Origin of the sequence: Micromonospora sp. CPCC 206061 (assembly GCF_036906915.1) — a bacterium.
Taxonomy (GTDB): domain Bacteria; phylum Actinomycetota; class Actinomycetes; order Mycobacteriales; family Micromonosporaceae; genus Phytohabitans.
Map to the genome: position 1 here is coordinate 56074 of NZ_JBAKHX010000011.1, position 56871 is coordinate 112944.

The following is a 56871-nucleotide window of genomic DNA, read 5'->3' on the forward strand; positions in this document are numbered from 1 at the left end:
GCTGACGGTGGGCATCGGCCTGGCGGTGCTGCTGGGCACGTTCGGGCTGTACTCGCAGGTGGAGCGGAACTTCCTGGACGACTCGGGCCAGGACACCTTCACGATCACGCAAGAGCTGCCTGCCGGCACCAGCCTCGCGGCCACCGACGCCGCGGCGCGCAAGGTCGAGGCGGTGCTCGCGGGTCGCGACGACATCGAGTCGTACCAGGTCACGGCCGGCGGCAGCGGGCTGCCCTGGCAGGGCGGCGGGGTGACCACCGCGAGCTTCTCGGTGACTGTGAAGGGAGACGCCGACGCCGCCGAGACCAAGGAGGCGCTGCGCTCCGATCTGGACGACATCAACGACGCCGGCGAGATCGCCGTCGGGTCGTCGGGCCAGAACACGGACCGCATCGAGGTCGCGGTCCGGGCCGCGGACGCGAGCACCCTCGCGACAGCGACCGAGATGGTACGCCAGGCGCTGACGCAGACCTCCGGTGTGGACCAGGTCAGCACGAACCTCGCCGACGACGTACCGCGCGTCGACGTGGTCGTCGACCGCACGGCGGCTGCCGAACGCGGGCTCACGGAGGCGGCGGTCGGCGCGCTGGTGTCGCAGGCGTTCCGGGGTGACCCGGTGGGCCGCGTGACGGTGGCCGGCGCACAGCAGGACGTGGTGGTGCGCTTCGGCGACGCCCCCGCCACCGTCGACGAGTTGCGGGCGATGCCGATCGCGGGCGCGAAGCTCGACGACATCGCCGACGTGACCGAGGTGTCGGGCCCGGTCGAGGTGACCCGGATCGACGGCGTGCGGGCGGCGACCGCGTACGGCACGGCAACCAGCACCGACCTGGCCGCGGTCACCGACGCCCTCGCCAAGCGGCTGGACGGGCTCAACCTGCCCACCGGCGCCAGCTACGAGATCGGCGGAGCGAGCGCAGACCAGGAGGAGGCCTTCGCCGACCTGGGGCTCGCCGTCCTGGCCGCGATCGCCATCGTCTTTGTGATCATGGTGGCGGCGTTCCGGAGTCTCGTGCAGCCGTTGATCCTGCTGGTGTCGGTGCCGTTCGCCGCGACCGGCGCGATCGGCCTGCTGATGCTGACCGGCACCCCGATGGGCGTGCCCGCCCTGATCGGCGTGCTGATGCTGGTCGGCATCGTGGTGACCAACGCGATTGTGCTGATGGATCTGATCAACCGGTACCGGGCGCAGGGCATGAGCGTGCGGGACTCGGTGGTCGAGGGTGCCCGGCGCCGGCTGCGGCCGATCCTGATGACCGCGATCGCGACGATCTTCGCGCTGCTGCCGATGGCGTTCGGGCTGACCGGCGAGGGCGGGTTCATCTCGCAACCGCTTGCCATCGTGGTGATCGGCGGCCTGATCACCTCGACGCTGTTGACGCTGGTGCTGGTGCCGACCCTCTACAGCCTGGTCGAGCAGGCCAAGGAACGGCTTCTCAACAAAGAGGCGACCCCGGTGCCGGCGCCGGCGCCGCGTACCCCCAACGGAAGCGGAGGCGGCTCGCTGGTGGCTCCTCCGCCGCCGGTGCCGTCGGCCGCGCTGATTGAGGGCACCGACCAGTTCGAGGTGCTCCGGCTGCCAAAGCCGAAGAAGCGTAACGTGTGAGTACGTGGCGTCTCCGCTTTCGGTCGTTACCACCAACCGCGACTTCCGCAACCTCTTCTTCGCCGAGCTGGTCGTTTTCGGCGCGGACTGGTTCGTCCTGGTGCCGCTGCTGGTGCTGCTGCCCGACCTGACCGGCAGCGGCATCTGGGGCGGGCTGGTGCTGGCCGTCGACACCGGCATCCTGGCGGTGCTGCTGCCGTTCACCGGTACGGTGGCCGATCGGGTCGACCGCAAGAAGATCATGGTTTTGGCCAACCTGTCCGCGCTGGTCGGCGTCCTGCTGTTGCTCGCGGTGCGGAGTTCGGGTACGGCCTGGCTGGCCATGCTCGCGGTCAGCGCGATGGCCGCCGCCAAGGCGTTCTACTCGCCGGCCGCGCTCGCCGCCCTGCCGAACGTGGTCGACGCAGACGAACTGGCCGCGGCCAACGCGGTCGCCGGATCGGCGTGGGGCACGATGGCGGTCGTCGGCGCGTCGCTCGGCGGGGTGCTGAGCGCGGTGTTCAGCCCGTACACGTGCTTTGTCATCGCCGCGGTGAGCCTCTTCCTGGCCGCGACCCTGGCATGGCGGATCCGCCGTCCGCTCCAGGCGCCGCGAAACGCCGCCGAGCCGCCGCCGCGCACCTGGGTCGCCGTCCGGGAGGCGCTGACGTACATCGGGCACCAGCCGCGGGTACTGGCACTGGTCACCGTGAAGTCGGCCGTCGGGCTCGGCAACGGCGTGCTGACCGCGTTCCCGCTGCTCGCCGGCCGGTTCGGTGTGGGCGCGATCGGGGCGGGGCTGCTCTTCGCGGTCCGCGGCCTGGGCGCGCTCATCGGGCCGTTCGCGATGCGGCGGGTGCTGAGCCACCGCTCGTGGCTGCTGCCCGGCCTGGCGCTGTCGATGTCGCTGTACGGGGTGGCCTACCTCGGTGTCGCGGTGGCCGCCTGGTTCCCGCTGGTGCTCGTGCTGGTGTTCGTGGCGCACTTCGCGGGCGGCACCAACTGGACGCTGTCCAACTTCGCACTTCAGTCGGAGGTGCCCGACGCGTTGCGGGGCCGGGTGTTCGCCGCCGACATGATGGTCGCGATGCTGGCCATCTCGGCCAGCCAGCTCGTGGCGGCGGCGCTGGTCGACCACATCGACGAGCGGTTCGTCATCGCCGGGTGCGCCCTGCTGACGCTGGCGTACGCGATTGGCTGGCGGGTGGCGACGCGCGGCCTGCACCTGGCCGAACGCGCCGCCACCCCCTCCGACCCGGCGTGATCAAGGCGTCGCGAGGGCTTCCGTGGGTGACAGGCGGCTGGCGCGGATCGCGGGGTAGAGGCCGGCGACCGCGCCGATCAACAGCGTCACACCGAGGCCACCGGCCATCGCGACGGGCGGCACCACCGTCGGCCACCCCTGCGAGTACGCGTACGCGCCGGTGACCGCGCTGCCCAGTACCGTGCCGCCGGCTCCGCCCAGCATGGACAGCAGCAGCGACTCGGCGAGGAACTGTCCCCGGATCTGCCGCCGGGTGGCGCCCAGCGACCGCCGCAGTCCGATCTCGCCCCGCCGCTCCAGCACCGAGATGACCATCGTGTTCGCGACCCCGACGCCGCCCACCACGAGGGCGACCGCCCCGAGGCCGAGCAGCAGTCCGTTCAGCGCGGCGTCGGTGGCCTGCTTCGCGGCGAGCGCGTCGGAGGGCCGGGAGACCCGCACCCCGCTGGGCTGGGCGGGGTTGGTGGTGCGAGGTAGCACGTCGCGGACGGCGGTGACCTGGCTCTCGGTCGCCCGTAGGTACACGGTCGTCGGGTGGCCGTCGAAGTCCAGATAGGACCGCGCGGACGCCCAGCCGACCAGCGCCGCCGAGTTCAGCTCCGGCGCGAGCGGCGCCGGGTTCAGCACGCCCACGACCGTGTACCACTGGCCGCCGAGCCACACCCGGACGCCGATGCCGGGCAGGTCGAGCCGGCGTGCCGCGGTGTCGCCGAGCACGACGCCCGGATACGTGGCCGTGACCGGGCTCAGCCATGATCCACTGTGGATTGTGGCGCCGACGGTCGAGGGCAGGTCGGTGTGGGCCGCCATCACCTCGACGCTGCTGGTCTGCCCGCGCGGGACGTGGTCGTTCCGGTACACGGACACCTCCAGGGTGGCGGTGGCGCTGACCGTCTCGACCGGTGCGATCCGCCCGATCATGGCGATCGACTCTTCGGGCAGGGCCGCGTCGTCGCCCGACAGCGTCTCGCCCGGCGCGACGGTCAGCAGGTTGGTGCCGAGCTGGGCGAGGGTTCGGTCCAACTCGGCGCGGCTCGACGTGGAGATGCCGACCACCGCGAGCATCGCTGCGATCCCGATGGCGATGCCGAGCGCGGAGAGAAAGACCCTCAGCGGGCGGGACCGCAGCCCCGCCGCCCCGAGCAGGACGATGTCGGTGGGCCCGAGCCGTGCCGGCCTCATGCCACCACCTGCCCGTCGCGCATCCGGATCTGCCGAGGCAGGGAGTCGGCGATCTGGCCGTCGTGGGTGATGATCACGATCGTGGTGCCGGCGGCGTGCAGCCCGCGCAGCAGCTCCAGCACAGCAGCGCCGGACGCCGAGTCCAGGTTTCCGGTGGGTTCGTCGGCGAGCAGTAGCGCCGGCTCGCCCACCACCGCCCGCGCGATCGCCACCCGCTGGCGCTCGCCACCGGAGAGCTCGTGCGGCCGGTGGCGCAGCCGGTGTCCGAGGCCCACGCGGTTCAGCGCGGCCTCCGCCCGCTGCCGCCGTTCCTTTCTGGGTACGCCCGCGTAGAGCAGTCCGTCGGCGACGTTGTCGAGCACGGGTACTCCGGAGGCGAGGTGGAACTGCTGGAAGACGAAGCCGATCCGGCGAGCGCGCAATGTGGACACCTGCCGGTCGGAGAGGGCCGACACGTCGTGCCCGTCGATCCGCACGGTGCCGGTCGACGGTTTGTCGAGGGTGCCGACGAGGTGCAGCATCGTCGACTTTCCCGAGCCGGACGGTCCGACGACGGCCACCAGTTCGCCGTACCCGATCCGCAGGTCGACCTCGCGCAGCGCGGTGACGCCGCCCGGGTACGCCTTACTGACCCGGGACAGCTCCACCACACACGGGCCGCCAGGTTCGCTCACTCAGGCACCCCCACCAGGGCGCCGCCGCCCAGGCCCTCGCCGGAGACCTCGACGCGGCCTTCCGCGAAGAGCCCGACCTCGACGGCGACGACGCGTGGGCCGGTGTCCGACACGACTTCGAGGCCGTATCCGCCCTCTGCCAACGCCAGCAGAGCGTTGACCGGGACGGTGAGCACGTCTTTGCGCTCCTTCGCCACGTACCGTACGGTCACGCCACCGCGCTCCAGCTTGCCGAGCGCCTTCTGGTCAGCAATGGCGATGGAAACCTCCACCGTGGAGCCCGCCGAGTCGCCACCCTCCGCGCCCTCCGCGCCTTGGGTCGCGTCGGCGACAGCGCTGACCGAGCCCGGCACCGCCTTGCCGTCGGGCAGTGTGACGGTCACCTTGGTGCCCTTGCGCGCCCAGCCCGCCTTCGAGGCGTCGGTCGACACCGTGACGCCACGGGTGCTGCCGGTGTACGAGACCACGTCGCCGGTGGCGCTGGCACCGACGCGGACCAGCCGCTCGGCGATGCGCACCGCGCCCGGCGCGAACACCACACGATCCTTCTCGACCATGCCGGTCTCCGGCAGCTCCAGCTCCTTCTGCCAGCGTTTCACGGCCGCCGTGGTGGCCTTCGAGAACTCTTCGTCCACAGTGAACCCGGTGTATCCGAGCGCCGACAGGTTCTTCTCCAGCTGCTCGACGTCGCCACCCTTGGCGTTCTCGGCGAGCGCCCGATACATCGGCAGCGCCCCGTACAGCAGCACGACCGGCGTCTCGTCGGCCCGCAGCAGCGCCTCGCCGCGGCGTACCGTCGCGCCCGGCTCGGGCAGCCAGGTCACCGTGCCTGTCGCGGTCGAGGCGAGCGGGGTGGCCGCGCCGTACCCGAGTTCCCCGGCCGCCGACACCGACTCGACGAGGGTCTGCCGGGTGACCGGGACCGTGGCGGCTGGGCCGGTGCGGCCGGGCTCCGCGGCGTCTCCGTCGCGGCCGCCCAGCCCGAGGGTGGCGACGCCGGCCACCGCGAGGGCAGCCAGCGCGGCACCGGAGACGACCGCGACGCGGACGCGGCTCATCCGCCCGCCGTCTGGTTGGGATCGGGCGATGCCGGCGGATCCCCTCGGTGGACCGGTTCGCAGATCTGCGCCGAGCGGTTGTCCGCGATCTGCTCCTGCGGGTTGAGTTCGCGGCCCCAGCCCTCGGGGAGGTAGCCGTCTGGCCCCGGGTCGGGAAAGTCGGGGGACCCGTTGGCGCGCCGGCACTCCGAGTACTTGCGCGCGTTGGCGATCTGCTCGGCGGTGAGCGGTTCGGCCTTGGGCTCCAGCTCCTCGGGTATCTCCGTCATGAATTCCTTGCACGCCTCCTGTGCGGCCAACCACTTCGGGTCGGCCTTCAGTTTGCGGTTCTCCTCGGCGGTCTCGGCGAACGTGATGCGCCCCTTGGCGTCCGGGTCCGGCACGTCGAAGCCCTGTTCGCGGATGCAGCGGGCCCACTGCCGCCTCGACTCGACGAATTTGGCGACCGCGTCGGTGGTGGCCGCTGCGCCTGGCGCGCCGGAGGCTCCGGCCGCCGAGGCGACCTCGGGCGACTTCTCCGACCCGCAGGCGGCGAGGGCGAGTGCGCATGCCAGGGCAGCCGCCCCGACGAGTACCTGTTTCATCCTCTTCCTACTCTTTGGTGAGGGTGGATGGGATGACCGACCAGTGCCGGCCATCGGCGGATCCGTACAGGGCGCGTTCCCGGCCGTAGCTATGCGTGAAGAACCAGCCGTCCGGTGTCCGCAGGATCGGGTAGACCGTCGCGGGGAGGCCCTCCATGGCCACCCGCTGGTACGGGGTGTCCGGCCCGCTGTTCGCCCAGAAGCTCCGGCCGTCGAGCACCCCGACCGGCACGCTGTCGTACAGGACGTGGGTGCCGTCGGCGGTCACGAACGAGCGCTCTCCACCGACCCCGCCTTTGTCGGCCGTTTTTTGCGTGCTCATCCTCGTCCAGCCGCCCGTTACCCCGCCGCGGTACACGATCCGGATGTACGGGGCGGTGACGACCGCGTACGCCGTATTGCCGTCGGCGGTCGTCGTCACCACTGCCGAGCACTCCTGGCGCGGGCACGCCAGGGTCCTGGTCGACCAGGTGCGGCCCGCGTCGGTGCTGACTGCGACCGCCGGCTGCCCATTCGTGTTGGTGCCCGCCGCCCAGAGCCGGTCACCGGCGCGTACCCATTGGGCCTGCTGCGCCAGTGCGGGAGGCTTCGTCAGCGCCGCGAACCATCCACCGGCGGGGTCGACTACGTACGGGCGGCACCAACTGCTGTCGGACTCGGTCCAGCAGAAGAGGGCGGCGCCAGGCGGGACGGCCGCGGCTGGGGAGCGCCGCTGCGCGAGCGTCCAGGTGTGGCCGCCGTTGGTGCTCACGCTCGGAGCGGCTTTCCCGGCGATGGTGGCGACCAGCGTCGAGGGGCCTACCACGGTGGCGTCGACGAGCATGATCGCATCGCCTCGCGGTGTCCAGCCTTGCCCGCCGTTGTCGGAGAAGTAGAGCTGCGTGAGCACCTTGCTGCACGACTGGTCCGGACATGCCTGAACCGCCGCGTACAGGTGCCGGGCGTCCGCGGCGCCGGTCCAGTTGATGTTTCCGGCGGGCAGCGGGTCACTGCCGCCGGCCGGTTCCGGCGGCGGCGACATCACGTTCACGACGCTCGCGGCGGCAGCGGCCACCGCGGTCACGGCCAGCGTCGTGACCGCTTTGATGATCCGCGTACGCCGCCTGCGGCGCTGCCGGCCCGCCGTGTACATCTCGTCGCCGGTGACCTGGCTAGGCGGCGGTGGTGACTCCGCCAGATCCTCGAACATCTCTCGCAACCCCGTCATATCGACCCCCCTTTCACGGAGACCAACTCGGCTGGCGGAACCACTGCGTCGCCCAGTGCCCGGCGCAGCGCTGCCAACCCGCGCGCCGTCTGGCTCTTGACCGTGCCCTCGGAGCAGCCCAGTGCCGCGGCCGTCTCCGTCACGTCCAGGCCCTGGTAGAAGCGGCAGATCAGGGTCACCCGCTGGCGTGGCGGCACCTCGGTCAGTGCGCGGGCGAAGAGCAGCCGGCGCGCCACGGCCTCCGCGTCGTCGTCACCCGCGACGTCGGGTGGCTCGGCGACCGAACGTTCCCGGCGTCGCCACACCCGGCGGGTCTCCGATAGGAACGCCCGGACCAGGCAGGTGCGCAGGTACGCGTCCACCGCCTGCGCGTCGCGGATCCGGTGCCAGCCGTCTGCCAGCCGGATGAACGCCGACTGGGTCAGGTCGTCGGCCCAGTGCCAGTCACCGCACATGAGGTACGCCGTCCGGCGTACCGCCTCTCGGCGGGCGCTGAAGTACTCCGTGAACCGCTGCCGTTCCACATCGTCGTCGCGCATCGAACTCCCTTCAGGGGGTAGGTGCGCACGACGGCCCGCATCGGTTGCACGGCTCTCGCCACTCTTTCATCCGTCAAACCGGACATTCAGGCACGACAATCGCAAGATCGCCTGGCGGTACGATGCCGGCGTGAACTTCGTCGAAGGACGCGTCCGCGTTCGGGTGCCCGCCACCAGCGCGAACCTGGGGCCTGGGTTCGACGCGCTCGGCCTGGCGCTCTCTGTCTATGACGAGGTTTCGGCGCGGGTCGGTTCGACCGGGTTCCGGGTCTCGGTCACCGGGGAAGGGGCCGGGGACCTGCCCGGCGACGAGACACACCTCGTCGTGCGGGCGATGCTGGCCGCGTTCGACGAGTTGGGGGAGCGGCCCGCCGGCGTCGACGTCGAATGCGTCAACCGGATCCCGCAGGCGCGCGGCCTCGGCTCGTCGTCGGCGGCGATCGTTGCCGGGTTGCAACTTGCCCGCGCGTTGACGGTCGACGGCCGCGCGCGGCTAGACGACGCCGCGGCGCTGCGACTGGCGGCGCGCCTCGAAGGCCACCCCGACAACGTGGCGCCCTGTCTGCTTGGCGGGTTCACGATCGCGTGGACGGAGGAGACCGGATCGATCGCCGTCACCCTGGCCCCGGCGGATGGCGTACAACCGACTGTTTTTGTGCCCGAGCAGCGCGGGCTGACCGCGGAGGCCCGGGCGGCGCTGCCCGAGACCGTGCCGCACGCGGACGCGGCGCTGACCGCGGGCCGTGCGGCGCTCCTGGTCCATGCCCTGACCAGCGATCCCGCGCTGCTGCTGCCCGCGACCGAGGACCGGCTCCACCAGGGCTACCGGGCGCCGGGCATGCCCGCGACCGCGGCCCTGGTCGACGCGCTGCGTGCGGCGGGCGTGGCGGCTGTGGTCAGTGGCGCGGGACCGACAGTGCTGGCGTTGACGCCTGTGCCGACCGGGTTCGATGCGGGAATAGGCTGGCGGATGCGCGAGTTGACGGTGGATGTCACCGGTGCCTCGGTCGAAGGGGTACACTGGGACACGCCGAGCGGGACACTGTTGCCGCAGGTCGGATGAGTTGATTACGCTCTAGGCCTAGCACAGCCGCGAAGCAAAGCGATTTCTGCGTGGCGGCGCACCCCGAAGCTTTCGGTGGTCAGCTCGTCTTACCCCTGCCTAGGCCCGCCGCTGCTGTGTTACAGACTCCCGCCATAGCTTCGCGAGGCGGGGGGCACCGAGGCCGCCCGGCCACCATGCTTCGCCATCCGGGCAGCCCCGGCCTATCGAGGGAAGGAATCCATTGAGCGACACCACCGACGTGACGTCGGATGTCTCCAACGTCGCTGAGCAGTCCACCACCGCCACGCGCCGTCGGCGCACCGGCACCGGGCTGTCCGCGATGCTGCTGCCGGAGCTCCAGAGCCTGGCCACGTCGCTCGGCATCTCCGGTACGGCCCGGATGCGCAAGGGCGAGCTGATCGCCGCTATCTCCGAGCGCCAGGGCGGCGGTTCCACCGCTACGGCGTCGACCAGCGGGGCCCCGCGCCAGCGGGCCGAGGTCGCGGCCGCGGCCGCGCCGGCCCGGGAAGAAGTACGCGCCGAGGTGCGCGACAGCGGCGACGGTGAGCGCCGAGGCGGCGACGCGCAGGAGTCCTCGCCCGACGGCGAGGTCCGCTCGTCCCGTCGCGCCAGCCGTGCGGCGGGTCCGCCGGAGTCCCGCGCGGCCCAGGCCGAGTCGCGCTCGTCCGGCCAGGCGGAGTCCCGCGCGGCCCAGGCCGAGCCGCGCTCGTCCGGCCAGCCGGAGTCCCGCCAGGAGACCACTGACAAGGCGCCCGCCGAGCGCGGTGAGCGCGCTGAGCGGGGGGAGCGCGAGCAGCGCAACGGTCGTGACCGTGGTGGTGACCGTCAGCGCGGCGATCGTCAGCGTGATGACCGCCCGCGTGATGACCGCCCGCGTGATGACCGTCAGCGTGACGACCGCCCGCGTGACGACCGCCAGCGTGACGCTGACGCCGAGGGCGACGACGACGGTGAGGGCGGTGGCCGCCGCAGCCGGCGCAGCCGCTTCCGTGACCGTCGGCGCGGCCGCAACGAGCGCGGTGAGGGCGGCGGCGGTGGCGGCAACGAGCCGCAGGTGAACGAGGACGACGTGCTCGTCCCGGTCGCCGGCATCGTCGACGTGCTCGACAACTACGCGTTCGTCCGCACGACCGGCTACCTGTCGGGCCCCAACGACGTCTATGTCTCGATGTCCCAGGTCAAGAAGTACGGCCTGCGTCGGGGCGACGCCGTCACGGGTGCGGTGCGCGCGAACCGCGAGGGCGAGCAGCGCCGCGACAAGTACAACCCGCTCGTCCGGCTCGACACCATCAACGGGATGGATCCCGACGAGGCGCGTCGGCGGCCCGAGTTCTACAAGCTCACCCCGCTGTACCCGCAGGAGCGGCTGCGTCTCGAGACCGAGCCGCACATCCTGACGACGCGGATCATCGATCTGATCATGCCGATCGGCAAGGGGCAGCGTGCGCTGATCGTCTCGCCGCCCAAGGCCGGTAAGACGATGGTGCTCCAGGCGCTGGCGAACGCGATCACGCGCAACAACCCCGAGTGCCACCTGATGGTCGTGCTGGTCGACGAGCGGCCCGAAGAGGTCACCGACATGCAGCGGTCGGTCAAGGGCGAGGTCGTTGCCGCGACCTTCGACCGCCCGCCGTCCGACCACACCACGGTCGCCGAGCTGGCCATCGAGCGGGCGAAGCGCCTGGTCGAGCTGGGCCACGACGTGGTCGTGCTGCTCGACTCGGTCACGCGGCTCGGCCGGTCGTACAACCTGGCGGCGCCGGCCAGTGGCCGGATCATGTCGGGTGGTATCGACTCGACCGCGCTGTACCCGCCGAAGCGGTTCCTCGGCGCGGCGCGCAACATCGAAAACGGTGGCTCGCTGACCATCCTCGCCACCGCGCTGGTGGAGACCGGATCCATGATGGACACGGTGATCTTCGAGGAGTTCAAGGGCACCGGCAACGCCGAGCTCAAGCTCGACCGGAAGATCGCCGACAAGCGGGTCTTCCCGGCCGTCGACCTCAACGCCTCCGGCACTCGTAAGGAAGAGATCCTGCTCGCGCCGGAAGAGCTCGCCATCTCGCACAAGCTGCGCAAGGTGCTGGGCTCGCTGGATTCGCAGGCCGCGCTCGACCTGCTGCTTGATCGGCTCAAGCAGAGCCGGACCAACATCGAGTTCCTGATGCAGATCGCGAAGTCGACGCCGGGCGAGTAAAAAGCACACTCAGCAGTAAAAGCACGCGGTCCGGTCACGGGCCGCGTGCTTTTCTGTCAGCGGGCCGGGCGGCAGGTGCCCGCCGACTTGACGTGGATCGTGCCGCCGATGTCGGGGGGCATCACGCCCGTGATTCCACCGGTACTACCACGAAGCGGACGAGCGCCCGAACTTCTACACTCTGTAATTTTCCTTCGCTTCGCCTGACGTCTCTTGAAAGTTATCGGCAACATCCGGTTTGATGGCGGACATGCGTGTCGCGCGTCTCGCTCTCGCGTCCCTGCTCGCCCTGGGTCTGGTCCCGGTCGCGGCGCCTGCTTCGGCTGCTTCGGCCGTCCCGGCCGCCGCGGTCGACGCCTTCGACGACATCGAGACCGACAAGCGGACCAGGCCGGTCGCGCCCGGGCTGACGCTGACCTCCTTCGACCGGTACCACGCGGCCGGCTGGCTGCGGGCCGACGCGCTCACCGCTGACCTGTCCGGCAAGCTCAAGGTCGACTACCTCAACTCCGGAGCGGTCGCGAAGACCGAGCCGCTGCGCGCCGCCGCCGACCGCACCCGCGCGGTGGCCGCAGTCAACGGCGACTTCTTCGACATCAACAACTCCGGCGCCGCCCAAGGCATCGGCATCCAGAGCGGACAGCTCATCCAGTCGCCGATCCAGGGGCGTAACAACGCAGTCGGCATCACCGCCGACGGCGTTGGCCGGGTCGTCGAGGTGCACTTCGACGGTACTGCCACGCTGCCGGACGGCACCCGGGTCGTGCTGACCCAGTTCAACAACATCGTGCAGCCGGGCGGCGCCGGCGCGTTCACGGCGCTGTGGGGCTCGTACGACCGCAAGCGCGCGGTCGAGAGCGCGTCCCGGGTCACCGAGGTCGTACTGAGCGGCGGCGTGGTCGCCGAGGTGCGCGATGCCGCCGGATCCGGCCCGATCCCCGCCGGCACCACGATCCTGCTGGGCCGGGACGCGGGCGCCGACGCGCTCGCGGGCGTGCGGGTCGGCGACCCGGTCGACGTGGCGTACGCCCCGAAGTCCTCCGACGGCTCCCGGTTGAACGCGGCGGTCGGCGGCCGGCAGGTACTGGTCAAGGACGGCGTGCCGCAGGACATCGGCGACGTCACGCCCGAGCCGCGTACCGCCGTCGGCTTCTCCGCGGACGGCCGGCGCATGTACCTGCTCACGGTCGACGGTCGGCAGGCCGACAGCCGCGGCGTGACGCTGACCGAGCTGGGCCGCCTCATGGCCGAACTGGGGGCGCACAACGCGCTCAACCTCGACGGCGGCGGATCGTCCACGATGCTGGCCCGCGAGCCCGGCGAGGCCGGCGTGCGGGTGGAGAACAGCCCATCCGACGGCTCGGAGCGTCCGGTGCCGAACGGGCTCGCCCTGTACGCGGCCGCCGGCTCGGGACGGCTCAAGGGGTACTGGGTCGAGTCCACGGCCGATGGTGTGTTTCCCGGCCTGACCCGGCGATTGACCGCGACCGGTTACGACGAGACGTACGGCCCGGCCAAGGGCGAGCCGAGATGGTGGGCGACGCGCGGGCACATCGAGCGCGATGGAGTATTCCGCGCCATGCTCCCCGGCACCGCCACCGTAACCGCCCACCGGGGTGGCGCCTCGGGGTCCGTCAAGCTCAACGTGCTGGGACCGCTCGACCGGATCGACACCACGGTGGACCGGATCAGCCTGCCGGGCGCGAGCGTGTTCGGGGTGGTCGGATTCGACGCCGACGGCAACGACGCGCCCATCGAGCCGGCGGACGTCCGGCTGGAGTACGACTCGTCGCTGCTCGAGGTCACGCCGACCGCGGACGGACGATTCTCGGTGCAGGCGAAGAAGGACGTCGGCGGCGCTCTCGTCACCGTCCATGTCGGACGCTCCACGGTGGCCGTGCCCGTGACCGTGGGCCTGGAGGACGTGCCGGTGGCCGGATTCGACGACGCCGCGAGCTGGACGTTCAGCCACGCCCGCGCCGCCGGCTCGGTGGCACCGACCGAGGGCCACACCGGCACCGGCCTCAAGATGTCGTACGACTTCAGCCTCTCCACCGGCACCCGGGCCGCGTACGCCAACCCGCCCGCCTGGATCCAGGTGCCCGGGCAGCCACAGGCGTTCGGCATGTGGATCCACAGCAACGGCAAGGGCGAGTGGCCGAGCCTGCACCTGCACGACGCGCTCGACCAGCAGCACGTGCTCCGAGGGCCGCTCCTGACGTGGACCGGCTGGCGGTACGTGGAGATGGCCGTGCCGCCCGGTGTGCAGTATCCCGTGCGCATCCGGCGTTTCTACGTCGCGGAGACGGTGCCCACCGCCGCCTACACCAGCGAGATCGTCATCGACGACATCGTGGCGAAGGTGCCGCCCACCGTGGCCCAGCCGGCCGAGGAGCCGCGCACCGACAAGGTGGTCGTGCGGGACGGCACGGTGGCGGGTGCCGACTGGCGGTTCGCGGTGATGTCGGACGCCCAGTTCGTCGCCGCCGCACCCGACAGCGACGTCGTCGCGCAGGCGCGTCGCACCCTCCGCGAGGTCAAGGCCGCCCGGCCCGACTTCCTGATCATCAACGGCGACTTCGTCGACACGGCGTACCCGGCCGACTTCGCCCTGGCCAAGAGCCTCCTCGACGAGGAGCTGGCTGGCGAGCTGCCGTACTACTACGTGCCCGGCAACCACGAGATCATGGGCGCGCCCATCACCAACTTCTCGGCCGTCTTCGGCGCGACCAACCGGGTGTTCGACCACAAGGGCGTCCGGTTCGTCACCCTCAACTCGTCGACCGGCACCCTGCGTGGCAGCGGCTTCGAGCAGGTGAAGCTACTGCGGTCGGCCCTGGACTCGGCGGCTTCCGACCGGGCGGTCCGCTCGGTGGTCGTGCTGCACCACCACCCGCCGCGCGACCCCACACCGGCGAAGGCCAGCCAGCTCGGCGACCGCAAGGAAGCGGCGCTGGAGGAGCAGTGGCTCGCCGACTTCGAGCGCCGCACCGGCAAGGACGCGATGTTCGTCGGGGCGCACGTGGGCACCTTCCACGCCGACCGGGTCGACGGTGTGCCGTACCTCGTCAACGGCAACTCCGGAAAGAACCCGTCGACCGCGCCGCACCTCGGTGGCTTCACCGGCTGGACGCTCTTTGGAGTCGAGCGGCGGGGCGAGATCGAGGCGGAGACCCGGGCACACGTGGACGCTCTGGCCATCACGGCGCCCGCCAGCGCGCCGCGGGGTACGCCGGTGAGCGTGTCGGCCACCGTGACCCAGGCGGGCCGGCAGGTGCCGGTCGCCCCACCGGTGAGCGCGGACTGGGCCGCATCGCCGGGTGTCCACATCGGATCGGCGGCGGGCGTGCGACCGTGGCACGTGGCGTGGTTCGATCCGACCAGCGGTCGGTTGACAGCACTGCGGTCGAAGGGGTCGGTCGTGCTGTCCGTGGCGGTCAACGGTTCGACGGCCACCGCCGCCATCGCGCTGGCCTAGAAGTCGCCCTCCGCCACCTGGAACGTGCACCTCGAAGGTGGCGCCCAGCCGGGCCGCCACCTCCGCCCACTCCCGGACCGTGCGGGCGGGCAGGTTGGTGTCGTCGACGCACACGCTGGCACCGACCCGCAGCAGCGCCCCATCGTCTCCAGCATGACAGGCTGGGAATGCCCCCAGCCTCCCCGACGTTGGGCAGGGTGGCCAGCCATGGCACACTGGTCAATCGGCCAAGGTTCCGGTTCACGTCCGCATCTGGGCGACCCGGCGACCACATACGAAAGGACCGCGGCGACATGAAGCCCGAAATCCACCCGCAGTACGCCGTGACCGAGGTCACGTGTTCCTGTGGCAACGCCTTCACGACGCGCAGCACGGCGAAGAACGGCTCGATCCACGTCGAGACGTGCAGCGCCTGCCACCCGTTCTACACGGGCAAGCAGCGGGTGCTCGACACCGCCGGCCGCGTCGCCAAGTTCCAGCAGAAGTACGCACGGGCTGCCGCCAAGAAGGCCAAGTAGCTACCCCGACGGCGCCCCCCTCGACTATCGAGGGTGGGCGCCGTTTCTTATGTGTCGTGTCCAAGAAGCGAGGGGTACGCAGATGAGCAACGAACGCCTGGCAGCGCTGCTGGACGAGTACGCCGACCTTGAGAAGCGGCTCGCCGACCCCGCGATCCACGCTGACCAGGCGACCGCTCGGCGGGTCGGCCGGCGCTTCGCCGTGCTCGCGCCGCTGCACAAGGCGGCCGGCGAGCTTGACCAGGCCCGCGCCGACCTCGAAGCGGCCCGCGAACTGGCCGCCGAAGACCCGTCGTTCGCCTCGGAGGCGGACGAGATCGCCGGGCGCCTGCCGGTGCTCGAAGAGCGCCTGGCCGAGCTGCTCATCCCGCGCGACCCGCACGACGCCAAGGACGTCATCGTCGAGATCAAAGCGGGGGAGGGCGGCGAGGAGTCCGCGCTCTTCGCCGGCGACCTGCTGCGCATGTACCTCCGCTACGCCGAGCGCCGCGGCTGGGTCACCGAGGTCATCGACTCGCAGGACTCCGACCTCGGAGGCGTCAAGGACTGCTCGATCGCGGTCAAGACCAAGGGGGTGCCCGACGGCGGCCACGGAGTCTGGTCGCGGCTCAAGTGGGAGGGCGGCGTCCACCGCGTACAGCGGGTGCCGGTCACCGAGTCGCAGGGGCGCATCCACACCAGCGCCGCTGGTGTCCTCGTGCTGCCCGAGGCCGAAGATGTCGACGTCACCATCGACCCCAACGAGCTGCGCATCGACGTCTTCCGGTCGTCCGGCCCCGGCGGCCAGTCGGTCAACACCACCGACTCCGCCGTACGCATCACGCACCTGCCGACCGGCATCGTCGTCTCCTGCCAGAACGAGAAGAGCCAGCTCCAGAACCGCGAGCAGGCCATGCGCATCCTGCGCGCCCGGCTGCTCGCCGCAGCCCAGGAGCAGGCCGACGCGGCGGCCTCCGACGCACGCCGCTCACAGGTGCGCACCGTCGACCGGTCCGAGCGCATCCGCACGTACAACTTCCCGCAGAACCGGATCACCGACCACCGGATCGGCTTCACCGCGTACAACCTCGATCTCGTGCTGGCCGGCGACCTTGACGGGGTACTCGACGCGCTGACCGAGGCGGACCGGCAGGCCCGCCTGTCCGGTGAGACGGAGCTGACCCGCCACTAAGAAGCCGCGGCCCGGCGCTTCGCGGACGGTTGTGGCTTCGCGCGCAGCATCTCGCGGTCCGCGATCTCGAACGCGGTGCCCAGCACCTCGCGCAGGTTGGCGCTGGCACCGCTGAGGTCGGCGAAGCCGACGCTGACGCCCACCGGTGTGCCCGGCACCAGCGACTCCCAGTCTTCGCCCGCCACCGCCACGCTGATCCGCCGGCCAACCTCGGTGGCCTCGGTCATCCCGGCGCCCGGCAGCACCACCACGAACTCGTCACCGCCGTACCGCGCCACGAAGTCCCCCCGGCGCATCACCCTGTTGATCACCCCGGCGACGCGCTGCAGCACCAGGTCGCCCGAGAGGTGCCCGTGCGCGGTGTTGACCGCCTTGAACCCGTCGAGGTCGCAGACGCCGATCGTGGCCCGCTCGCCGCGCGCCAGCATCGCCGCTACGTAGTGCTCGAAGTGGCGGCGGTTGGCCAGCCCGGTGAGCGGATCGGTCAGGGCCTCGCCCTGGTAGCGGGACACGGTCTTGCGCATGTCCTCGTGGTCGAGCCGGGCCGCGATGCCCTCGACGTACACGTCGCGGAGGCGGTCGTTGCGCTGCGCCGCCAGCCGGAACGCGTGCCGGTCGGCCCGGTGCGCCGCCGCGTGGTCACCGGCGCGGGCGTACGCGAGGCTGCGCAGCCGCAGGTGCTCCGCCGCGCCGACCGTCTCGGCGGACACCTGCACCGTCTCCAGCCGGGTCAGCGCCTCGATCGGACGGTTCGCCGCGATCGCCAGGCAGATCTCGCCCAGCATCCGCAGGTCGCGGGCCCGGGCGCCGTCGCCGCCGTCGGCCAATAGGCGCATCGCCGCCTGCGGTGACGCGGGAGGCTCACCCAGCGCGGCGCGTCGCACGATCGCGTACCCGTACGCCGCTCGGCCGCTCGGCCGCAGCTTGGCGCCCCCGTCCCGGTCGAGGAAGCGCTCCGCGTCGGTGGTGATGTCGCGCAGCACCCGAAGGCAGCCGTCGGTGTCGCCGTTGTGATCGAGGGTCACCGCGTTGCGCAGCCGGATGCCGGGTGCGGCGAACGTCTCCGCCGGCAGGCTCGCGGCGGCCGCCACCTGCCGGGCCCGGTCGATGGCGCCCAGCGCGTGCCCGTGGAACCCGAGGTACGAGTACGCCATGGCGAGGTCGTTCCACGCGATGGCGGTGTCCCAGTCGACGTACTCGACCGTCGTCATCGCCCGCGCGCTGCGTACCAGGTGGGTGACGCACCGCTCCAGCGCGCCCTGGTGCTGAGCCGCGAGGGCGGCGAGCGCGTTGAGGTTGCCGTACAGCAGCGGCTCGTTCAGGTCGCGGACGGCGTGGTTCGTCTCCTCGACCGCCGTGGTGTACTCCGCCGTACGCCCTAGGTTGATCAGGGCGGAGAGCCGCTGCACCAGCGCGTCTGCGCGGGTGTGCTTGTCGCTGGTGGTGGCGAGCACCCGGTCCAGGAGGGCGCACGCCTCAGCGGAGCGGCTCTGCTCCTGAAGCACACGGGCCCGCTTGAGTGTTTCGGCCTGATCGGTGACCCGGTCGAGCCAACCCACGCAACTCCTCCAACCCTTGGATCAACACACCGAGCCCAGTACCCAATGATTATCTAGTGACAGGGAATACGGAACAGCCAGTCGAAGGGACGGAACGGACGAGGGTGTTGCACGCGGTGAGTTCTGCCACGATCACGCTTACGGATGCGGGGCTCCCGTCGGCTCGGGTCGACGCGGAACTTCTCGCCGCGCACGTGCTGAGCGTGCCGCGCGGGCGGCTCGCCATCGCCGGCGGATTCACTCCCGAGCAGCTCACGGCCTACCGGGCCCTCGTCGCGCGGCGGGCCGCTGGCGAGCCCGTGCAGCACCTGGTGGGCGCGGCGCCGTTCCGGTATCTGGAACTGGCGGTCGGCCCGGGGGTGTTCGTGCCGCGTCCGGAGACCGAACTGCTCGCCGGCTGGGGCATCCAGGGATCCGGCCCTGCCCCGATCGTCGTCGACCTGTGCAGCGGCTCAGGAGCCATCGCGCTCGCCGTCGCCCAGGAGGTGCCCGGCGCCACCGTGTACGCCGTCGAGCGCTCCCCGGCCGCGCTGGAGTGGCTGCGGCGCAACGCCGGCGGTACCGGAGTCAGGGTGGTGGCGGGCGACGCGAGCGACCCGGCGGTGCTCACGGAGCTCGACGGCCGGGTCGATCTGGTTCTGTGCAACCCGCCGTACGTCCCGACCGCCGCCGCCGTACCCGCCGACGTGGCCGACCACGACCCGGAGGATGCCGTCTTCGCCGGCGCGGACGGCCTTGCCGTCATCCGGCCCGTGATCGCGCGGGCCGCGACCCTCCTGCGCGGCGGCGGCCGGTTCGGCGTCGAGCACGACGACACGCACGGTGACGCCGTGCCGGAGCTGCTGCGCGCCGACGGCCGCTTCACCGACGTAATTGACCATCAGGACCTGGCGGGCCGCCCGCGCTTCACGACCGCGTCGCGCACGCGAGGCGACAGCGAGTGAGCATCGCAGGGCCGGCCACGGCCCGAGGAGCGGAGCGAGTGCGCAGCCGAGCCATTGGGCATGGCAGACTAACTCCTCGTGATGCTCTATGACTGCCGGTTGCTCGCCGATCGCGACCGAGGCATCGCCGCAGCGATCGAGGCGGTCAAGAACGGCGAGCTCGTCGTGCTGCCCACCGACACCGTGTACGGCATCGGCGCCGACGCCTTCACCCCCTACGCGGTCAAGGCGCTCCTCGACGCCAAGGGGCGCGGGCGGCAGATGCCCCCACCCGTGCTGGTCGGCTCCCGACACACGCTCGACGGCCTGGTCTTCATGCTGCCCAAGGCCGCTCGCGAGCTCGCTGACGCGTTCTGGCCCGGCGCGCTGACGATCGTCGTCGAGCACGCACCGAGCCTCCAGTGGGATCTCGGCGACACCGGCGGCACGGTGGCCGTGCGGATGCCCCTGCACCCGGTGGCGCTTGAGGTGCTGCGCGAGACCGGCCCGATGGCCGTCTCGTCGGCCAACAAGACCGGCCAGCCACCGGCGGTCACCGCCGCCGAGGCGCAGGAGCAGATGGGGTACGCCGTGCGGGTTTACCTGGAGGCGGGGGAGTGCCCCGACCCGGTGCCCAGCACGATCGTCGATCTGACCGGCGAGGTGCCGAAGGTGCTGCGTGACGGCGCCGTGCCGCTGGAAAAGCTGCGCGACGTGGTGCCAGACATCATCGGGCCCGACCAGGAGCCGTGACGTGCCGCCGTTCACCGTCCTCCACGTGTGCATGGGCAACATCTGCCGCTCGCCCATGGCCGAACGGCTGCTCGTCCTCGCGGTGCGCGAGCGGCTGGCGAAGGCGGGCGCGGCACCCCCGGCCGACGAGTTGTTGCACAGCCACAGCGCAGGCACCGGTGGCTGGCACGCCGGCGAGGAGATGAACCCGCCGGCCGCGCGGCAGGTGCGCGCCCGCGGTGGCGATGTAAACGGCTTCCTCGCCCGAAAGCTGCGCTCCGACCTCATCGACGCCGCCGATCTGGTGCTGACCGCGACGGCCGACCAGCAGGAGTACGTCGTCGCGCTGCGCCCGGACGCGGCCGACCGCACGTTCGTGCTCGGCGAGTTCGGCCGGCTCCTGGCCGGTGTCGACCTGTCGGCCCTGCCGCCCGCCGAGCCCACGGCCGATGCCGTGTACGCCCGCGGGGTGGCCCTCGTCGAGGCCGTCGCCGCCGCACGCGGCTCGACCGCCGCCCTGCCCACCGACGACCTCGACGATCCGTGGGGACGCGGCGACCAGACGTTCAGCCGGGTGGCCGACGAGATCGAAGACACCCTCCACCCCTTGGCCACCGCACTGATCCCTCTCCCCTGACCACCGGCGCGTCGCGGGGTTGAACCCCGCCGGGACAGTCGTACGTACCTCTTCCCGTGAAGGTGCTGCGGGTGCTTGCCGTCGTGGCGGGAGTCGTGCTGGCCGCGCCCGTGCCCGCCTCCGCACACGGTGCGCTGACCAATCCGGTCAGTCGGCTGGCCGCCTGCGGGGCGGAGGGCGACAGCGCCGGTATGGCAGCCTGCGTGGCGGCGCGCAAGGCCAGCCGCAACGACTTCGAAGACTGGGACAACCTGCGGCTCCCGAACGTCGACGGCCGTGACCGCGAGGTGGTGCCGGACGGCAAGCTGTGCAGCGCCGGGCTGAGCCGGTATCAGGGGCTGGACCTGCCGCGCGAGGACTGGCCGGTCACCACGCTGACGGCGGGCGCGGACCTCACGTTCGCGTACCGGGGCACGATTCCGCACAAGGGGACGTTCCGGCTGTTCGTGACGCGGGACGGCTACGACCCGACCGAGCCGCTGGCCTGGTCCGACCTGGAGACGAAGCCGTTCCTCACGGCGAAGGACCCCACGATGCGCGGCGGTGCGTACCGGATCAAAGGCGAGCTGCCATCGGACAAGACCGGGCGCCACCTGATCTACACGGCCTGGCAGAACTCCGACACTCCGGACACGTACTACTCGTGCTCGGACGTGATCTTCAAGGCGGCCAAGACCACGAAGGTCGCACCGTCCGCCGGCGAAAGCGCCCCCGCCACAGGCGAGGTCACGGAGGCGCCCGCCACCGAGGCGGCAGCACCGCCAGCCGCCGCCGACCCGGAGCCGGTCTCGGCCACCAGCGCGTTGCCGATGATCGGCGGCGGTGCCGCGCTGATCGTCCTGTTTGGCGCCGCGTACGCGATCCTCCTCCACCGCACCCGCCGTGATCGTCGCGGCTGAGAGGGGCTCTCAAGTTGTTGATGTGCGGTGTGCTCGCTGGTGTGGCGCTGGCTGCGACGCCGCGTTTCCGGCCAACGCCGCCATCGGGCTCGGCCTCAAGGCGGTCAGCGACACCTTCGTCGACCTGCCCGGCGACCTCAAGACGCCGCGTGCAGCGCGAGGTCATCATCGCGGTGGCGCGCACGATGGCGGCGGCGCTGAATGGTGAGCCGAGGGAGCAGTTCACTCCGCCGAGCGAACAGGTAGCGCTGGGACGGACCTAGACTGCGGCAATGAGTACGTTCTGGGGGCCGGACTTCGCCCAGCTTGAGGCGGTCGATCCGGAGATCGCCGGGGTGGTCCTCGGCGAGCTGGATCGGGTGCGTTCCGGGCTCCAGTTGATCGCGAGCGAAAACCTCACGTCGCCGGCCGTCCTCGCGGCGCTCGGCTCGACGCTGACCAACAAGTACGCCGAGGGATACCCGGGCCGGCGATACTACGGCGGCTGCGCCGAGGTGGACAAGGCGGAGGAACTGGGCATCGAGCGGGCGAAGGAGCTCTTCGGTGCCGAGCACGCCAACCTCCAGCCGCACAGCGGTGCCAGCGCCAACCTGGCCGCGTACGCCGCGCTGTTGCAGCCGGGCGACACGGTGTTGGCGATGGACCTGCCGCACGGCGGGCATCTCACACACGGCAGCAAGGTGAACTTTTCCGGCAAGTGGTTCGCCACGGTCGGATACACCGTCAGCCGCGACACCGAGCTGATCGACTACGACGAGGTGCGCGAGCTTGCCATCGCCCACCAGCCGAAGATGATCATCTGCGGCGCGACCGCGTACCCGCGGCTCATCGACTTCGTGCGGTTCCGCCAGATCGCCGACGAGGTCGGCGCGTACCTGCTCGTCGACGCCGCCCACTTCATCGGCCTGGTGGCGGGCAAGGCGATCCCGTCGCCCGTGCCCTATGCCGACGTCGTGACCTTTACCACCCACAAGGTCCTGCGCGGCCCGCGCGGCGGCATGATCCTGTGCCGCGCCGGGCTGGCGCAGCGCGTCGACAAGGCGGTGTTCCCGTTCGTGCAGGGCGGCCCGTTGATGCACGCCGTGGCGGCGAAGGCGGTCGCGCTGCGCGAGGCGGCGCTGCCGGAGTTCCAGACGTACGCCGCGCAGGTGGTGAAGAACGCCCAGGCGTTGGCCGCGGGGCTGGAGAGCGAAGGCATGCGCCCGGTGTCCGGGGGGACCGACACCCACCTGGCCCTGATCGACCTGCGCGATCTCGGCGTGACGGGGCGAGACGCGGAGACGCGCTGCGACGCGTCCGGGATCACGTTGAACAAGAACGCGATCCCCTACGACCCGGAGAAGCCGATGGTGGCTTCCGGGGTGCGCGTCGGCACGCCCAGCGTGACGACGCAAGGGATGCGCGAGGGTGAGATGCGCCAGATCGCGTCGCTCATCGCGCGGGCGGTGCGGGCGGACGACGACTCGGATGAAATCGGCCAAATAAGGGCAGAAGTTGCAGATCTCGTACACAAATTTCCGGCGTATCCACGATGAGCACCCCACGCATGAACAGTGACCGACGGTGGCGCCTGCGCCACCTGCCCGTGTTGCTCGCCGCGTCAGCGGTCGTGATGGTCGGCGCGGCCGTAATCGGCGGCTTGACCCGCGGCTCCGCCGGTGCGCTCGGCGCGGCGGTTGGCGTGGCGCTCGTCACGGCCAGCTACACGATCTCGACGGTGGTCCTCGCATGGGCCGACGCGATCAACCCGCAGCTCGTTCTGCCCTTCGGACTGGGCATCTACGTCGCGAAGTACAGCCTGCTGGGCGGCGTAATGATGATCGTCGCGACGGCCGACTGGGCCGGGTTGGTGCCGATGGGCTGGGGTGTCGCGGCGGGCGTCGTCGCGTGGACCGGCGTGCACATTTGGTGGATTACGAAAATCTGGCCGGCTAGCCGGGGCCCGGGAGTGGCGATCGAGGAGTAGCGTACGGGCACAGACGACTCAAGTATCCCCGGCGCCCGCACAAGTGCCTTGCGTGGGGGGTGAGTCGTATCCGCCGGTAACGCGCCTGATATGGTTCGCCGCGTCATGGCCGGTGACCAACCCCCCCAACAACCTGACGGCGGAGCCGGTCAGGGATGGGTGGCGATTGGATACCTCATTACCGGTATCGCGGTGTGGGGTTTCATCGGTTGGCTGGTCGATCGTTGGCTCGATCTCGGCGGGGTTCCCATCGGGATCGGGGCGATGGTCGGCGCGGCGGGTGGCGTCTACCTGATCGCCCGCCGGCTCGGCGCCTAGAGGAGGATCAATGAGCGTACGGAGTCTCGCGAGTGAGGTCCCGTGGCCACCGAGCGTTGACGACTTCTACCTGCCCCCCGTGGTCGACGGCACCAACCCCTGGCTCACCAAGGTCACCATCCTGGTATGGGTCGCCGCCGCGGCGCTGATCGTGTTCTTCCTGGTGTCCTACCGCAACCCGCAGCTCGTGCCGACCAAGAGGCAGTGGCTGGCCGAGTCGGTGTACGGCTTCGTCCGGAACAACATCGCAAAGGACATGATCGGGCACGAGGGTGTGCGCTTCGCGCCGTACCTGACCACCCTGTTCTGCTTCATCCTGCTCACCAACCTCTTCGGGATCGTCCCGGGCATCCAGATGTCGCCGAACTCGCACATCGCGTTCCCGACGATCCTCGCGGTGATCAGCTACGTGCTCTTCAACTACGTGGGCATCCGCCAGCACGGCTTCGCCAAGTACATGAAGGCGTCCCTGATCCCGCCGGCGCCTTGGTACATCCTGCCGCTCCTGGTGCCGATCGAGTTCGCCTCGACGTTCCTGTTCCGCCCGTTCACGCTGGCGGTCCGTCTCTTCGCCAACATGTTCGCCGGCCACATGATCCTGCTGGTGTTCACGCTCGGCGGCTTCGTGATGCTGAACTCCAGCGCACTGCTGGCGCCGGTTTCGCTGGTGTCCTGGGCGATGGCGGTCGCGCTCACCTTCCTGGAGGCGCTGGTGGTCATCCTGCAGGCGTACGTGTTCACGGTCCTGACCGCCAGCTACGTGCAGGGTGCTCTCGCCGAACAGCACTGATTCGTAAGGTCATCGTCGTCCGCGCGTGAAGGTGCACGCGCGATAACGCAGGAGGAAAGCACACATGTTGCTCGCCGAAGTAACTGGCAGCACCGCCGCCATCGGTTACGGTCTCGCGGCCATCGGCCCCGGCATCGGCGTCGGTCTGGTCTTCGCCAGCTACATCCAGTCGACCGCGCGCCAGCCCGAGTCGTCGCGGCTGACCCTGCCGTACGTCTGGATCGGCTTCGCCGTCGTCGAGGCGCTCGCCCTGCTGGGTGTCGCGTTCGGCTTCGTCTGGGCCGGCAACGTCTAAGCCGCCAACCGGCGACCGGGAGGTAGTCATGTTCGTTTTCGCCGCCGAGGGGGGCGAGGAGCACAACCCGATCATCCCGATCTGGCAAGAGATCGTGGTCGGCACGGTCGCTTTCGCCATCCTCTGCTACGTGCTCATGAAGTTCGTCTTCCCGCGCATGGAGCAGACGTTCAAGGCGCGGGTCGAGGCCATCGAGGGCGGGATCAAGCGGGCGGAGTCGGCGCAGGCCGAGGCCAACCAGCTCCTCGAGCAGTACAAGGCCCAGCTGGCCGAGGCGCGCACCGACGCCGCCCGGATCCGCGACGACGCGCGCGCTGACGCCGAAGGCATCCGGCAGGACGTCCTGGCAAAGGCGCGAGAGGAGTCCGACCGCATCATCGCGGCCGGCAAGGAGCAGCTCGCGGCCGAACGGCAGACCATCGTCCGGGAGCTGCGGGCTGAGGTCGGCACCATCGCGGTCGACCTGGCGAGCAAGATCGTGGGTGAGTCACTTGCCGACGAGGCGCGCCGCAAGGGCACCGTCGAGCGGTTCCTGAGCGACCTCGAGAGCGCCGGGGCGCGCTGATGCAGGCCGCCAGCCGGGAGTCGTACGCCGCCGCCGCCGAGCGGCTGGAGGCGTACGTCCGCAGGGCCAAGCCGGAAACCATCGCGGGTGCCGCCGACGACCTGCTCGCCGTGGCCGACCTGCTGCGGCGTGAGCCGCGGCTGCGCCGGGCGCTCTCCGACCCGGCCCGCCCGGTCGAAGACCGCACCGAGCTGGTCCGCAGCCTGATCCGCGGCAAGGTCGGCGACGCCAGCCTCAAGCAGGTGACCGCGCTCGTCGAGGGCCGCTGGTCGGCGCCGGCTGAGCTGCTGGAGGCCAGCGAGCGGCTGGGCGTCGAGGCGCTGCTGGCCAGCGCCGATCGCGCCGGCGACCTCGGCGAGGTCGAAGACGAGCTGTTCCGCTTCGGCCAGCTCGTCGTCGGCGATCCGCGACTCGCGGGTGCGCTGGGCGACGTGGTCGCGCCGGCGGCGCAGCGGGCCGAGCTGGCCCGCGCGCTCCTGTCCGGCAAGGCCAAGCCGGTCACGGTCCGGCTGGTCGAGGTGGCGCTCGGCGGTTTCGGTGGGCGTTCCTTCGAGACCGCGCTGACCCGGCTGGTCGAGCTGGCGGCCGAGCGGCGTGACCGGCAGGTCGCGTACGTCACCGTCGCCGCCCCGCTCAGTGACGAGGAGGAGCGCCGTCTGGGCGCCAAGCTCTCGGAACTGTACGGTCGAGAAGTCTCCGTCAAGCAGTTGGTACAACCGGAGATCCTCGGCGGGATGAGTGTCCAGGTCGGTGCCGACCTGTACGACGGGACGGTCCTGCGCCGGCTCACCGACACCCGAAACGCGCTCGCGAAGCGCTAGACCCAACGTCGAACCCAGAAGCACTCACGGTTCCCAGAGGCAGAAGGAAGCAGAGGATGGCCGAGCTGACCATCTCGTCGGAGGAGATCCGCGGCGCTCTTGAGCGTTACGTCTCCTCCTATTCGCCCGACATCTCCCGCGAGGAGGTCGGCACCGTCGCCGATGCCGGCGACGGCATCGCCCACGTCGAGGGCCTGCCCTCGACCATGGCCAACGAGCTGCTGGAGTTCGAGGACGGCACGCTGGGTGTGGCGCTGAACCTCGACGTCCGCGAGATCGGTGTCGTGATCCTCGGCGAATTCGCTGGCATCGAGGAGGGTCAGCGCGTCAAGCGCACCGGCCGGGTGCTCTCCGTGCCCGTCGGCGACAAGTTCCTGGGACGCGTGGTCAACGCGCTCGGTGAGCCGATCGACGCCATGGGCGACATCGAAAACGAGGGCTTCCGCGAGCTTGAGCTGCAGGCACCGAACGTGATGGCCCGTCAGGGCGTCAGCGAGGCGCTGCAGACCGGCATCAAGGCGATCGACGCGATGACCGCCATCGGCCGGGGCCAGCGCCAGCTCATCATCGGCGACCGCAAGACCGGCAAGACCACGGTCGCGATCGACACGATCCTCAACCAGCGGGCCAACTGGCAGTCGGGTGACCCGAAGAAGCAGGTGCGCTGCATCTACGTCGCGATCGGCCAGAAGGCATCCACGATCGCGTCGGTGAAGGGCATCCTCGAAGAGCACGGCGCGATGGAGTACACGACCATCGTCGCGTCGCCCGCCTCCGACCCGGCCGGCTTCAAGTACATCGCACCGTACGCCGGTTCGTCGATCGGCCAGCACTGGATGTACGGCGGCAAGCACGTGCTCATCGTCTTCGACGACCTGAGCAAGCAGGCTGAGGCGTACCGTGCCGTGTCGCTGCTGCTGCGCCGCCCGCCGGGCCGCGAGGCGTACCCGGGCGACGTCTTCTACTTGCACTCCCGGCTCCTGGAGCGCTGCGCGAAGCTCTCCGACGAGATGGGCGCCGGTTCGATGACCGGCCTGCCGATCATCGAGACCAAGGCCAACGACATCTCGGCCTTCATCCCGACCAACGTCATCTCGATCACCGACGGCCAGATCTTCCTGGAGTCCGACCTGTTCAACCAGGGCGTCCGGCCGGCGATCAACGTGGGCACCTCGGTCTCCCGGGTCGGTGGCGCCGCGCAGGTCAAGCCGATGAAGAAGGTCGCCGGCCGGCTGCGGCTGGACCTCGCGCAGTACCGCGAGCTGGAGTCGTTCGCCGCCTTCGCGTCCGATCTGGACAAGGCGTCGCGGGCCCAGCTGGAGCGCGGTGCGCGCCTGGTCGAGCTGCTGAAGCAGCCGAACTACACGCCGTACCCGGTCGACGAGCAGGTGGTGTCGGTGTGGGCCGGCACCGAGGGCAAGCTCGACGACATCCCGGTCGGCGAGATCCGGCGCTTCGAGTCGGAGTTCCTGGAGTTCCTGCGCCACTCGTACAAGGGCACGCTCCAGTCGATCGCCGACAACAACTGGAATGACGAGATCGTCTCGACGCTCGACGAGGCCATCGCCAAGTTCAAGCAGATGTTCCTTGCCAAGGAAGACAAGCACCTTGGCAAGGAGGCGGAGGCAAAGGCTCTCGAGGGCGAAGAGAACCACGAGACCGTCACCCGGTACCGGAACGCTCCGCCCGAGAAGCAGTAGGGACGATCGATGGCGGCCCAGGTTCGCGTCCTTCGCCAGCGGATCCGCTCGGCGAAGGGGATGAAGAAGATCACCAAGGCGATGGAGCTCGTGGCGACGAGCCGCATCGCCAAGGCCCAGGCCCGGGTGGCGGCGTCCCTGCCGTACGCCAGGGCCATCACCGGCGTGCTCACGGCGTTGGCGTCGAACGCCAACGTCGACCACCCGCTGCTTGTCGAGCGGCCTCGGGTGCGGCGGGCCGGCGTACTGGTCATCACGAGCGACCGCGGCCTGGCCGGCGGTTACAGCTCGAACGCGATCAAGACCGCCGAGTCGCTCAGCGCGCGGCTGCGGGCCGACGGCAAGGAGCCGGTCCTGTACGTCGTCGGCCGCAAGGGCGTGACGTACTACCGGTTCCGCAACCGGCCGGTCGAGGCGTCTTGGACCGGGTTCTCGGAGCAGCCGACGTTCGCCGACGCCCGGCTGGTGGGTGAGACGCTGATCGAGGCGTTCAGCCGGGGCGCGGACGACGAGGACGACCATGCCGGCCCGGATGGTGTGCACGGCGTCGACGAGCTGCACATCGTGTACACGCAGTTCCAGTCGCTGATGACGCAGATCCCGACGACCCGCCGGATCGGTCCGATGGAGGTCGAGGAGCGGCCCCGAAGCGAAGCCGCTCCGGGACTGCTGCCGGCATACGAGTTCGAGCCGGAGGCCGAGGCGCTGCTCGACGCGCTGCTGCCGAAGTACGTCAATACGCGCCTCTACGCCGCGTTGATCGAGTCGGCGGCGAGCGAGTCGGCGGCCCGGCGGCGCGCGATGAAGAGCGCGACCGACAATGCGGAAGAGATGATCCAGAACTACACGCGTGAGATGAACGCCGCGCGGCAGGCCGGGATCACCCAGGAGATCAGTGAGATCGTCGGCGGCGCCAACGCGCTGGCCGCGGCGGGAAGTGAAGTGTGATGACTGCTGTTGAAACCAAGACCGCCACGGGCCGCGTGGTCCGGGTCATCGGCCCGGTCGTCGACGCCGAGTTCCCGCGCGACGCGATGCCTGAAATCTTCAACGCGCTGCACGTCGACGTGTCGCTCGCCGAGGGCGACAAGACCCTGACCCTGGAGGTCGCCCAGCACCTGGGCGACAACATGATCCGGGCGATCTCGATGCAGCCGACCGACGGCCTGGTCCGGGGTGCCGAGGTGCGCGACACCGGGTCGGCGATCTCCGTACCGGTGGGCGACATCACCAAGGGCCACGTGTTCAACGCGATCGGCGAGTGCCTCAACCTCAAGGAGGGCGAGAAGCTCGACATCAAGCAGCGTTGGGGGATCCACCGCAAGCCCCCGGCGTTCGCCGACCTTGAGCCCAAGACCGAGATGCTGGAGACCGGCATCAAGGTGCTCGACCTGCTCGCGCCCTACGTCAAGGGCGGCAAGATCGGCCTCTTCGGCGGCGCGGGCGTGGGCAAGACGGTGCTCATCCAGGAGATGATCATCCGGGTCGCCAACAACTTCGGCGGTACGTCGGTGTTCGCCGGCGTCGGTGAGCGCACCCGTGAGGGCAACGACCTCATCACGGAAATGACCGAGTCCGGCGTCATCGACAAGACCGCGCTGGTCTACGGCCAGATGGACGAGCCGCCGGGCACCCGGCTCCGGGTGGCGCTGTCGGCGCTGACCATGGCCGAGTACTTCCGTGACGTACAGAAGCAGGAAGTGCTGCTCTTCATCGACAACATCTTCCGGTTCACCCAGGCCGGTTCCGAGGTGTCCACCCTGCTCGGCCGTATGCCAAGCGCGGTGGGTTACCAGCCGACCCTGGCCGACGAGATGGGCGAGCTCCAGGAGCGGATCACATCGGTCCGTGGCCAGGCCATCACCTCGATGCAGGCGATCTACGTGCCCGCCGACGACTACACCGACCCGGCGCCGGCCACCACGTTCGCCCACCTGGACGCGACCACCAACCTCGAGCGGGCGATCTCCGACAAGGGCATCTACCCCGCCGTGGACCCGCTGGCCTCGTCGTCGCGCATTCTGGCCGCCGAGTTCGTGGGTCAGGAGCACTACGCGGTGGCCACCGAGGTCAAGCGGATCCTCCAGCGGTACAAGGATCTTCAGGACATCATCGCCATCCTGGGCATGGAGGAGCTGTCCGAGGACGACAAGATCACGGTCAACCGGGCCCGCCGGATCGAGCGCTTCCTGTCGCAGAACACGTACGCGGCTGAGGTCTTCACCGGCATCAAGGGCTCCTACGTGCCGGTCAAGGACACCGTCGAGGCGTTCAAGAAGATCAGCGAGGGTGAGTACGACCACTTCCCCGAGCAGGCCTTCTTCATGTGCGGTGGCCTCGACGACCTGGAGCGCAACGCGCGCGAGCTGATGAAGAACGACTGATCTCCCAGGGATCGATCGCAGGCGCTCACCGGTTTCCGGTGGGCGCCTGCAACCCTTTGCGGCCGGCATCCGTCTTCCTAGTAGGGAACGGAGGCAATGTTGCGACGGTCGTCCGGCAAGCGCCGCCGCCTACCGCGGTGGGCACTGGTCTGTACGGTGTTCGGTGCGCTGCTGATGTTGGGCAGCGGCGGCACGCTGCTCGCCAGTGAGGCGCTGCTCGCCCGGTACGAGGGTGCGGTCGAGACCGCCGACCTCTTCGGCGACGAGGCGGCCGCGGCAGAGCCCAAGAAGAGCGACATCAAGGGCCCGCTGACGATCCTGCTCGTGGGCATCGACCCGCGCGCCAGCGACCCCAACAAGCCGCCGCTCTCCGACTCGAACCTGATCCTGCACGTGCCCGAGGAACTCGACCGGGCATACCTCTTCTCGCTTCCGCGCGACCTGATCGTCGAGATCCCGAGCTTCCCGAAGGCGGAGTTCCGCGGCGGTCGCGACAAGCTCAACGCCGCCATGGCGTACGGCAGCAAGGTGCCCGGGCAGGCAAGGCCCGACCCGGCCCGCGGGTTCGAGCTGCTCTCCAAGACGATCAGCAACTACACCGGGATCAAGCGCTTCGACGCCGGCGCGATCATCAACTTCGAGGGATTCCGGAAGATCGTCGACGCCATGGGTGGCGTGACCATGACGCTCGACATCGACGTCCGGTCGGAGCACCTGCGGCCCGACGGCAAGGGCCGGACGGGCAACCCCAACGGCGAGGGGTACATCGGCCCGCAGAAGGTGTACAAGAAGGGCACCCACCACCTGAAGGGCTGGGAGGCGCTCGACGTCGTGCGGCAGCGCAAGACGGTGGGCGGCGACTATGTCCGCCAGAAGCACCAGCAGCAGTTCGTCAAGGCCATGGTCAACCAGGCGTTCAGCAAGGACGTGGTGACCAAGCCGCTCAAGCTCGACAAGGTGCTGCGCGCCGCCGGCGAATCGCTGGTCTTCAACGGGCGCGGGCACAGTGTGGTCGACTACGGCCTGGCGCTGCGAAACCTCCGGTCCAGCTCGATCACGATGATCAAGCTGCCAGGGCGGTCGGTCGTCAACGGCGGCGACTACAGGGGCGAAGAGTTGCAGTCGGGTGCGAAGGAATTCTTCGCGTCCGTGGTTGACGGCACCGTCGACGAATTCGTGGTGGCCCACCCTAACTTCATCAACAAGTAACGCTCGCCACCCTCTTTGGGCCGGCGGTCCGGGCCCGTCTAGACTCGATCCAATCCCCCGGGCGCAAGGAGACAGTGGTGGCACAGCAGCTTCACGTCGAGCTCGTAGCCGTCGAGGAGAAGGTCTGGACCGGTGAGGCCGAAATGGTCGTCGCCCGGACCACCGAGGGTGAGCTGGGCGTTCTGCCCGGGCATGCGCCGCTCCTTGGCCAGCTGGCCGAGCCGGGTCAGGTGCGCATCAAGCTCGCCGGTGGCGAGCAGATCACTTACGACGTGGACGGCGGTTTCCTCTCCGTCACGGGCGAGGGCGTAACGGTCCTCGCCGAGAGCGCAAGGCCGGCATCCCCGGCGTCTCCCGCCGCGACGCACTGATTCCGGCGCGCCGATGCTGGTCTTGGAGTGGATCGGATTCGGCGTACTTTTCCTGCTTGCCGCCTCGGCGGTGCTCTTCATCCGCCGCGCGGTGATAGCCGGCGCCGGCACCATCAGGCTCAGCCTTCGCGTGTCGACGCTGCTTGTCGGGCGTGGCTGGTCGCCGGGGTTCGGCCGGTTCGTCGGTGAGGAGCTGCGCTGCTACCGGATCTTCAGCTTCGCGATCCGCCCGAAGCGGGTGCTGTCGCGGCGCGGGCTGGTGGTCGAGCGCCGCCGGAGCCCGGAGGGCCAGGAGCGTTTCTCGATGCCGGCAGACTGGGTGATCCTGCGCTGTCTCAGCCACCAGGCGCCGGTCGAGATCGCGATGGCGAAGTCGACGGTGACCGGGTTCATGTCGTGGCTCGAGGCCGCCCCGCCGGGGGCGGTCTCGTCGTTTCAGAGCCCAGGATCCTCGCCGTCGCCCCCGCCGGCCTGAGACCTTAGCGGTTCGCGCCCGGCACCCATACCACGTCGCCGTCGGGGTTGGCTGTTCTCGCCAGGATGAACAGCAGATCCGACAACCGGTTGAGATACTTTGCCGGGAGAGTACTGGTTCGTGTGGGGTCCGCCTCGATCAGCGCCCACGCCTTCCGCTCGGCTCGCCGCGCGATGGTGCGCGCCACGTGTAGCAGGGCGGCGCCCGGCGTGCCGCCCGGTAGCACGAAGGAGTTCAAAGTGGACAGCCGGTCGTTGAACTCGTCACACCATCCTTCGAGGCGCGTGACGTACTCCTCGGTGACCCGCAGGGCGATCTCCGACTCCAGGTCCGGGTTGCCCAGATCGGCCCCCGCGTCGAAGAGGTCGTGCTGCACCCGGGTCAGCACGGCGCCGACCTCGTCGGAGAGCTGGCCGAGCGCCAGCGCCACCCCGATGGCCGCGTTGCACTCGTCGACGTCGGCGTACGCGGCGATGCGCGGATCGGTCTTCGGCACCAGCTCGTTGTTGACGAGCCGGGTCGAGCCGGTGTCGCCGGCCTTCGTGTAAATACGGGTCAGGTGCACTGCCATGAGCCTCAGCCTAGAACGCCTCGCGGCCTCTACGATGGCCGGCGTGGATGTGATCCAGGTACACGGCGGTGCCCGGCTGGCCGGTGAGGTGTCGGTGGTGGGTGCGAAGAACTCGGCGCTCAAGCTGATGGCGGCGGCTCTGCTCGCCCCGGGAGAGTCAGTGATCACCAACGTCCCCCGGATCACGGACATCGCGATCATGGCCGAGGTGCTGCGCCGGCTCGGCTGCGCTGTCTCGTACGACGATGGCGATGTCACGATCGAGACTCCCGTGGAGCCGGGCACCGAGGCCGACTACGACCTCGTACGCCGGCTGCGCGCGTCGATCTGCGTGCTCGGGCCGCTGCTGGCCAGGCGCGGGTATGTGCGGGTGGCCCACCCGGGCGGCGACGCGATCGGGTCACGCGGCCTCGACATGCACGTCGACGGGCTGGCCCGGATGGGCGCCGAGATCTCCGGTGAGCATGGGTTCGTCATCGCCTCGGCGCCGCGCGGGCTGCGGGGCGCGACGATCTGGCTGGACTTCCCGAGCGTCGGCGCCACCGAAAACCTGCTGATGGCGGCAGTGCTCGCCCGGGGCGAGACGGTGATCGACAACGCCGCACGCGAGCCGGAGATCGTCGACATCTGCGCGATGCTCACCGCGATGGGCGCCCGGATCGAGGGCGCCGGCACGTCCACCCTGCACGTCCAGGGCGTCAACGAGCTGCGACCGGTGCGGCACGCCACGGTCGGCGACCGCATCGTGGCCGGCACCTGGGCGTTCGGCGCTGCGATGACGCGCGGCGACGTGACCGTGACCGGGGTCGACGCGGCACACCTGGAGATCGCGCTCGACAAGGTGGTGGCGGCGGGCGGCCTGGTGGAGGCCCTGCCAGACGGCTTCCGGGTGCGGATGGACCGCCGCCCGACCTCGGTCGACGTGGTCACGTTGCCGTTCCCGGGCTTCCCGACCGACCTGCTGCCGATGGCGATCGGGCTGGCGGCGGTCAGCGACGGGGCGTCCCTGATCACCGAAAACATCTTCGACGGGCGCTTCATGTTCGTAAACGAGATGGCCCGGCTGGGCGCCGACATCCGCACCGATGGCCATCACGCGGTCGTGCAGGGCCGGGAGCGGCTGTCGAGCGCGCCGGTGGCGGCTACGGACATCCGCGCCGGCGCCGGGTTGGTGATCGCCGCGTTGTGCGCCGACGGGATGACCGAGGTGTCGCGCGTGCACCACATCGACCGCGGCTACCCCGGCTTCGTGGCTGATCTCCGCCGTCTCGGCGTCAAGATCGAGCGCGTCGAGGCCCCAGAAGACCCCACTTTCACATTCTGACCCTCACGATGGGGGTGGCGCGGGGTGGTCCAGGACTTGGCGGGCGCGGTCGGCGTCGTCGGGAAAGACCAGCACGTTGATCAACCCGTCCATCCCCACCGCGACCGTTGATCTGATGCCGGCCTGAGCCAGCGCGCTCCGCACCCCGGCCGCCGTATCCGACCGGTCGGCCAGCGCCGCGACCCGGAGAAGCCCGAAGTCGTCCAGGACCGGCGACGGCTCGTGCCGCACCGCGTCCCGCCCCAGCGCCCGGCGCAGCACCACGGCGAGTACTCCGACGACCGCGACCGCGATCACCGGCCCCGCGAGGTACCAGCCGTCGCTGATGGCCATGGCGACAGTGTGACACTACAAGGTCACCCTGAATGGTCGTTTAGAGTTCCAAAGGGAACGACTGGAGGAGGGCACATGGCGGGGCGACTGGCGGTCATCGGGGCCGGTCTGATGGGTTCGGGCATCGCACAGGTGGCGGCCCAGGCAGGCTGGCAGGTGACCATCCGCGACCTGGACGACGCGGCGCTGAAGCGCGGGGTCGACGGCATCCGCGCGTCGCTGTCGAAGTTCGCCGCGAAGGGCGTGATCGGCGCTGACGACGTGGACGCGGCCGTCGGCCGGATCTCGACGACGACCGACCTCGACGCGGCGGCCGAGGCGGACATCGTGGTGGAGGCGGTGTTCGAGCGGCTGGAGATCAAGCACGAGGTGTTCCGCCAGCTCGACAAGGTCTGCAAGGCGGGTGCGGTGCTGGCCACGAACACTAGCGCCATACCGGTCACGCAGATCGCGGCGGTGACACAACGCCCAGAGTGGGTCGTTGGCACCCATTTCTTCTCGCCGGTGCCGATGATGAAGCTCTGCGAGCTCGTACGCGGATACAAGACCTCCGACGAGGCGCTGGCCGCCGCCAAGGCGTTCGCCGAGGAGATCGGCAAGACGTGCATCGTGGTCAACCGCGACGTCGCCGGCTTCGTCACCACCCGGCTGATCGCCGCGCTCGTGGTCGAGGCGGTCAAGCTGGTCGAGTCGGGCGTGGTCAGTCCGGAAGACCTGGACGTGGCGTGCAAGCTAGGTTTCGGCCACGCCATGGGCCCCTTGGCTACGACCGACCTGACCGGCGTAGACGTCCTACTTCACGCGACGAAGAACATCTACACCGACACAGCCGACGAGAAGTTCTTCCCTCCGGAGCTGCTTCAGCGCATGGTGACGGCCGGCGACCTGGGCCGAAAGTCCGGCCGCGGCTTCTACGAGTACTGATCCCGGCGCGCCTTAGCGGTCCAGGGACCAGCGGAAGGTGCGTAGGCAGAGCACCAGGCCGATCACGCACCACGCTGTGAGGATCAGGGCCACCTTGCCCAGCTCCCACGAGCCCGCCGGTTCCTGGGCCGCGAAGCTCTCGGGCAGGAAGACCGAGCGCAGGCCCTGGCACATCCACTTCAGAGGGAACAGCGCCGCGACCTGCTGCATCCACACCGGCAGGTCGGTGAAGACGAAGAACACCCCGGAGATGAACTGCAGGACCAGGGCCACCGGGGTCGCCGTCGCCGTGGCGCCGCGCGCGGTGCGCGACACCGACGAGAACGCGATCCCGCACAGCGTGCACGCGGTCAGCCCCAGCACGGTCACCCAGCCGAACGTCAGCCACCTGCCCACCGTCGATGGCAGCTCCAGCCCGAAGAACCCCACGGACACCGCGAGCAGCAGCGCGATCTCCACGACCGCGATCGCCGCCACCATGATGACCTTGCCGGCGAAATACGCCCATTTGGGCATGGGTGTCCCGCGCAGCCGCTTCAGCACGCCCCGGTCCCGCTCGATCGGGATCTGGATCGCCAGGCTCTGGAACCCCACGGTCATCAGCCCGGTCGCGATCATCCCGGTCACGAAGTACTGCGTGAAGCTCACACCCGGCGTGATGTCCCACGTGAAGATCGACGCGAAGATCAGAATCATGATGACCGGGAACGCCATCGTGAAGACGACCGACTCCCGGCTGCGCAGGAACTGCCTGATCTCCAGTGCACCCTGCCGCTGAGCCAGCCCGATCACGCCTTCTCTCCGATCATTCGCAGGTAGACGTCTTCGAGCGTCGGTCGGGTGACGGTCAGTTCCGGCACTTCGCCGCCGAAGCGCGCGGCCAATTCGGCCACCAGCGCCGTCGGCGTCTCGCTCTCGGTCGCCTCGACAGCTCCTTCTTTGGTACGCCAGGCGACCGTTGCCGGAGCCTGATGGCGATTGCCCAGCCGGCTCGGCGGAGCCACCTCGACCAGCTCTCCCCGGGCGATCACGCCCACCCGGTCCGCGAGCGCCTCAGCCTCGTCCAGATAGTGCGTGGTCAGCAGGATCGTCGTACCGGCGCCCGCCAGATCCCGGATCAGCTCCCAGAACTCGCGCCGCGCCTCCGGGTCGAAGCCGGTCGTCGGCTCGTCGAGGAACAGCAGTTCGGGGCGGCCAACGATGCCCAGCGCCACGTCGAGCCGGCGCTTCTGCCCGCCGGAGAGCGTGCGGGTGCGCGTGCGCGCCTTCTCGGTGAGCCCGACCCGGGCGATCACCCGGTCAGGGTCGTCCGCGGACGGGTAGAAGCCCGCGAAGTGGCGCACCACCTCGGCGACGGTCAGCTCGTCGAACTCTCCGGTGCCCTGGAGCACGATGCCCACCCGGGCCCGCCAGGCGGCGCCCGCCTTGTCGGGGTCCTCGCCGAGCACGAGCACCTCGCCCGCGTCCCGCCGCCGGTAGCCCTCCAGGATCTCCACCGTCGTCGTCTTGCCGGCGCCGTTCGGCCCCAGCAGCGCGAACACCTCGCCCTTGCGCACCTGGAGGTCGAGCCCGGCCACGGCCGTGACGTCGGCGTACGCCTTGCGCAGCCCATGCACGGAGATCGCGGAATCCATGGGCACACACTATGGACCGGCCGGCTGTGCGGTTTTTCACCGGCCCTAGTGACTTAACGGTAACTTAGACTCCGAACATGGAGAGCCGTCTGCCGGAGCGCGACCGCCCATGGGTGATGCGGACCTACGCCGGGCACTCCTCGGCCGCCGCGACCAACGCCCTCTTCCGCCGCAACCTGGGCAAAGGCCAGACCGGGCTGTCGGTCGCCTTCGACCTGCCCACCCAGACCGGATACGACCCCGACGACGTGATGGCCGCCGGTGAGGTCGGCCGGGTCGGGGTGCCAGTGGCGCACCTGGGGGACGCGCGGGCCCTCTTCGACGGCATCCCGCTCGCCGAGGCCAACACCTCCATGACGATCAACGCGACGGCCATGTGGCTGCTCGCCCTCTACGTCGTGGCCGCCGAGGAGCAGGGCACACCGCCGGCCACGCTCGCCGGCACCACACAGAACGACATCGTCAAGGAGTACCTGTCCCGCGGCACGTACATCTTCCCGCCCGCGCCGTCGCTGCGGCTGACCACCGACACGATCGCCTGGGCGGTCACCAACTGTCCCAAGTGGAACCCCATCAACGTGTGCTCGTACCACCTCCAGGAGGCGGGCGCGACGCCCGTGCAGGAGGTCGGGTTCGCGCTGGCGACCGCCGTGGCCGTACTCGACGCGGTGCGCGACGGCGGTCAGGTGCCGCCCAAGCGGATGGGCGACGTCGTGCAGCGGGTCTCGTTCTTCGTCAACGCCGGCGTGCGGTTCGTCGAGGAACTCGCGAAGATGCGGGCGTTCGCCGCGCTGTGGGACGACCTGACCCGCGAGCGGTACGGCATTACCGAGCCGAAGCAGCGCCGGTTCCGGTACGGCGTGCAGGTGAACTCGCTCGGCCTTACCGAGGCGCAGCCGGAAAACAACATCCAGCGGATTGTGCTGGAGATGCTCGGCGTGACCCTCTCCCGCAGCGCGCGGGCCCGCGCGGTCCAGCTGCCGGCCTGGAACGAGGCGCTGGGCCTGCCACGCCCGTGGGACCAGCAGTGGTCCCTGCGGATGCAGCAGGTCCTCGCCTACGAGTCGGATCTGTTGGAGTATCCGGACCTCTTCGACGGCTCGCACGTCGTGGAAGGGCTGGTGTCGTCCATCGTGGACGGCGCCCGGATCGAGCTGGAGAAGATCCTGGACCTGGGCGGCGTGGTGGCCGCCGTGGAGACCGGGTACCTCAAGAGCGCGCTGGTGTCGTCGCTCGCCGACCGGCGCCGCCGCATGGAGTCGGGCACCGACGTCGTGGTGGGCGTGAACCGGTTCCAGGAGACCGAGCCGTCGCCGCTCACCGCCGCCGGTGCGGAGGCGATCGAGCAGGTCGACCCCGCCGTGGAGCAGGCCGCCACCGCTTCGGTGCGGGAATGGCGAGCCGGTCGTGACCAGTCCGAGGTGGACGCGGCGCTGGCCGCGTTGCGTGAAGGCGCCGCCAGCACGGCGAACCTGATGGACGCGACGCTCGCGTGCGTGCGGGCCGGCGTGACCACCGGCGAGTGGGCGGGGGTGCTGCGCGAGGCGTTCGGCGAGTACCGGGCGCCGACCGGACTGTCCGCCGCGACGGTGTCCACAAGCGACACGACGCTTTCGGTCGTGCGAGAACGCGTCCGGCGGACCGCCGGCGCGCTCGGCACCGGGCGGCTGCGCCTGCTGGTCGGCAAGCCTGGTCTCGACGGCCACTCCAACGGTGCCGAGCAGATCGCGGTGCGTGCCCGGGACGCCGGCTTCGAGGTTGTGTACCAGGGCATCCGGCTCACCCCGGCGCAGATCGTGTCGGCCGCGGTCGAGGAGGACGTCGACCTGGTCGGGCTGTCCGTGCTGTCCGGGTCGCACCTGGCGGTCGTACCGGCGGTGCTGGACGGTCTGCGGGCCGCCGGCCGTGCCGACCTGCCGGTGGTGGTCGGCGGCATCATCCCCCAGGCGGACGCCGGCAAGCTACGCGAGGCCGGGGTGGCGCGGGTCTTCACACCCAAGGACTTCGCGCTGAACGCGATCCTCGACGACCTGGTAACGGTCGTGCGGGAGGCCAACGGCCTCCCGCACGACTGCTGATCCTTCGGTCAGTAACTGACTGCTCAGCTGTTGATGACGATGCTGCCGGCGCCTATCGCGGTGCCTCCGTCAGCTTGGCGGCTGTCGTAGACCACCTGGTCGGTGGCCTTGTCGGTGATCTTGATCCAGAAGCGGTCCTTGCCCGCACCGCGCTTCGCCTCGTCGTTGAGCGTGACCATGTAGGCGTACTCGCGACCGTTCATCGTGCCCACCCCGTTGTACTGCGCCCGCGGGCCGGTGAGCACCAGCCGCTGGTACGAGGTGGCCTGGAAGGTCAGGTCGCCGACCTGGAGCCGCAGCGCGATGCTGCCCTTGACGGGAGCGGTGTCGCCGGTGACCCCGAAGACCGCGCGCCCGCCCGGGGTTTCGATCCACCCGCTGCCGGTCACGTACGGCTTGCTCGGGTCGAAGACCACCGCGTAGGCGAACGTCGCGCTCGACGAGCCGCCCCGGTAGTCGGCGACCGTCACCATCGGCTGGTAGACGCCGGGTGCCGAGTACGTGTGCGTCGCCTTGCACGTGCCGCCGTCCGCGGTGCCGACCGTCGTGCTGCCGTCCTGCCAGTCCACAGTGCACTTGTGGAAATCAGCGCGGTTGGCGTCGGTGTACGGCACGGTCAGTGCGACCGGCGTGCCCAGAGCGACCGGAGCCTCCGGACCCTTCACCACACCGGCGACCGGCGCGGCGTTGACGACCGGGTCGACGCTCTCCAGCGTCGGCACCACCTTCTCGATGTTGCCGTCCGCGTCGAACTCCATGCGGTCGATCGTCGTCTCGCGGTGCGTGCCGTCGCCGCCCGGGATCGCGAACCGGTGGTACGCGATGAACCACTCGTCCGTGCCCGGCACCTGGACCACCGAGTGGTGCCCGGTCGCCTTGATGCCCAGCGACAGGTCCTTCTGCAGGATCGGACCCTTCCGCTCGCTCCACGGACCGAGCGGCGAACTGCTGGTCGCGTACGCCACCTGGTAGTCCTCGTCCCGGGTGTCGTTCTCCGACCACATGAGGTAGTAGACGCCGTTGCGCTTCACCACGAACGAACCCTCGTTGTAGTTCGTCGGGTGGTACGTGCGCACCTGCGCCGGGTCGAACGACACCATGTCGCCGTTCAGCGGCACCTGGTAGGAGTTGCCGTTACCCCAGTACAGGTAGGACTGTCCATCGTCGTCGGTAAAGACCGCCGGGTCGATCATCTGCCCGCTGTACGTGCCCGCCGCGACCAGCGGGTGACCCAGCGCGTCCTGGAACGGCCCGGTGGGCGAGTCGGATACGGCCACACCGAGGTGCTTGCGGGTGTCGCCGGACGCCATGCCACCGCTGAAGTAGAAGTAGTACTTGCCGTTCTTGTGCGCGATCGCTGGCGCCCAGGCGCTGTTGTCGGCCCAGGTGACGTCCGGACCGAGGTCCAGGATGACGCCGTGGTCCTCCCAGTGCAGCAGGTCCGACGACGAGAACGCCTTGAACTGCGTGCCGCTCCAGCCGGCGAAGCCGTCCGTCGTGGCGTACAGGTAGAACTTGCCGTTGAACACCGCGATGTTCGGGTCGGCGTACAGCCCTGGCAGCACCGGGCTGCGCATCACCCGTGCCGTGACGGTCCAGGTGCGGCTCGCGCCGTCCGAGCCGGTCACCGTGTACGTCACCGGTTTGGTGAAGTCGCGCACGGCGCCCGATGCCGGGCTGATGCTCGCGCCCCGGGCCAGCACGAAGTGCGGAGCGAGACCCTTCAGGTCGGTGCCCTCCTTGACGGGCAGCACCACGCGGCTGTTGGCGTCGTCGACAAGAGCGTCGACCTTCAGCTCGGGCAGCGACACCTCGGCGAGCGCCGTCGTGTTTCCGGCCAGCTCGAGCACCTCCGATGTGGGCAGTGCCCGGCGGTAGATCCGGAAGTCGTCGACCTCGCCCGCGAAGTACGGGTCCGCGCCGTACAGCGACCGTCCGATGTAGCCGGTGTAACTCTTCGCCGCGTCGTACAGGTCGGACGGCTTGACGGTCACGTTCGTGGCGCGGGCGACCGGTACGCCGTTCAGGTACAGCGCACCGGTCTGCGCGGCACCGTCGATGACGACGGCCACGTGCTGCCACTCGCCGTCCTTCAGAGCGGCGCTCGCCGGCATGCTCGACTCCGCCGACCAGCTCCCGGTCGTGATCGCCGAGTACAGGATGCGGCCGCCGTTGTACGGCGAGGCGAACAGGTACTTGTTGCTGTCCGGCCCGAGCCCGAAGAGCCACTGGTTGACCGTGGTGGAGGCGTTCCACTTGACGTGCGTCGAGACCGTCACGCTCTCCGCGCCGCTGAGCACGCCGTTGGGGATGGTCACGTACGGCGCGGTCGTCGAGGAGCCGGAGCCGCCGGACATCTGGAACGAGCCACCCTCGACGCCGGTGCCGAAGGCGGGCGTCCGGGCGTACGCACCGTGGTAGCCGTGACCCGACGAGTCACGCGCGATGTTGCCGCCCGTCTCGTCGAACTTGTAGCGCACCACCAGGTCGTTGGGGATGTCCGGACCATCGGTCGAGACCGTCACGGTGGCGGTGGCCCGCACCGTGTCGCTGCCCGCGACCGCCCCGCTGACCGTGAACGTGCCCACCGACGCGTAGGCCGACGGCGGCACCGCGTCCCAGGTGACCGAAGCCGGCCGGTCGACCCCGTCGGCGTACCCGGCGATGACCGTCGCGGGCAGCACCGGAGCGTTGCCGACCCGGGTCTCCGCTGTCACGTCTTCCACGCTCTTGACGAGCTGGTCCGCCGCGTACGCCCGCAGCAGCCGGTCGTACTCGGCCTGCGTCACCGGCAGCACCGTGCCGTGCCTCGGCCGGGACGGCAGGCTGTATCCGGTCGACATGGTCCAGACGCCCGAATCCAGGTCGGTCGACTCGAACGGGATGTAGCCCCGGCCACCGAACTCGTCGATGAACAGGTACCACTTCTCCTCGGTGTTCGACTTGAAGATTGTCGGACCCTCACCCTGGCTGATCGAGTTCTTGCCGATGCAATCGGCGACGAAGCCCCAGTTCAGGTTGAGCAGGCTGGTCGACTTCTCTTCGAGGATGAACTTGCTGCACGGCGTCGACGACGTGTTGTTGCGCTCGTCCTTGGTGAACCGGTAATACGTGCCGCCGTTCTTGACCACAGTGGAGTCGATGACCGAGTACCCCGGGTCGACCCACACCTTCGGCTCGCTGAACGTGTAGAAGTCGCGCGTGGTCGCGTACAGCATCTTGTTGTACGTGTTGCCGGTGTGGTTCGGGTCGTCAGCGGCGTAGAGCTTCGAGGCCCAGAAGACCACGTACGCGCCGAGACCCTCGTCGTAGTACGCCTCGGGCGCCCAGGTGTTGCCGGCGGTGTCGGGCGAGACCTTCACGAGGCGCTGGTTGGTCCAGTTCACCAGGTCGGTGGACTCCCAGACCATGATGGACTTGCTGCCGGTGCGCTGCGACGCGTCCCAGTTCCCGTTGCCGTAGATCCGCAGGTCGGTCGCGATCTGGTAGAACTTGTCCCCCTCCGGCGAGCGGATGATGAACGGGTCGCGCAGGCCCTTCTCACCTAGGGTGGAGGTGAGCACCGGGTTGCCGCCGTTCAGCTCCCGCCAGTGCAGCGGATCGTTGCCCTGGCTCAGTCCGAAGTAGACCTGCTCGCCGTTGGAGCTGCCCTCGCCAGTGAAGTAGCTGAACATGTACCCCTTGAGGGCGGCCGGAGCGGGCAGCTGCGGCACCTTCGCGGTGAACGTGCGGGTGGCGGTCGCGTCGTTCCTGCGTACCGTCGCCGTCAGCTCCACCGTGCTGTCGCCGGCACCCGGCGCCGGCCGGGTGACCTCGCCGGTGGTGGAGATGGTGCCCGGGGCGTCCGACGCCCAGGTGACGGCGGTGTCGTTGGCACCGGTCGTCGGCAGGGTCAGGTTTCCGCGTACGTCGTCGAGGTTGCGCACCATCAGCGCGGCTGCCGCCTCGGCGGCGAGCTGGGCGTCATCCACCTGGGCTAGCACCGTGACGTCGAAGCTCTTCGTGTCCGTGACCGTTCCTCTCCTCAAGGTCGCGGTGAGAGTGGCGTGGGCGTCCGGCTGGCCGTACGGCGGCCGGGTCACCACGCCGGAGTTGGACACTACCGACGTGTCGCTGCTGCTCCACGCGATGCTCGAACCGTATGTGCCGGTGGTGGGGAGCGTCAGGTTGGTGGTCACCGCTGTGGTGTCGCCGAGGTCGAGGGCGGCGCTGTCCTGCGCGACCGCTTGCTGGGCCATGGGCTGGGCGAGCTGCTGCACCTCGGTCTCCGCGATCGCCCGGTCGTACACCCGGAAGTCCCGGATCTTCCCGGAGAAGTACCGATCCCCTGGATATACGGAGCGTCCGACGTAGTTGGCGGTGGTGGCTCCCGCGCCGATCGAGCCGGGCGTGATGGTGACCGCGGTGTTGCGGCCCACCTCGACGCCGTCCTCGTAGAGGATGCCGGTGTTGCCCGTCTGGGTGTACGCGACGTGCTTCCAGACGCCACGGGTGAGGTTCCGGCCGACCGCGGGCCGGGTGTTCTGCTCCGTCGACCAGTTGCCGCTCGCGATCGCCGTGCGGAACTGATCACCGGTCGTGAAGAGGTACCCGTTGCCGGCGGTGCCACTGGTGTTGCCGAACCCGTAGATGAAGTACGGGGTGCTCTGGGCGGGGGCGATCATCAGGTCCATGGAGACCGTGATCGAGGTAAGGGCGCTCATGACGTTGTCCGGCACCTTGATGTACGTGTTGGTGCCGTTGAAGCCGAGGCCCTCGCCACCGGTCCACGTGGCGGTGCCGTTGACCGTGCCGTTCCGGCCGTTGCCGGAGGAGTCGGTCGCCACTGATCCCGAAGTGGCGTCCAACTTGTACCACAATGCGAGGCCGTCGGTGACGTCCGCCTGCGCCGCGCCGGCGGGCACGACGACGAAGGCCGCGGCGGCGGCCAATGTGGCTAGGAGAGCGCGCATGTCCCGTCCAGGTGTTAGCGTTAACATTTCGCCCCGATTGCGGAAGTGTTAACCACCAGCGTGTCGCCCGTCAAGAGGGGTCGCCCGCCCACGCTCCGCATCCCTACCGTGCGTGCTATGCCCAGTGCTGAGCACGAAACCCCCATCGCCTTACTCAAGCTGACCCCAGTGTGGCGCTCTGGCTGCTGGCGAACGTGTTCGATGTCAAGGTTCCCGACTATCACCGGTACCGCGACCTGTTCGCCTTCGAGGGTTTGAGCCTGGTGTTGCGGCCTTTCATCCTCACGTATGACGACGTGCCGCTGGTCGTCGATGTGGAGCTGGCTCGGGTTCGCCAAGCACTACGTCGGCCTCGGCGAGGCGCGTGGCGAGGCGCGGGCGGTGCTGCTGGTGCTCGAAGGGCGCGGCGTGCCGGTGCCCGATAACGTTCGCGACCAGATCCTCGGCTGCACCGATCTCGATCAGCTCAGTACCTGGCTGCGCCGCGCCGGCAACGCGACGACCATCGACGACGTCATCGGCCGCTGACGGTCAGCGGGCGAAGAGTAACGACAGGGCGCAGCCGGCGCACAGGCCGCCCAGCACCGTCAGGCCGGTCGCGCCGGTGTCGAGGCGGCTGCCGAACTGACGGTCGACCCAGATCGCGGCCACCGGCACGCTGGTGAACGGGGCGATGAGAAACGCGAGCCAGCCCAGCAGCCGCAGCGGCCACTGTAGGCCGGTGTCGAAGTGTGCAATGGTCACCAACCCGCCCGCGACCAGGCCGGTCATCGTGGCGCCGAACGCGCCGAGCGGCGGTAGGAGCGGCAGCACCCAGCGGGGCAGCGAGGGCCGGGGCGCGCCCCGGCGGGCCTGGTCGATCCGGCGGGCTGCTTCGTCGAGCAGCTCCACAGCGGCCGGCCCGGCGGCGGCACCGGACGAAGAGGCGGGGAGCAGGTCGACCGGCGTGGGCGGCGGCAGGTCACCGAGGCGGCGGCCGCGCCATCCGCGTACCCGGCGAAGCTCGTCCCACAGGCGGGTGGCCTCCCGGTCGGCCTTGACCACGGCGGTGGCCGCGGCACCGGCCCGCCGGTCGGCCTCGCCGGCCGCGGCGTTGGCGAGCGCCAGCTCGGCGGCGGCGACGGCCGCGCCGTCCTGGTAGGAGCGCTCCGCGCTGGCCAGCTCCGCGTCCCGGCGGTTGGCCGCCGTGGCCAGGGCGCCGACCAACCGCCGGTAGTCGTCAGCAGTCATAGGGAACGATGACCTCCGGTGCCCGGTGCACCGAGCGGTCGAAGAAGAGGGCTCGATGCGGTCGGGGATACCAGGCTGGGCCGCCCGGTTGTGGGCTGAGTGGCGCCAGCTCGGTGCCGTGTACGTCGAGCGCCACCCAGGCGCCCATCGCCTCGAAGCGCGCGCCGACGCCGCCCAGGTCGTCACGCAGCCGGGAGACGCCCCGCCACCAGCCGAGGACGTGGGTGCGCCGTTCGGGACCTCGGGTCAGCACGGTGCGCAGCCCGGAGAGGTGGCCGGCGTCCCACGCGTACCCGAAAACGTAGTGCGGCTCGTCGGCCGGCGCCTCCGCGAGTTCGTCGTTGAGGGCGGCGATCAGGTCCGGCGCGGTGTCGGCGTCGTACCAGCGGGCACCGGGCAGCGCCGCGTGCAGCAGGCCCGCGGCGCAGGAGGCGTCGTCGTCGAGGCAGACGATGCTGTACCGGGCCGGCTGGCCGGACGCGGCGAGCGACCGCCCGGCGGCGCCCAGGATCGCGCACGCCTCAGCGGTCCGGGTGCCGATGACGGCGAGGTTCCGGCCGGGCGCCCGGGGCAGTCGCAGCACCGCCGGGCGGGGCCGCACGTCGATCGTTTCGCCGAGGACGGCCCCTTCGGTGTCGAGCGACTCCGGCAACGTGGGCACCGCGTCGCCGTCGAACAGGCGCGGCGGTTCGAGCCCTTCCGGGCGGTTGTGCCACAGCTTCTCCTGCAGGGCGCGCCACGTGGCCCGGTCGCTGGCGTCGGGCAGCCGCACGATGCGGTTGGCGGCGGAGACCCCAGAGTCGGCGTTGACGACGGCGTGGAAGCGGGGGATGACGTCGGCGGCCAGGTTGGTGTCCGCCAGGATGCGTCGCGCCTTGGGCAGGCCGATCCGCAGCGTGAACTGGGCGACCAGCGCCGACCGCCCCCACAGCGCCTCGATACCCGATACGTCCTGCGAGGCGAGCACGAGGTGGATGCCCTGCGAGCGCCCTCGGCGGGCGAGGTCTTCGAGCAGGCTGACCGCCTCGTTGGCGAGCGCGTCGCGTCCGGCGAGCAGCACCTGAAACTCGTCGATCACCGCCACGATCCGTGGCCAGTGCCCGCTCGGGTCCTCGGCGCGCAGCTCGGCGAGCTTGGTGGCCTCGTGGCGCTTGGCCTCGGATGCCCTGCGGCGCAGCTCGTCGCCGAGGTGGCGGAGCAGGGCCAAGCCGAACTCGCGGTCGCTGTTGACGTTGACGCCGACCAGCCGCACCTGGGGCAGCCAGCTCGGGTCGCGGCGGCCGGGAGCGAATCGGGCGAACGATACGCCCTCCTTGAAGTCCAGCAGGTACAGCGCCAGCTCGTCGGGGGAGTACCGGGCGGTGAGCGCGCCCAGCCAGGCGTAGATCAGGTTGGTCTTGCCCGACCCCGAGGGCCCGCCGATCAGCGCGTGCGGCGGGTCGTCGCCGAGCAGCACCTCGACCAGGTCGCCGTCTGGGCCGTCGCCGAGCGGGGCGGCCAGACCACCGGCCGAGCACTCGTTCCACAGCTTCTCGGGCAGCAGGTCGGCGAACTCGGCGGCGGGCGGACCGGCGTTCACCAGCTCGGCGAGCTCCCGGCAGACGGCGGCGATCCGGTCGGCGGGCGGCGCCGGGTCCAGCTTGACCGGCAGGTCGCCGGTGATGTCGCAGCTCGCTGTGCTTTTTGGCGAGCTGGCGTTGCCGTTCACGGCGATCCGCTCGACAGTCGCGTGCGTCTTGATCGGGAGTCCACGCGCGAGCACGTGAACGCCGCACGCCACACCGGTACGGACGATCCGGTCGAGCTGCGCGCGCTGCCCGGCCGTCAGGCTGTCCGCGGTCGCCGCGTCGCCCAGCAGCACGACGATCCGCCACGGCTCGGGTCGGCGGGCGGCGGTGGCGGCGGTCAGCTCGGCCAACGACGCGTACTCACCCGCGAGCACGCTCTCGTTGATGCGGCGGATCTGCTCGACCAGCTCGTCGAGCATTCCGGTCAGGCCACCCGGCCCGACGAACGTGAGCAGGTCGGCGTTGCCCAGCGGCGCGAACCCGGCGAGGCTCCCGCCGAGCTGCTCCGGGTCGTACACGGTCAGCCGCACCTCGCCTGGGCGGGTGCTGCCGAGCACCCGCAGCAGCAGGGCGGCGATCACACCGTCCACTCTGGAGGCGTCGCCGGTGAAGGACAGGTGCGCGTGGTCGAGCAGCGGCACCAGCGCGGGCAGCGCCGGCTCGTACCCCAGCGTGCCGATCCGCAGCAGGCCGGGGCGCCGGCCGCGTTCCGGTTCGGTCGGGCGCCAGGCGCTCCACGACGCACCCGCCGCACCGGGCGCGCATGCCGCCGCGATCGCGGTGAGGTCGGCCGACAGCGTAGCGGTCTGCCGCTGGAAGCGGTCCTGGATCGCGCGTCGTGCGGCTTCCCGCTCAGCGGCGAGCGCGATGAGCCGGTCGGCGTGCGCGTCGTTTGCCTCGTCGCGGTGGCGGTGGGCCTCGACCCGGGCGGTCTCCGCCGCGCCAAGCGCGGCCAGCGTCAGCCCACGCGCCAGCGCCAGGTCTCGACGCACATCGGCCACGAGCCCAGCCCGGGCGCTAGCCACGCTCCTTCTCCTTCTCCGCCAGCTCCTCGACGACCCTGGCCAGCTCGTCGGCGTCCCGGCCGGTGGCGCCGAGGAGGGCGGCCACGAGGACGGCGCCGGTGACCGCGGAGTCGACCGGGTGGACGGGCACCTCGACGTCGGGCGGCGGCGCGTGGCAGGCCCGCGCCAGCAGTTCGTCGACCACGACCTCGTCCACCGCCGGCAGCAGTGGCCGCACGCGGGGGAGCGTGGCCCGGCGTACCTCCGGCAGATCCTCGGCTCGCGGTGGGTGGCTGACCAGCTCGGCGGCGAGGTGCCGCAGCGGCGCGGCGGTCACCGCCGACAGCCCGAGCCCGACCGCGGGGCCGGCGCCGATCAGCTCGCGGCGTAGCTTCCCACGGTCTTCGGCTAGCGCGGCCCGCGCGCAGCGGTGCAGCAGCTCGGGGCTGGTCCGGGCGCCCTTGTCGGGACGGTGCCCGGATTGTCCGGTCAGTCGGTCGAGGGCCTCCGCCCAGAAGTTGCCCAGCGCCGGTGGCTCCAGTTCGCGCCGGGGTCGGCGAGGTCCGGCCGGTGCCAGCGCCGCCTGCCAGGCCCGGTCCGGCGGGGCTACCGCCTCGCGCGGCAGACCGATCGACTGGAGGTACCCGGTCAGAGCCTCGCGCGCGGCGAGCATGGCGCCGGCGGCGTGGTCGAGGTGCTCGCCCGCGGCGGCCAGCGACGGCGCCGGTGCCGCGGTCGCGCTGGCCTGGGTCACCCAGGCCAGCAGGCCATGGGCGCTGCGCAGCCGGTCGGCTGCCGAGGCGACCTGCCCGATCGGCAGTTCCTCGCCGACCTGAAGGATCCGGTACGCCAGCGCGTGCAGCAGTGAGCTCATGCGCCGCCGCCCGCAGCCGACGCCAAGCGGAGGGACCGTCGGCTGCGGGGCGGCACTTGGGCGCCAGTTAGCACGGTCACAGGGCCGCGGCGTACTGCTGGGCCTGTTCCATCGCGCCGAGCGTGGCGGTCAGGCAGTCCTCCAGCTCGGTGGTGGCCTGGGCGAGCGCTGCCTGGGCGGAGGTGACGGACTCGTGCCCACTACCCTCGACCGCCGCGGCGAGGCTCACCTGCGCCTCGCCGAGCTTCTCGTTGGCGGCGCGGACGGCCTCCTGGCCCTCCTGCACGTGCGCCATCGCGGCGTCGATGGCCGCCTTGACCTCGGCAACACTCGCCAACGGAACCCCCTTTTAGACATGAAACAAGGGGATTTTAGGTCATTTATCGCGCTGGCCTGTCACGTACGGCTTGGTGGCGTTCACCGTGTGTCGTGGGTGGTTCTTGTGTTGTGTCGGTCACACTAACGTCGGCGGGGCGTGGGATACATTTGTTAAACAGACGGTAAAATCTCCGCAAAAGATCGCTTCTCGTGGATGTGCGCCATATGCAAGACACCGACCCACTTCCGATGGGAAGGATCGTCCAGCTCTCCGGGCCAAAACTGGTCGAGGTGGTGGATCAACAGCCGTCCGCGATGAAGCCCGGGCAGGTGCGAGTCCGCACACACTACTCCGGCATCTCCGCCGGCACGGAGCTGACCGCGTACCGAGGCACCAACCCGTACCTCAACCGCACCTGGGATCCCGATCACCGGCTCTTCCTCGACGGCGCCGCGGCACATGTCGACTACCCGGTCGCTGGTCTCGGGTACTCGGAAGTGGGCGTGATCCTCGAGGTCGCCGACGACGTGCGGGACGAGCCCGGCATGCCGGCCGTCGGTGACCTGGTCTGGGGAATCTGGGGCCACCGCAGCGAGGCGCTGCTGCCCGCCGACCGCTTCCTGCACCACACCATGCCTGAGCACCTCGACCCGATCGCGGGGACCTTCGTGCGGGCGGGCGCGGTGGCTCTCAACGCGGTGCTCGCCGCGAACATCCACCTCGGCGAGACCGTCGCGATCTTTGGCCAGGGCGTGATCGGCCTGCTCGCCACCCGCCTCGCCACTCTCAACGGTGGCGAGGTCGCCGCCATCGACGCGCTGCCCGTGCGGCTCGACAAGGCCAAGGAGTACGGCGCGCTGATGACCCTGAACGCGGCCACCGGCTCGCCGGCCGAGGAGCTGCGGCAGGTCACCAGCGGCCGGGGCGCCGACGTCGCGATCGAGCTCAGTGGCTCGTACCGGGCGCTGCACGAGGCGATCCGCTCGGTCGGTCAGGGTGGCCGGGTGGTTGCCGCCGGTTTCTACCAGGGCGACGGCGTCGGGCTGCGGCTCGGTGACGAGTTCCACCACAACCGCGTCGAGCTGGTCTCGTCGCAGATCAGCGGTGTGCCGCCCGTGGTCTCCGGGCGGTGGGACCAGGACCGGCTGAACCGGACGTTCCTGCGGCTGGTCGCGAACGGGCAGGTGGATCCGGTGGGGCTGGTCAGTCATGTGGTGCCCGTCGAGCGGGCCGCCGAGGCGTACGAACTGCTCGACCAGCGCCCTGCCGAAGCCCTGCAAGTGATCCTGGAGTTCTGATGGTGAAGATCGCCTGTCAGGAGCAGCTTCTGCCGGGTGCGACGCTCCAGCGGAAGTGGGAGTTCGCGGTCGCCGCCGGGTACGACGCGATCGAGCTGCGCGGCCATGGCGCGTACGCCTTCCGGCAGCGCCTGCCCGAGCTGCGGCGCGCGATCCGCGACGGCGTGGTCCTGCCGACGGTGTGCGTCGACATGCGGCACTTCTTCGGCGCGTTCGACCGGGAGCTGCGACGCGACGCGCTCGACCAGATGAAGTCCCAGCTCTCCGTGATCGCGGACATCGGTGGGCGCGGCGCGGTCACCCCGGCCTCGTACGGGATGTTCTCGCTGCGGCTGCCGCCGTTCACGCCGCCGCGCACCGCCGAGGAGGACCGCGGCGTGCTCCTGGACGGCCTGACCGAGCTGGGCAAGCACGCCGAAAAGGAGGGCGTGCGGCTTTACCTGGAACCGCTCAACCGGTACGAGGACCACATGGTCAACCGCCTGGACCAGGCCGCCGACCTGATCCGGACGGTGGGTTCGGACGGGCTGGCCATCGCCGCCGACACGTACCACATGAACATCGAGGAGGATGATCCGTCGGCTGCCCTGCGCGCCGCCGGCCGCCTCGTCGGCCACGTACAGGTCAGCGACTCCAACCGGCTCCAGCCCGGCGCCGGCCACCTCGACTGGCACGGCGTGCTGGCAACGCTGTCCTGCACCGGCTACGAGGGCTTCCTGGCCGTCGAGTGTCGCCTCCGGGGCAACCCCGCCGAGGCGGTCGCGGGCATCCCCGCGTTCCTCCGCTCACGCTGAGCGTTTTCCCTCTAGATCCCTCGGGAGCCTTCGACGAGTTGACCACCGGGCTCGACCCCGTGGATCGGCACGACATCTCGTCGCTGCTGGAAAGCGTGCGCAACCGCGACGTCACCGTCGTCATCGTCAGCCGGTGCGAGGTGGAGGCTGCGAAGTTCTGTGACCACGCCACCGTGTGGGCGCCGTGAGACGACTAGCCATTGTGGAGGGCGCCGTCGCCGTGGTGGGGAGCCGCGGTGGGGCTCTTCATCGCGGCGGTTGCTTCGAATGCCCGGACGGCGGCCGCCGCCGGCACACTGGTGGGCTCAGCGGCGCTCGGTGCCTTCCCTCGGCCCCTTCCCCTTGCCGCTCTCGCCGTTTGTGCCGTGAGATTCGGCGCGGTCGCGGCCGGACTCTTCCGGCGGCGCCAGTACATCTGACAGCCGCGCCGGGGTGAGGCCACGCTCGCGCAACCCGGCCAGGATGTGCGGCAACGCCTCGTCGGTCATCGCTGCGTTCTCCTCGGTCACATGCAGGATGACGACCGATCCGGGGCGCACAGTGGACAGGACTGCCCGGACGATCGGCTGGTACCTCTTCGCGAACGGGTCACCGCTCACCACGTCGCCGTCGACCACCGTTACGCCGAGCGGGGCGAGCGCCGCCAGCGCCGCGCCATCGTGGCAGAGCCCTGGGAAACGGAAGTAACGGGTCTGCCGGCCACCGTACGGCGCGATGATGTCGAACGTCCTCGCCACGTCCGCAGTCATTTCCTTGCGAGGCACCCGCGGCAGTCCATAGCAGTCAGCGGTGAACGCCTGGTGCCCGTACGTGTGGTTCGCCAGCTCGAACCGCGGGTTCGCCGCGAGCCGCCGCGTCACCTCCGGGTACCTCTCCACCCACTTGCCGGTCAGGAAGAAGGTGGCCGGTATCTCGTGCTTTTCCAGCAGGTCGATGATGCGCAGGTTCGCGTACGACTTCGCCCGGCCGGTGCGCAGGCTGTACAGCATGGCGTCCGTCATGTCGGCGTCGAAGGTCAGGGCGACGCGATTGGCGGTACGCGGTCCATGGTCGACGACGGGCGGCCTGGTACCCGCGCGGGTGGCGCCCGGCGGACCCGCCTTGGGTCGTTTCGCGGGCTTGGAGGTCGCGACGCCGCGCGGCTCTGTCGCGGCCGGCGTAGCCGCCGGGCCGGGCGCCTGGGCGCCACAGGCGCTCAGGAGCGCCACCACCGCCAGCATGATCATGGATCGGAGCACGGCAGCGATCTTCGCACGCCATCCCCCCGGGATCGGTCAGACGCGGAAGCCCGCTGCTCGCGCGGCCTGTCGTTCCCTCTTTCGGATACGCCGGCGACGCAGCACCCACGCCACGAAAAACACCATGCCCACCAGGAACACCAGCACAAGCACCGGCAGCAGGATGGCGACAAGCGACATCGTCACGCTCGTGACGTCTTCGGCGGTGCTCGCGACCGGCGCACCCACTCCCGCCGTAGAGGCGTTGATGACGCCGCGCGACAGTGACTTGACCCCATGTACGCCGAACGCGATCGCCACACCCGCGACCACCGGTATCCACTGCTTCGTGTCGCCCGGGTCGCTCACCATGACGGTTTCCGAGCCTGCGCCCGCGCCGAACGCCAGCCCGCCCGCCGTGGGCCGCACCACGGTCTGGAGCATGTCGTTGACGTGGTCGACCACCGGCACCTTGTCGGCCACGATCTCCACGAGCAGCAGCACCGCCAGGATGGCCATGACCCAGCCGTTGCTGAGCCACCGCCACCCGTCCGGCACGTCTATGAGGTCGGTGTATCGCGCCAGCACACCCATCGTGAGCAGCGGAATATAGGCGTTGAGCCCGGCCGACGCGGCCAGGCCGGTCCCCGTGAGCGCTTCCAGCACGTGTCCAGCATGGCACCGCGATGCCAGCCTGCACCTCTGGCCCTCGCTCTGCTCGGGCGGCTCGCGCGCCCAGTGGCCGCCCTGTAGACCCCAGTCGCTTCGGTCGCTTCGCTCCCTGCGCTTTGTGGGGTCTGCGGGCGGCGGCGCGCTCACTGCAACTTTGGCCCTCGCTCTGCTCGGGCGGCTCGCGCGCCCGGTGGCCGCCCTGTAGACCCCAGTCGCTTCGGTCGCTTCGCTCCCTGCGCTTTGTGGGGTCTGCGGGCGGCGGCGCGCTCACTTAGCTAGTCTCTTCGGGTGCGGTTGGTCATTGCGCGATGCTCGGTGGACTATGTCGGACGGCTCTCGGCGCACCTGCCGCCAGCGACCCGGCTACTCATGATCAAGGCGGACGGGTCGGTGTCGATCCATGCCGACGACCGGGCCTACAAGCCACTCAACTGGATGAGCCCGCCCTGCCGCCTCGAAGAGGCCCCCGGCGTGTGGCGGGTCGTCAACAAGGCCGGCGAGGAACTGCGCATCCTCCTGGAGGAGATCTTCCAGGACGTCTCGTATGACCTAGGCGTCGACCCTGGGCTCCGGAAGGACGGCGTCGAGGCGCACCTCCAGGAGCTGCTGGCCGCCAACCCGACCGAGTTCGGTGACGGATTTGTGCTGGTCAGGCGCGAGTACATGACCGCTATCGGGCCGGTCGACCTGCTCTGCCGGGACGGCGGGGGCGCCGCGGTTGCCGTCGAGATCAAGCGGCGAGGCGAGATCGACGGCGTCGAGCAGCTCACCCGGTACCTCGAGCTACTCAACCGTGATCCGCTGCTGGCGCCGGTCGCGGGCATCTTCGCCGCGCAGGAGATCAAGCCGCAGGCGCGGGTGCTCGCCGAGGACCGCGGCATCCGGTGCGTGGTGGTCGACTACGACAAGCTTCGCGGCATCCAGCGCGACGAATTGACGCTGTTCTAGGGGCTCTATCGCTGTTAGAGCCGGGAGCCCGCTCCGGGGGTAGCGGGCTCCGGCGCGCTCTTCGCTCAGGCAGCGTTGCCGTTGACGGCGGCGACCTGCTTGGGCAGCGTGAACAGGTCGATCAGCAGGCCGATGCCCAGCCAGCCGAACGTGAAGATGTAGCTGATCGCACGACCGGTCTTGCCCAGGTAGAACTGGTGGGCGCCGATCATGCCGAGGAAGAACCAAAGCAGGTACGCGGTGCCAACGCTCTTCTGCGCGGGGGCCGCGACGTCGGTTGCCACAGAAAGTACGCCTCTCAACAGGATTGAAGATGGATGACGGGCAAGATACTCGCTTCGTCACCGTCCCCGCTGTCCCGTTGAGCACTATGGACGGTCAGTGGCCGCGTCCGTACATCAGCTTGACGAGCTTGACGATGCGGCCGACCTGGGCCGGCGTGCGCTCGAATGTCATGGCCGGCAGCAGCGACGGCCCGCGCCGACGTGTCACAGCTTTGGACCGGCCGAACTCTCGCAGACCGTCGTCGCCGTGGACGCGTCCAAAGCCGGAGTCGCCCACCCCGCCGAACGGCAAGGTCGACATGCCGACGAACGTGAGCGTCGAGTTGATCGCGCTCATGCCGGAACGCAGCCTGCGGGCGATCGCCACCGCACGCTGCCGACCGAACACCGAGCCGCCGAGCCCGTACGGGACCGCGTTCGCGCGGGCCACCGCGTCGTCGGCGTCACGCACCCGGGTGATCGTGAGGGTGGGGCCGAAGGTTTCCTCGCGGACCGCGGCCGAGTCCTCGGGTACGTCCACGAGGATGGTCGGCTTGACGTAGGGCGGCTGCACGGCTTCCGGCCCGCCCAGTACCGCCCGGCCGCCGCGCGCGATCGCGTCGTCGATGTGCCGCCGGATGATCTCGATCTGGGAGGGCATCGTGATGGGGCCGAGGTCGGCGCCCTCGCCCGCGCCCACGGTCAGCTTGCCGGCACGCTCCAACACCTTGGCGACGAACGCGTCGTACACCGGCTCGACGGCGTACACCCGCTCGATGCCGATGCAGGTCTGGCCGGCGTTGGTCAGGCCACCCCACACGCACGCCTCGGCAGCCTTGTCCAGGTCGGCGTCCGCGTCGACGATCATGGCGTCCTTGCCGCCGGCTTCCAGCAGCACCGGCGTCAGCGACTCGGCGCAGGCCGCCATGACCTTCCTCGCCGTCGCGGTCGAGCCGGTGAACGCCACCTTGCCAACCCCCGAGCGGCACAGCGACGCGCCGACGTCACCGAGACCGTGTATCGCTTGGAAGACCGGGTGCTCCGGCACCACCCGCGCGAACGAGTCGACCAGCCACTGCCCGACGGCCGGCGTGTACTCGCTCGGCTTGAACACGACCGCGTTTCCGGCCGCCAGCGCGTACGCGATCGAGCCCACCGGCGTGAGCACCGGGTAGTTCCACGGACCGATCATGCCAACCACGCCGTACGGCTGGTACTCCAGGTGCGCGGAGAACTCGGCCAATACCAGCCGGCTGCGCATCCGGCGCGGCCCCAGCACCCGCCGGGCGTTGCGGGCTGCCCAGTCGATGTGCTCGATCGCGGAGACCGCCTCGATGATGGCCTCGGCGACCGGCTTGCCGCCCTCTTTGTTCGACAGCTCGGCCAGCGTGGTGATCTCGTGCGCGAGCAGCGCGCGCCAGCGCAGGAGGCGTTCCTTGCGGCCGGCGAACCCGAGCCCCGCCCACCAGAGCCCCGCCTCGCGACCCCGCTCGACGGCGCGCGCCACGTCGTCAGGCGTCGCCACCGCGAAGCGGCCGGCTTCGGCGCCGGTCGCCGGGTTGGTGGAGACCAGCTCGCCATCCTCGATCCGGGGCATGCCCGGGCTGTGCACCGCCGTCATGCCCGGAGTCTAAACCCGCACGTTACCCGCCGGTAGGTGCCGCCGCGCGGCGCGAGGAGGCGGGTCGTGAAGTTTGCCACCGGGTGGGTGGCGGGTGACCGGTTCGTGGCAGACTCGCGCGCAGAGCCTCAACGACCGTTTAGGGGTGAATCGTGGCGCGTGAGTTCAGGTCCGTAGGCGTGGTTGGTCTGGGCACCATGGGCGCCGGGATCGTCGAGGTCTTCGCCCGCAACGGGATCGACGTACTCGCCGTCGAGATCAGCGACGCTGCCCTTGAGCGAGGGCGCAGCACGCTCACCGGGTCGACGGATCGCGCGGTGGCGAAGGGCAAGCTGAGTCCCGAGGACCGCGACGCGCTCCAGTCGAGGATCAGCTTCGCCGTCGGGCTGGACGCGTTGCACGACGTCGACCTGGTCGTCGAGGCGGTGCCGGAAAAGCTGGAGCTCAAGCGGCAGATCTTCGCCGAGCTCGACCGCATCTGTAAGCCCACCGCGATCCTGGCCACCAACACGTCGTCCTTGAGCGTCACCGAGATTTCGGTAGCCACGCACCGGCCGAACCAGGTGATCGGCATCCACTTCTTCAACCCGGCCCCGGTGATGAAGCTCGTCGAGATCATCCGGACGGTGGTGACCGCGCCCGAGGTGGTGGCGGACGTCGAGGCGCTGTGCACGCGGCTCGGCAAGGTCGACGTGACCATCAGCGACCGGGCCGGGTTCATCGCCAACGCGCTGCTGTTCGGCTACCTCAACCATGCGGTGTCGATGTACGAGGCCAAGTACGCGACGCGGGAGGACATCGACGCGGCCATGAAGCTCGGCTGCGGGCTGCCGATGGGTCCGCTCGCGCTCATGGACCTGATCGGCGTCGACACGGCGTACGAGATCCTCGACACGATGTACCGCCGGGGTGGGCGGGACCGGCGGCACGCCCCGGTGCCCCTGATCAAGCAGATGGTCACGGCGGGGCTGCTCGGCCGGAAGTCGGGACGGGGCTTCTACACCTACGAGAAACCGGGTTCGCCTGTCGTCGTACCCGATGACCAGACGCCGAACGCGGCGGAGTCGGCGGCGGCCGACG

53 protein-coding genes and 1 pseudogene (2 of these 54 cut by a window edge) are annotated in these 56871 nt (G+C 70.2%); 34 read left to right on the forward strand and 20 right to left on the reverse strand.

Annotated features, from left to right (window positions below; all coding sequences use genetic code 11):
* A protein-coding gene (locus V6V89_RS11445; protein WP_334619090.1) for an efflux RND transporter permease subunit crosses the window boundary here: on the forward strand, window positions 1-1606 show its 3' portion. Its footprint begins 1580 nt before the window's first position; only the last 1606 of its 3186 coding nucleotides appear in the window; its start codon lies beyond the left edge, outside the window; it ends in the stop codon at window positions 1604-1606.
* A 4-nt stretch (window positions 1607-1610) separates the two neighbouring features.
* Window positions 1611-2849: an MFS transporter gene (locus V6V89_RS11450; RefSeq protein WP_334619005.1), complete on the forward strand. Its 1239-nt coding sequence runs from the start codon at window positions 1611-1613 to the stop codon at window positions 2847-2849.
* On the opposite strand, the gene V6V89_RS11455 is transcribed toward V6V89_RS11450, so the two are convergent.
* Genes V6V89_RS11455 through V6V89_RS11480 form a run of 6 tightly spaced genes read right to left on the reverse strand, consistent with a single transcriptional unit; the run spans window position 2850 to window position 8093 of the window.
* Window positions 2850-4031: an ABC transporter permease gene (locus tag V6V89_RS11455; protein ID WP_334619006.1), complete on the reverse strand. Its 1182-nt coding sequence runs from the start codon at window positions 4029-4031 to the stop codon at window positions 2850-2852. It abuts the gene before it with no gap.
* A complete protein-coding gene (locus V6V89_RS11460) occupies window positions 4028-4681 on the reverse strand; it encodes an ABC transporter ATP-binding protein (RefSeq protein ID WP_334619091.1) in 654 nt (217 codons plus the stop codon). The genes V6V89_RS11455 and V6V89_RS11460 overlap by 4 nt, the downstream gene beginning before the upstream one ends.
* A gap of 20 nt (window positions 4682-4701) precedes the next feature.
* Window positions 4702-5763: a peptidoglycan-binding domain-containing protein gene (locus V6V89_RS11465; protein WP_334619007.1), complete on the reverse strand. Its 1062-nt coding sequence runs from the start codon at window positions 5761-5763 to the stop codon at window positions 4702-4704.
* Window positions 5760-6347 carry a hypothetical protein gene (locus V6V89_RS11470; protein ID WP_334619008.1) on the reverse strand — a complete coding sequence of 196 codons (588 nt, stop codon included), beginning with the start codon at window positions 6345-6347 and terminating at the stop codon, window positions 5760-5762. The genes V6V89_RS11465 and V6V89_RS11470 overlap by 4 nt, the downstream gene beginning before the upstream one ends.
* Before the next feature lie 7 nt (window positions 6348-6354).
* Window positions 6355-7554 carry a hypothetical protein gene (locus V6V89_RS11475; protein WP_334619009.1) on the reverse strand — a complete coding sequence of 400 codons (1200 nt, stop codon included), beginning with the start codon at window positions 7552-7554 and terminating at the stop codon, window positions 6355-6357.
* Entirely contained in the window at window positions 7551-8093 is a 543-nt protein-coding gene (locus V6V89_RS11480) for a SigE family RNA polymerase sigma factor (RefSeq protein ID WP_334619010.1), read from the reverse strand. Before V6V89_RS11480 ends, V6V89_RS11475 begins: the two co-directional genes overlap by 4 nt.
* Before the next feature lie 130 nt (window positions 8094-8223).
* Here V6V89_RS11480 and thrB point away from each other — a divergent pair.
* The 5 genes and pseudogenes from thrB (at window position 8224) to prfA (ending at window position 16523) form a co-directional block, all read left to right on the forward strand.
* A pseudogene (gene thrB / locus V6V89_RS11485) lies at window positions 8224-9161 on the forward strand (homoserine kinase).
* Window positions 9162-9379: 218 nt separating this feature from the next.
* Complete coding sequence (gene rho, locus V6V89_RS11490; RefSeq protein ID WP_334619011.1) at window positions 9380-11356, forward strand: transcription termination factor Rho; 1977 nt, start codon at window positions 9380-9382, stop codon at window positions 11354-11356.
* Between the two features lie 250 nt (window positions 11357-11606).
* Complete coding sequence (locus V6V89_RS11495) at window positions 11607-14834, forward strand: phosphodiester glycosidase family protein (RefSeq protein ID WP_334619012.1); 3228 nt, start codon at window positions 11607-11609, stop codon at window positions 14832-14834.
* A gap of 293 nt (window positions 14835-15127) precedes the next feature.
* A complete protein-coding gene (rpmE, locus tag V6V89_RS11500) occupies window positions 15128-15352 on the forward strand; it encodes a 50S ribosomal protein L31 (RefSeq protein WP_334619013.1) in 225 nt (74 codons plus the stop codon).
* Between the two features lie 82 nt (window positions 15353-15434).
* Window positions 15435-16523 (forward strand): peptide chain release factor 1, encoded by a 1089-nt coding sequence (gene prfA / locus V6V89_RS11505; RefSeq protein WP_334619014.1) that lies wholly within the window; start codon window positions 15435-15437, stop codon window positions 16521-16523.
* Here prfA and V6V89_RS11510 read toward each other — a convergent pair.
* Complete coding sequence (locus V6V89_RS11510) at window positions 16520-18082, reverse strand: GGDEF domain-containing protein (RefSeq protein ID WP_334619015.1); 1563 nt, start codon at window positions 18080-18082, stop codon at window positions 16520-16522. The two genes, prfA and V6V89_RS11510, sit on opposite strands and share 4 nt — an antisense overlap.
* Window positions 18083-18138: 56 nt before the next feature.
* Between V6V89_RS11510 and prmC the strand changes: the two genes are divergently transcribed.
* The 18 genes from prmC (at window position 18139) to V6V89_RS11600 (ending at window position 32167) form a co-directional block, all read left to right on the forward strand.
* Window positions 18139-19026, forward strand: coding sequence for a peptide chain release factor N(5)-glutamine methyltransferase (gene prmC, locus V6V89_RS11515; protein ID WP_442935116.1), 888 nt, complete (start codon window positions 18139-18141; stop codon window positions 19024-19026).
* Between the two features lie 81 nt (window positions 19027-19107).
* Window positions 19108-19758 carry an L-threonylcarbamoyladenylate synthase gene (locus V6V89_RS11520; protein WP_334619092.1) on the forward strand — a complete coding sequence of 217 codons (651 nt, stop codon included), beginning with the start codon at window positions 19108-19110 and terminating at the stop codon, window positions 19756-19758.
* Between the two features lies 1 nt (window position 19759).
* The gene (locus V6V89_RS11525; RefSeq protein ID WP_334619017.1) at window positions 19760-20374 is read left to right on the forward strand and encodes an arsenate reductase/protein-tyrosine-phosphatase family protein; all 615 of its coding nucleotides are present in this window, start codon (window positions 19760-19762) and stop codon (window positions 20372-20374) included.
* Window positions 20375-20445: 71 nt separating this feature from the next.
* Complete coding sequence (locus V6V89_RS11530; RefSeq protein ID WP_334619018.1) at window positions 20446-21273, forward strand: lytic polysaccharide monooxygenase auxiliary activity family 9 protein; 828 nt, start codon at window positions 20446-20448, stop codon at window positions 21271-21273.
* Window positions 21257-21481, forward strand: coding sequence for a hypothetical protein (locus tag V6V89_RS11535; RefSeq protein WP_334619019.1), 225 nt, complete (start codon window positions 21257-21259; stop codon window positions 21479-21481). The genes V6V89_RS11530 and V6V89_RS11535 overlap by 17 nt, the downstream gene beginning before the upstream one ends.
* 64 nt (window positions 21482-21545) lie before the next feature.
* Complete coding sequence (gene glyA, locus V6V89_RS11540) at window positions 21546-22808, forward strand: serine hydroxymethyltransferase (RefSeq protein WP_334619020.1); 1263 nt, start codon at window positions 21546-21548, stop codon at window positions 22806-22808.
* Window positions 22809-22819: 11 nt separating this feature from the next.
* The gene (locus tag V6V89_RS11545) at window positions 22820-23239 is read left to right on the forward strand and encodes a hypothetical protein (RefSeq protein WP_334619021.1); all 420 of its coding nucleotides are present in this window, start codon (window positions 22820-22822) and stop codon (window positions 23237-23239) included.
* Between the two features lie 159 nt (window positions 23240-23398).
* Window positions 23399-23557, forward strand: coding sequence for an AtpZ/AtpI family protein (locus V6V89_RS11550; RefSeq protein WP_442935117.1), 159 nt, complete (start codon window positions 23399-23401; stop codon window positions 23555-23557).
* 10 nt (window positions 23558-23567) lie between these two features.
* Window positions 23568-24347, forward strand: a complete 780-nt coding sequence (gene atpB, locus V6V89_RS11555; RefSeq protein ID WP_334619023.1) for a F0F1 ATP synthase subunit A — start codon at window positions 23568-23570, stop codon at window positions 24345-24347.
* 64 nt (window positions 24348-24411) lie between these two features.
* Window positions 24412-24642 (forward strand): ATP synthase F0 subunit C, encoded by a 231-nt coding sequence (locus V6V89_RS11560; RefSeq protein ID WP_334619024.1) that lies wholly within the window; start codon window positions 24412-24414, stop codon window positions 24640-24642.
* Window positions 24643-24670: 28 nt separating this feature from the next.
* Complete coding sequence (locus V6V89_RS11565) at window positions 24671-25207, forward strand: F0F1 ATP synthase subunit B (protein ID WP_265248584.1); 537 nt, start codon at window positions 24671-24673, stop codon at window positions 25205-25207.
* A complete protein-coding gene (locus tag V6V89_RS11570; RefSeq protein WP_334619025.1) occupies window positions 25207-26028 on the forward strand; it encodes a F0F1 ATP synthase subunit delta in 822 nt (273 codons plus the stop codon). The genes V6V89_RS11565 and V6V89_RS11570 overlap by 1 nt, the downstream gene beginning before the upstream one ends.
* Window positions 26029-26084: 56 nt before the next feature.
* On the forward strand, window positions 26085-27728 hold the full coding sequence (gene atpA, locus V6V89_RS11575; protein ID WP_334619026.1) for a F0F1 ATP synthase subunit alpha: 1644 nt from the start codon (window positions 26085-26087) through the stop codon (window positions 27726-27728).
* 9 nt (window positions 27729-27737) lie between these two features.
* A complete protein-coding gene (locus tag V6V89_RS11580; RefSeq protein WP_334619027.1) occupies window positions 27738-28676 on the forward strand; it encodes a F0F1 ATP synthase subunit gamma in 939 nt (312 codons plus the stop codon).
* The gene (gene atpD / locus V6V89_RS11585; RefSeq protein ID WP_334619029.1) at window positions 28676-30112 is read left to right on the forward strand and encodes a F0F1 ATP synthase subunit beta; all 1437 of its coding nucleotides are present in this window, start codon (window positions 28676-28678) and stop codon (window positions 30110-30112) included. The genes V6V89_RS11580 and atpD overlap by 1 nt, the downstream gene beginning before the upstream one ends.
* A 96-nt stretch (window positions 30113-30208) precedes the next feature.
* Complete coding sequence (locus V6V89_RS11590) at window positions 30209-31321, forward strand: LCP family protein (RefSeq protein ID WP_334619030.1); 1113 nt, start codon at window positions 30209-30211, stop codon at window positions 31319-31321.
* A gap of 77 nt (window positions 31322-31398) precedes the next feature.
* On the forward strand, window positions 31399-31692 hold the full coding sequence (locus tag V6V89_RS11595; protein ID WP_334619031.1) for a F0F1 ATP synthase subunit epsilon: 294 nt from the start codon (window positions 31399-31401) through the stop codon (window positions 31690-31692).
* 13 nt (window positions 31693-31705) lie between these two features.
* Window positions 31706-32167 (forward strand): DUF2550 domain-containing protein, encoded by a 462-nt coding sequence (locus V6V89_RS11600; protein ID WP_334619032.1) that lies wholly within the window; start codon window positions 31706-31708, stop codon window positions 32165-32167.
* A gap of 4 nt (window positions 32168-32171) precedes the next feature.
* Here the strand turns inward: V6V89_RS11600 and V6V89_RS11605 are convergent, their stop codons facing one another.
* A complete protein-coding gene (locus V6V89_RS11605) occupies window positions 32172-32738 on the reverse strand; it encodes a cob(I)yrinic acid a,c-diamide adenosyltransferase (RefSeq protein WP_334619033.1) in 567 nt (188 codons plus the stop codon).
* Window positions 32739-32772: 34 nt separating this feature from the next.
* Here V6V89_RS11605 and murA point away from each other — a divergent pair, with 34 nt between their 5' ends.
* Entirely contained in the window at window positions 32773-34062 is a 1290-nt protein-coding gene (gene murA / locus V6V89_RS11610) for a UDP-N-acetylglucosamine 1-carboxyvinyltransferase (RefSeq protein WP_334619094.1), read from the forward strand.
* A gap of 3 nt (window positions 34063-34065) precedes the next feature.
* Here the strand turns inward: murA and V6V89_RS11615 are convergent, their stop codons facing one another.
* On the reverse strand, window positions 34066-34395 hold the full coding sequence (locus V6V89_RS11615) for a hypothetical protein (protein WP_334619035.1): 330 nt from the start codon (window positions 34393-34395) through the stop codon (window positions 34066-34068).
* Window positions 34396-34470: 75 nt separating this feature from the next.
* Here V6V89_RS11615 and V6V89_RS11620 point away from each other — a divergent pair, with 75 nt between their 5' ends.
* On the forward strand, window positions 34471-35319 hold the full coding sequence (locus V6V89_RS11620; RefSeq protein ID WP_334619036.1) for a 3-hydroxyacyl-CoA dehydrogenase family protein: 849 nt from the start codon (window positions 34471-34473) through the stop codon (window positions 35317-35319).
* 12 nt (window positions 35320-35331) lie between these two features.
* Here V6V89_RS11620 and V6V89_RS11625 read toward each other — a convergent pair whose 3' ends face one another.
* A complete protein-coding gene (locus V6V89_RS11625; protein ID WP_442935120.1) occupies window positions 35332-36204 on the reverse strand; it encodes an ABC transporter permease in 873 nt (290 codons plus the stop codon).
* Window positions 36108-36953 (reverse strand): ABC transporter ATP-binding protein, encoded by an 846-nt coding sequence (locus V6V89_RS11630; protein WP_334619037.1) that lies wholly within the window; start codon window positions 36951-36953, stop codon window positions 36108-36110. The genes V6V89_RS11625 and V6V89_RS11630 overlap by 97 nt, the downstream gene beginning before the upstream one ends.
* Window positions 36954-37030: 77 nt before the next feature.
* Between V6V89_RS11630 and V6V89_RS11635 the strand changes: the two genes are divergently transcribed.
* Window positions 37031-39031: a protein meaA gene (locus V6V89_RS11635; RefSeq protein ID WP_334619038.1), complete on the forward strand. Its 2001-nt coding sequence runs from the start codon at window positions 37031-37033 to the stop codon at window positions 39029-39031.
* Window positions 39032-39054: 23 nt separating this feature from the next.
* Here V6V89_RS11635 and V6V89_RS11640 read toward each other — a convergent pair whose 3' ends face one another.
* The gene (locus tag V6V89_RS11640; RefSeq protein WP_334619039.1) at window positions 39055-43983 is read right to left on the reverse strand and encodes a family 43 glycosylhydrolase; all 4929 of its coding nucleotides are present in this window, start codon (window positions 43981-43983) and stop codon (window positions 39055-39057) included.
* A 288-nt stretch (window positions 43984-44271) separates the two neighbouring features.
* Here V6V89_RS11640 and V6V89_RS11645 point away from each other — a divergent pair, with 288 nt between their 5' ends.
* Window positions 44272-44511: a hypothetical protein gene (locus V6V89_RS11645; RefSeq protein WP_334619040.1), complete on the forward strand. Its 240-nt coding sequence runs from the start codon at window positions 44272-44274 to the stop codon at window positions 44509-44511.
* 3 nt (window positions 44512-44514) lie between these two features.
* Here the strand turns inward: V6V89_RS11645 and V6V89_RS11650 are convergent, their stop codons facing one another.
* The 4 genes from V6V89_RS11650 to V6V89_RS11665 form a co-directional block, all read right to left on the reverse strand.
* On the reverse strand, window positions 44515-45213 hold the full coding sequence (locus tag V6V89_RS11650) for a hypothetical protein (protein ID WP_334619041.1): 699 nt from the start codon (window positions 45211-45213) through the stop codon (window positions 44515-44517).
* Window positions 45203-47806 carry an FtsK/SpoIIIE domain-containing protein gene (locus V6V89_RS11655; protein WP_334619042.1) on the reverse strand — a complete coding sequence of 868 codons (2604 nt, stop codon included), beginning with the start codon at window positions 47804-47806 and terminating at the stop codon, window positions 45203-45205. The genes V6V89_RS11650 and V6V89_RS11655 overlap by 11 nt, the downstream gene beginning before the upstream one ends.
* Window positions 47799-48659, reverse strand: a complete 861-nt coding sequence (locus V6V89_RS11660) for a hypothetical protein (RefSeq protein ID WP_334619043.1) — start codon at window positions 48657-48659, stop codon at window positions 47799-47801. Before V6V89_RS11660 ends, V6V89_RS11655 begins: the two co-directional genes overlap by 8 nt.
* Window positions 48660-48735: 76 nt before the next feature.
* The gene (locus tag V6V89_RS11665) at window positions 48736-48996 is read right to left on the reverse strand and encodes a hypothetical protein (RefSeq protein ID WP_334619045.1); all 261 of its coding nucleotides are present in this window, start codon (window positions 48994-48996) and stop codon (window positions 48736-48738) included.
* A 230-nt stretch (window positions 48997-49226) separates the two neighbouring features.
* On the opposite strand from V6V89_RS11665, the gene V6V89_RS11670 reads away from it, so the two are divergent.
* Genes V6V89_RS11670 through V6V89_RS11680 form a run of 3 tightly spaced genes read left to right on the forward strand, consistent with a single transcriptional unit; the run spans window position 49227 to window position 51258 of the window.
* Window positions 49227-50276 (forward strand): zinc-binding dehydrogenase, encoded by a 1050-nt coding sequence (locus V6V89_RS11670; protein ID WP_334619046.1) that lies wholly within the window; start codon window positions 49227-49229, stop codon window positions 50274-50276.
* The gene (locus tag V6V89_RS11675; RefSeq protein WP_334619047.1) at window positions 50276-51070 is read left to right on the forward strand and encodes a sugar phosphate isomerase/epimerase family protein; all 795 of its coding nucleotides are present in this window, start codon (window positions 50276-50278) and stop codon (window positions 51068-51070) included. The genes V6V89_RS11670 and V6V89_RS11675 overlap by 1 nt, the downstream gene beginning before the upstream one ends.
* A gap of 38 nt (window positions 51071-51108) precedes the next feature.
* A complete protein-coding gene (locus V6V89_RS11680; RefSeq protein WP_334619048.1) occupies window positions 51109-51258 on the forward strand; it encodes a hypothetical protein in 150 nt (49 codons plus the stop codon).
* A gap of 117 nt (window positions 51259-51375) precedes the next feature.
* On the opposite strand, the gene V6V89_RS11685 is transcribed toward V6V89_RS11680, so the two are convergent.
* Window positions 51376-52308: a polysaccharide deacetylase family protein gene (locus V6V89_RS11685; protein WP_334619049.1), complete on the reverse strand. Its 933-nt coding sequence runs from the start codon at window positions 52306-52308 to the stop codon at window positions 51376-51378.
* Between the two features lie 36 nt (window positions 52309-52344).
* On the reverse strand, window positions 52345-52953 hold the full coding sequence (locus V6V89_RS11690; RefSeq protein ID WP_334619050.1) for a DUF4126 domain-containing protein: 609 nt from the start codon (window positions 52951-52953) through the stop codon (window positions 52345-52347).
* Between the two features lie 294 nt (window positions 52954-53247).
* Here V6V89_RS11690 and nucS point away from each other — a divergent pair, with 294 nt between their 5' ends.
* Window positions 53248-53907: an endonuclease NucS gene (nucS, locus tag V6V89_RS11695; protein ID WP_334619051.1), complete on the forward strand. Its 660-nt coding sequence runs from the start codon at window positions 53248-53250 to the stop codon at window positions 53905-53907.
* A gap of 65 nt (window positions 53908-53972) precedes the next feature.
* Here the strand turns inward: nucS and V6V89_RS11700 are convergent, their stop codons facing one another.
* Window positions 53973-54191, reverse strand: coding sequence for a TM2 domain-containing protein (locus V6V89_RS11700; RefSeq protein ID WP_334619052.1), 219 nt, complete (start codon window positions 54189-54191; stop codon window positions 53973-53975).
* A 94-nt stretch (window positions 54192-54285) separates the two neighbouring features.
* On the reverse strand, window positions 54286-55791 hold the full coding sequence (locus V6V89_RS11705; RefSeq protein WP_334619053.1) for an aldehyde dehydrogenase family protein: 1506 nt from the start codon (window positions 55789-55791) through the stop codon (window positions 54286-54288).
* A 152-nt stretch (window positions 55792-55943) separates the two neighbouring features.
* On the opposite strand from V6V89_RS11705, the gene V6V89_RS11710 reads away from it, so the two are divergent.
* Window positions 55944-56871: the 5' portion of a 3-hydroxyacyl-CoA dehydrogenase family protein gene (locus tag V6V89_RS11710; protein WP_334619054.1), read on the forward strand. Its footprint extends 863 nt past the window's final position; only the first 928 of its 1791 coding nucleotides appear in the window; it begins with the start codon at window positions 55944-55946; its stop codon lies beyond the right edge, outside the window.

Bases quoted from the DNA above. Each gene is read 5' to 3' on its own strand.
- V6V89_RS11455 (WP_334619006.1), bottom strand. From the start codon at position 4,031: ATGAGGCCGGCACGGCTCGGGCCCACCGACATCGTCCTGCTCGGGGCG.
- V6V89_RS11465 (WP_334619007.1), bottom strand. From the start codon at position 5,763: ATGAGCCGCGTCCGCGTCGCGGTCGTCTCCGGTGCCGCGCTGGCTGCC.
- V6V89_RS11470 (WP_334619008.1), bottom strand. From the start codon at position 6,347: ATGAAACAGGTACTCGTCGGGGCGGCTGCCCTGGCATGCGCACTCGCC.
- V6V89_RS11475 (WP_334619009.1), bottom strand. From the start codon at position 7,554: ATGACGGGGTTGCGAGAGATGTTCGAGGATCTGGCGGAGTCACCACCG.
- V6V89_RS11480 (WP_334619010.1), bottom strand. From the start codon at position 8,093: ATGCGCGACGACGATGTGGAACGGCAGCGGTTCACGGAGTACTTCAGC.
- V6V89_RS11495 (WP_334619012.1), top strand. From the start codon at position 11,607: ATGCGTGTCGCGCGTCTCGCTCTCGCGTCCCTGCTCGCCCTGGGTCTG.
- rpmE (WP_334619013.1), top strand. From the start codon at position 15,128: ATGAAGCCCGAAATCCACCCGCAGTACGCCGTGACCGAGGTCACGTGT.
- prfA (WP_334619014.1), top strand. From the start codon at position 15,435: ATGAGCAACGAACGCCTGGCAGCGCTGCTGGACGAGTACGCCGACCTT.
- V6V89_RS11520 (WP_334619092.1), top strand. From the start codon at position 19,108: ATGCTCTATGACTGCCGGTTGCTCGCCGATCGCGACCGAGGCATCGCC.
- glyA (WP_334619020.1), top strand. From the start codon at position 21,546: ATGAGTACGTTCTGGGGGCCGGACTTCGCCCAGCTTGAGGCGGTCGAT.
- V6V89_RS11545 (WP_334619021.1), top strand. From the start codon at position 22,820: ATGAACAGTGACCGACGGTGGCGCCTGCGCCACCTGCCCGTGTTGCTC.
- atpB (WP_334619023.1), top strand. From the start codon at position 23,568: ATGAGCGTACGGAGTCTCGCGAGTGAGGTCCCGTGGCCACCGAGCGTT.
- V6V89_RS11560 (WP_334619024.1), top strand. From the start codon at position 24,412: ATGTTGCTCGCCGAAGTAACTGGCAGCACCGCCGCCATCGGTTACGGT.
- V6V89_RS11565 (WP_265248584.1), top strand. From the start codon at position 24,671: ATGTTCGTTTTCGCCGCCGAGGGGGGCGAGGAGCACAACCCGATCATC.
- V6V89_RS11570 (WP_334619025.1), top strand. From the start codon at position 25,207: ATGCAGGCCGCCAGCCGGGAGTCGTACGCCGCCGCCGCCGAGCGGCTG.
- atpA (WP_334619026.1), top strand. From the start codon at position 26,085: ATGGCCGAGCTGACCATCTCGTCGGAGGAGATCCGCGGCGCTCTTGAG.
- V6V89_RS11580 (WP_334619027.1), top strand. From the start codon at position 27,738: ATGGCGGCCCAGGTTCGCGTCCTTCGCCAGCGGATCCGCTCGGCGAAG.
- atpD (WP_334619029.1), top strand. From the start codon at position 28,676: ATGACTGCTGTTGAAACCAAGACCGCCACGGGCCGCGTGGTCCGGGTC.
- V6V89_RS11590 (WP_334619030.1), top strand. From the start codon at position 30,209: ATGTTGCGACGGTCGTCCGGCAAGCGCCGCCGCCTACCGCGGTGGGCA.
- V6V89_RS11600 (WP_334619032.1), top strand. From the start codon at position 31,706: ATGCTGGTCTTGGAGTGGATCGGATTCGGCGTACTTTTCCTGCTTGCC.
- V6V89_RS11605 (WP_334619033.1), bottom strand. From the start codon at position 32,738: ATGGCAGTGCACCTGACCCGTATTTACACGAAGGCCGGCGACACCGGC.
- murA (WP_334619094.1), top strand. From the start codon at position 32,773: ATGGCCGGCGTGGATGTGATCCAGGTACACGGCGGTGCCCGGCTGGCC.
- V6V89_RS11615 (WP_334619035.1), bottom strand. From the start codon at position 34,395: ATGGCCATCAGCGACGGCTGGTACCTCGCGGGGCCGGTGATCGCGGTC.
- V6V89_RS11620 (WP_334619036.1), top strand. From the start codon at position 34,471: ATGGCGGGGCGACTGGCGGTCATCGGGGCCGGTCTGATGGGTTCGGGC.
- V6V89_RS11630 (WP_334619037.1), bottom strand. From the start codon at position 36,953: ATGGATTCCGCGATCTCCGTGCATGGGCTGCGCAAGGCGTACGCCGAC.
- V6V89_RS11635 (WP_334619038.1), top strand. From the start codon at position 37,031: ATGGAGAGCCGTCTGCCGGAGCGCGACCGCCCATGGGTGATGCGGACC.
- V6V89_RS11640 (WP_334619039.1), bottom strand. From the start codon at position 43,983: ATGCGCGCTCTCCTAGCCACATTGGCCGCCGCCGCGGCCTTCGTCGTC.
- V6V89_RS11645 (WP_334619040.1), top strand. From the start codon at position 44,272: ATGACGACGTGCCGCTGGTCGTCGATGTGGAGCTGGCTCGGGTTCGCC.
- V6V89_RS11650 (WP_334619041.1), bottom strand. From the start codon at position 45,213: ATGACTGCTGACGACTACCGGCGGTTGGTCGGCGCCCTGGCCACGGCG.
- V6V89_RS11660 (WP_334619043.1), bottom strand. From the start codon at position 48,659: ATGAGCTCACTGCTGCACGCGCTGGCGTACCGGATCCTTCAGGTCGGC.
- V6V89_RS11670 (WP_334619046.1), top strand. From the start codon at position 49,227: ATGGGAAGGATCGTCCAGCTCTCCGGGCCAAAACTGGTCGAGGTGGTG.
- V6V89_RS11675 (WP_334619047.1), top strand. From the start codon at position 50,276: ATGGTGAAGATCGCCTGTCAGGAGCAGCTTCTGCCGGGTGCGACGCTC.
- V6V89_RS11705 (WP_334619053.1), bottom strand. From the start codon at position 55,791: ATGACGGCGGTGCACAGCCCGGGCATGCCCCGGATCGAGGATGGCGAG.